This is a genomic window from Micrococcus sp. GPGPB33 (genome assembly GCF_037853785.1).
Lineage (GTDB): Bacteria > Actinomycetota > Actinomycetes > Actinomycetales > Micrococcaceae > Micrococcus > Micrococcus luteus.
On record NZ_JAQMWO010000002.1, the window covers coordinates 793199 to 849615 of the forward strand.

50 protein-coding genes and 2 pseudogenes (2 of these 52 running past the window's edge) are annotated in these 56417 nt (G+C 73.8%); 33 read left to right on the plus strand and 19 right to left on the minus strand.

The annotated features are described in order from the left end of the window. Both POD19_RS03825 and POD19_RS03830 read right to left on the minus strand, forming a co-directional pair. Positions 1–213: the start of a FecCD family ABC transporter permease gene (locus tag POD19_RS03825; RefSeq protein ID WP_078025657.1), read on the minus strand. It extends 843 nt beyond the left edge of the window; 213 of the gene's 1056 nt are visible here — the first part of the coding sequence; the start codon lies at positions 211–213; its stop codon lies beyond the left edge, outside the window. Between the two features lie 9 nt (positions 214–222). Then, entirely contained in the window at positions 223–1299 is a 1077-nt protein-coding gene (locus POD19_RS03830) for an iron-siderophore ABC transporter substrate-binding protein (RefSeq protein WP_101965883.1), read from the minus strand. A gap of 202 nt (positions 1300–1501) precedes the next feature. On the opposite strand from POD19_RS03830, the gene POD19_RS03835 reads away from it, so the two are divergent. The 4 genes from POD19_RS03835 (at position 1502) to POD19_RS03850 (ending at position 5544) form a co-directional block, all read left to right on the plus strand. After that, positions 1502–2245 (plus strand): ubiquinone/menaquinone biosynthesis methyltransferase, encoded by a 744-nt coding sequence (locus POD19_RS03835; RefSeq protein ID WP_101965882.1) that lies wholly within the window; start codon positions 1502–1504, stop codon positions 2243–2245. A 330-nt stretch (positions 2246–2575) separates the two neighbouring features. Then, the gene (locus tag POD19_RS03840; RefSeq protein WP_029248286.1) at positions 2576–3304 is read left to right on the plus strand and encodes a response regulator transcription factor; all 729 of its coding nucleotides are present in this window, start codon (positions 2576–2578) and stop codon (positions 3302–3304) included. Between the two features lie 94 nt (positions 3305–3398). Next, positions 3399–4976, plus strand: a complete 1578-nt coding sequence (locus POD19_RS03845) for a HAMP domain-containing sensor histidine kinase (protein WP_240756365.1) — start codon at positions 3399–3401, stop codon at positions 4974–4976. A 142-nt stretch (positions 4977–5118) separates the two neighbouring features. Then, entirely contained in the window at positions 5119–5544 is a 426-nt protein-coding gene (locus POD19_RS03850; protein ID WP_101965881.1) for a WGxxGxxG family protein, read from the plus strand. Between the two features lie 94 nt (positions 5545–5638). Here the strand turns inward: POD19_RS03850 and POD19_RS03855 are convergent, their stop codons facing one another. Further along, complete coding sequence (locus tag POD19_RS03855) at positions 5639–6562, minus strand: ArgP/LysG family DNA-binding transcriptional regulator (RefSeq protein ID WP_101965880.1); 924 nt, start codon at positions 6560–6562, stop codon at positions 5639–5641. Positions 6563–6631: 69 nt separating this feature from the next. On the opposite strand from POD19_RS03855, the gene POD19_RS03860 reads away from it, so the two are divergent. From POD19_RS03860 to POD19_RS03880, 5 genes and pseudogenes are all read left to right on the plus strand, one after another. Then, complete coding sequence (locus POD19_RS03860) at positions 6632–7462, plus strand: LysE/ArgO family amino acid transporter (protein WP_240756364.1); 831 nt, start codon at positions 6632–6634, stop codon at positions 7460–7462. A 25-nt stretch (positions 7463–7487) separates the two neighbouring features. Next, positions 7488–7958 carry an NUDIX hydrolase gene (locus POD19_RS03865; protein WP_060775137.1) on the plus strand — a complete coding sequence of 157 codons (471 nt, stop codon included), beginning with the start codon at positions 7488–7490 and terminating at the stop codon, positions 7956–7958. Between the two features lie 58 nt (positions 7959–8016). Continuing rightward, positions 8017–9878 (plus strand): annotated as a pseudogene (locus POD19_RS03870) (ABC transporter ATP-binding protein). 178 nt (positions 9879–10056) lie between these two features. Next, positions 10057–11052, plus strand: a complete 996-nt coding sequence (locus tag POD19_RS03875; protein WP_049147022.1) for a hypothetical protein — start codon at positions 10057–10059, stop codon at positions 11050–11052. Positions 11053–11170: 118 nt separating this feature from the next. Then, positions 11171–12181 (plus strand): bile acid:sodium symporter family protein, encoded by a 1011-nt coding sequence (locus tag POD19_RS03880; protein WP_020625623.1) that lies wholly within the window; start codon positions 11171–11173, stop codon positions 12179–12181. A gap of 158 nt (positions 12182–12339) precedes the next feature. Here the strand turns inward: POD19_RS03880 and POD19_RS03885 are convergent, their stop codons facing one another. The 4 genes from POD19_RS03885 to POD19_RS03900 are packed head-to-tail and all read right to left on the minus strand — an operon-like array spanning position 12340 to position 15717. Next, positions 12340–13473, minus strand: coding sequence for an ABC transporter permease (locus POD19_RS03885; RefSeq protein ID WP_340309336.1), 1134 nt, complete (start codon positions 13471–13473; stop codon positions 12340–12342). After that, the gene (locus POD19_RS03890) at positions 13428–14150 is read right to left on the minus strand and encodes an FtsX-like permease family protein (protein ID WP_340309337.1); all 723 of its coding nucleotides are present in this window, start codon (positions 14148–14150) and stop codon (positions 13428–13430) included. The genes POD19_RS03885 and POD19_RS03890 overlap by 46 nt, the downstream gene beginning before the upstream one ends. After that, complete coding sequence (locus POD19_RS03895) at positions 14102–14872, minus strand: ABC transporter permease (protein ID WP_340309338.1); 771 nt, start codon at positions 14870–14872, stop codon at positions 14102–14104. The genes POD19_RS03890 and POD19_RS03895 overlap by 49 nt, the downstream gene beginning before the upstream one ends. Before the next feature lie 2 nt (positions 14873–14874). Next, a complete protein-coding gene (locus tag POD19_RS03900; RefSeq protein ID WP_144818890.1) occupies positions 14875–15717 on the minus strand; it encodes an ABC transporter ATP-binding protein in 843 nt (280 codons plus the stop codon). Between the two features lie 165 nt (positions 15718–15882). Here POD19_RS03900 and POD19_RS03905 point away from each other — a divergent pair, with 165 nt between their 5' ends. Then, positions 15883–16458, plus strand: a complete 576-nt coding sequence (locus POD19_RS03905) for a TetR/AcrR family transcriptional regulator (RefSeq protein WP_020625620.1) — start codon at positions 15883–15885, stop codon at positions 16456–16458. Positions 16459–16471: 13 nt separating this feature from the next. Here the strand turns inward: POD19_RS03905 and POD19_RS03910 are convergent, their stop codons facing one another. The 4 genes from POD19_RS03910 to POD19_RS03925 form a co-directional block, all read right to left on the minus strand. Then, positions 16472–16738, minus strand: coding sequence for a hypothetical protein (locus POD19_RS03910; protein WP_020625619.1), 267 nt, complete (start codon positions 16736–16738; stop codon positions 16472–16474). A 370-nt stretch (positions 16739–17108) separates the two neighbouring features. After that, a complete protein-coding gene (locus POD19_RS03915) occupies positions 17109–17801 on the minus strand; it encodes a response regulator (RefSeq protein ID WP_036316208.1) in 693 nt (230 codons plus the stop codon). Between the two features lie 56 nt (positions 17802–17857). Continuing rightward, on the minus strand, positions 17858–19201 hold the full coding sequence (locus tag POD19_RS03920) for a sensor histidine kinase (RefSeq protein WP_063189408.1): 1344 nt from the start codon (positions 19199–19201) through the stop codon (positions 17858–17860). Between the two features lie 65 nt (positions 19202–19266). Continuing rightward, complete coding sequence (locus POD19_RS03925) at positions 19267–20421, minus strand: nitronate monooxygenase (RefSeq protein WP_144818892.1); 1155 nt, start codon at positions 20419–20421, stop codon at positions 19267–19269. An 81-nt stretch (positions 20422–20502) separates the two neighbouring features. Here POD19_RS03925 and POD19_RS03930 point away from each other — a divergent pair, with 81 nt between their 5' ends. From POD19_RS03930 to POD19_RS03940, 3 genes are all read left to right on the plus strand, one after another. Next, positions 20503–21864, plus strand: a complete 1362-nt coding sequence (locus POD19_RS03930; protein ID WP_340309339.1) for an L-lactate permease — start codon at positions 20503–20505, stop codon at positions 21862–21864. A 378-nt stretch (positions 21865–22242) separates the two neighbouring features. Then, positions 22243–22908, plus strand: a complete 666-nt coding sequence (locus POD19_RS03935) for a response regulator transcription factor (RefSeq protein ID WP_063189414.1) — start codon at positions 22243–22245, stop codon at positions 22906–22908. Beyond that, the gene (locus tag POD19_RS03940; RefSeq protein ID WP_063189416.1) at positions 22905–24254 is read left to right on the plus strand and encodes a sensor histidine kinase; all 1350 of its coding nucleotides are present in this window, start codon (positions 22905–22907) and stop codon (positions 24252–24254) included. Before POD19_RS03935 ends, POD19_RS03940 begins: the two co-directional genes overlap by 4 nt. A gap of 138 nt (positions 24255–24392) precedes the next feature. On the opposite strand, the gene POD19_RS03945 is transcribed toward POD19_RS03940, so the two are convergent. After that, the gene (locus tag POD19_RS03945; protein WP_144818896.1) at positions 24393–27770 is read right to left on the minus strand and encodes a beta-phosphoglucomutase family hydrolase; all 3378 of its coding nucleotides are present in this window, start codon (positions 27768–27770) and stop codon (positions 24393–24395) included. Positions 27771–28056: 286 nt separating this feature from the next. Between POD19_RS03945 and POD19_RS03950 the strand changes: the two genes are divergently transcribed. Then, entirely contained in the window at positions 28057–28647 is a 591-nt protein-coding gene (locus tag POD19_RS03950) for a hypothetical protein (RefSeq protein WP_036316210.1), read from the plus strand. Between the two features lie 16 nt (positions 28648–28663). Here POD19_RS03950 and rlmC read toward each other — a convergent pair whose 3' ends face one another. Further along, entirely contained in the window at positions 28664–29875 is a 1212-nt protein-coding gene (gene rlmC, locus POD19_RS03955) for a 23S rRNA (uracil(747)-C(5))-methyltransferase RlmC (RefSeq protein ID WP_043282587.1), read from the minus strand. A 10-nt stretch (positions 29876–29885) separates the two neighbouring features. Beyond that, positions 29886–30494 (minus strand): HEAT repeat domain-containing protein, encoded by a 609-nt coding sequence (locus tag POD19_RS03960; RefSeq protein WP_020628173.1) that lies wholly within the window; start codon positions 30492–30494, stop codon positions 29886–29888. A gap of 120 nt (positions 30495–30614) precedes the next feature. Between POD19_RS03960 and POD19_RS03965 the strand changes: the two genes are divergently transcribed. From POD19_RS03965 to POD19_RS04010, 10 genes and pseudogenes are all read left to right on the plus strand, one after another. Next, complete coding sequence (locus POD19_RS03965) at positions 30615–31589, plus strand: acyl-CoA thioesterase (RefSeq protein ID WP_036316197.1); 975 nt, start codon at positions 30615–30617, stop codon at positions 31587–31589. A gap of 24 nt (positions 31590–31613) precedes the next feature. Next, positions 31614–32881, plus strand: a pseudogene (locus POD19_RS03970) (phospholipase D-like domain-containing protein). Positions 32882–33243: 362 nt separating this feature from the next. Further along, positions 33244–35001 (plus strand): ABC transporter ATP-binding protein, encoded by a 1758-nt coding sequence (locus POD19_RS03975; protein WP_144818898.1) that lies wholly within the window; start codon positions 33244–33246, stop codon positions 34999–35001. After that, complete coding sequence (locus POD19_RS03980) at positions 34998–37091, plus strand: ABC transporter ATP-binding protein (RefSeq protein ID WP_144818900.1); 2094 nt, start codon at positions 34998–35000, stop codon at positions 37089–37091. The genes POD19_RS03975 and POD19_RS03980 overlap by 4 nt, the downstream gene beginning before the upstream one ends. Before the next feature lie 372 nt (positions 37092–37463). Next, entirely contained in the window at positions 37464–37634 is a 171-nt protein-coding gene (locus POD19_RS03985; RefSeq protein ID WP_020621742.1) for a hypothetical protein, read from the plus strand. Between the two features lie 49 nt (positions 37635–37683). Beyond that, on the plus strand, positions 37684–38394 hold the full coding sequence (locus tag POD19_RS03990) for a hypothetical protein (protein ID WP_020621741.1): 711 nt from the start codon (positions 37684–37686) through the stop codon (positions 38392–38394). Continuing rightward, the gene (locus POD19_RS03995; RefSeq protein WP_020621740.1) at positions 38391–39446 is read left to right on the plus strand and encodes a hypothetical protein; all 1056 of its coding nucleotides are present in this window, start codon (positions 38391–38393) and stop codon (positions 39444–39446) included. The genes POD19_RS03990 and POD19_RS03995 overlap by 4 nt, the downstream gene beginning before the upstream one ends. Continuing rightward, positions 39443–40129 carry an ABC transporter ATP-binding protein gene (locus POD19_RS04000; protein WP_020621739.1) on the plus strand — a complete coding sequence of 229 codons (687 nt, stop codon included), beginning with the start codon at positions 39443–39445 and terminating at the stop codon, positions 40127–40129. Before POD19_RS03995 ends, POD19_RS04000 begins: the two co-directional genes overlap by 4 nt. 16 nt (positions 40130–40145) lie before the next feature. Continuing rightward, complete coding sequence (locus tag POD19_RS04005) at positions 40146–41240, plus strand: permease (protein ID WP_020621738.1); 1095 nt, start codon at positions 40146–40148, stop codon at positions 41238–41240. Between the two features lie 63 nt (positions 41241–41303). Then, on the plus strand, positions 41304–42815 hold the full coding sequence (locus tag POD19_RS04010; protein WP_020621737.1) for a SulP family inorganic anion transporter: 1512 nt from the start codon (positions 41304–41306) through the stop codon (positions 42813–42815). A gap of 10 nt (positions 42816–42825) precedes the next feature. On the opposite strand, the gene POD19_RS04015 is transcribed toward POD19_RS04010, so the two are convergent. Continuing rightward, positions 42826–43239, minus strand: coding sequence for a VOC family protein (locus POD19_RS04015; RefSeq protein ID WP_020621736.1), 414 nt, complete (start codon positions 43237–43239; stop codon positions 42826–42828). A 143-nt stretch (positions 43240–43382) separates the two neighbouring features. Between POD19_RS04015 and POD19_RS04020 the strand changes: the two genes are divergently transcribed. The 4 genes from POD19_RS04020 (at position 43383) to POD19_RS04035 (ending at position 46911) form a co-directional block, all read left to right on the plus strand. Further along, on the plus strand, positions 43383–44336 hold the full coding sequence (locus tag POD19_RS04020; protein WP_036317511.1) for a CPBP family intramembrane glutamic endopeptidase: 954 nt from the start codon (positions 43383–43385) through the stop codon (positions 44334–44336). 1 nt (position 44337) lies between these two features. Continuing rightward, positions 44338–45750 carry an MATE family efflux transporter gene (locus POD19_RS04025; RefSeq protein WP_020621734.1) on the plus strand — a complete coding sequence of 471 codons (1413 nt, stop codon included), beginning with the start codon at positions 44338–44340 and terminating at the stop codon, positions 45748–45750. Positions 45751–45810: 60 nt separating this feature from the next. Next, positions 45811–46392 carry a hypothetical protein gene (locus tag POD19_RS04030; protein WP_043276001.1) on the plus strand — a complete coding sequence of 194 codons (582 nt, stop codon included), beginning with the start codon at positions 45811–45813 and terminating at the stop codon, positions 46390–46392. Between the two features lie 117 nt (positions 46393–46509). Further along, on the plus strand, positions 46510–46911 hold the full coding sequence (locus POD19_RS04035; protein ID WP_020621732.1) for a hypothetical protein: 402 nt from the start codon (positions 46510–46512) through the stop codon (positions 46909–46911). Positions 46912–46921: 10 nt separating this feature from the next. Here POD19_RS04035 and POD19_RS04040 read toward each other — a convergent pair whose 3' ends face one another. Next, complete coding sequence (locus POD19_RS04040) at positions 46922–47908, minus strand: L-lactate dehydrogenase (protein WP_020621731.1); 987 nt, start codon at positions 47906–47908, stop codon at positions 46922–46924. Between the two features lie 96 nt (positions 47909–48004). After that, positions 48005–48796 (minus strand): CGNR zinc finger domain-containing protein, encoded by a 792-nt coding sequence (locus tag POD19_RS04045; RefSeq protein WP_036341617.1) that lies wholly within the window; start codon positions 48794–48796, stop codon positions 48005–48007. Positions 48797–48963: 167 nt separating this feature from the next. On the opposite strand from POD19_RS04045, the gene POD19_RS04050 reads away from it, so the two are divergent. Beyond that, complete coding sequence (locus POD19_RS04050) at positions 48964–50619, plus strand: thiamine pyrophosphate-dependent enzyme (RefSeq protein WP_036341620.1); 1656 nt, start codon at positions 48964–48966, stop codon at positions 50617–50619. A gap of 32 nt (positions 50620–50651) precedes the next feature. On the opposite strand, the gene POD19_RS04055 is transcribed toward POD19_RS04050, so the two are convergent. Beyond that, on the minus strand, positions 50652–51212 hold the full coding sequence (locus POD19_RS04055) for a GNAT family N-acetyltransferase (protein WP_036341622.1): 561 nt from the start codon (positions 51210–51212) through the stop codon (positions 50652–50654). 266 nt (positions 51213–51478) lie between these two features. Here POD19_RS04055 and POD19_RS04060 point away from each other — a divergent pair, with 266 nt between their 5' ends. From POD19_RS04060 to adhP, 4 genes are all read left to right on the plus strand, one after another. Then, a complete protein-coding gene (locus tag POD19_RS04060) occupies positions 51479–51916 on the plus strand; it encodes a DUF779 domain-containing protein (RefSeq protein ID WP_010079970.1) in 438 nt (145 codons plus the stop codon). Continuing rightward, positions 51913–53340: a helix-turn-helix domain-containing protein gene (locus POD19_RS04065; protein ID WP_036316757.1), complete on the plus strand. Its 1428-nt coding sequence runs from the start codon at positions 51913–51915 to the stop codon at positions 53338–53340. The genes POD19_RS04060 and POD19_RS04065 overlap by 4 nt, the downstream gene beginning before the upstream one ends. Before the next feature lie 122 nt (positions 53341–53462). Further along, positions 53463–54986, plus strand: coding sequence for an acetaldehyde dehydrogenase ExaC (exaC, locus tag POD19_RS04070; protein ID WP_340309340.1), 1524 nt, complete (start codon positions 53463–53465; stop codon positions 54984–54986). A gap of 53 nt (positions 54987–55039) precedes the next feature. Next, on the plus strand, positions 55040–56071 hold the full coding sequence (gene adhP, locus POD19_RS04075) for an alcohol dehydrogenase AdhP (protein WP_070708863.1): 1032 nt from the start codon (positions 55040–55042) through the stop codon (positions 56069–56071). Positions 56072–56225: 154 nt separating this feature from the next. On the opposite strand, the gene POD19_RS04080 is transcribed toward adhP, so the two are convergent. Next, positions 56226–56417, minus strand: the 3' portion of a protein-coding gene (locus POD19_RS04080) for an alpha/beta hydrolase family protein (RefSeq protein ID WP_020624651.1). 714 nt of this gene lie beyond the right edge of the window; only the last 192 of its 906 coding nucleotides appear in the window; its start codon lies beyond the right edge, outside the window; it ends in the stop codon at positions 56226–56228.

Below are 56417 nucleotides of genomic sequence, written 5' to 3' on the forward strand. Positions count from 1 at the left end.
GCGGGAGGCCACGGCCGCCGCCTCGATGCCCTCCGGCACGGGGTGCCCGGTGAGGATCGCGCCCAGGGTGTCGAGCGCCGTCGTCGCCGGCACGGTGCGCGCGCCGAGGGCGACGCCGGCCACGAGCGCCGCCAGCAGCAGCGCCGCGGGCAGGGCGCCCATCAGCACGCCCGCGCGGACGCGGGCCGGGGAGGCCAGGGCCGTGGACGGCATGGGGAGGGATCAGCCCTGCGCGGTCTTCGCGGCCTCGGCGATCGGCGGGACGACCTTCTCGAGCGCGAACGGGATGGACAGCGGGGAGATCGCGGAGACGGAGAGGACCTCCTGCTCGTCCGTCTGCAGGACGAGGGCGCCGGCCTTCACGGCCGGGATCGAGCCCAGCAGGGGGTCGGACTCGATGGCCTCGCGGACCGAGTCCTGGGCGGCCCAGGAGACGAACACGTCCGACTCCAGCTCGTCCGCGCGCTCGGGCGACCACGTGAAGAAGAACGCCTGGTCCTCCGGGGAGTTCTCCGTCACCACCGGCGCCTGCTCCATGCCGAGCAGCTCGAGGAACTTCGGGCGGTTGTCCACGTCCGTGTAGATGCTGATCTGGTCCGCGGCGGCGGGGTCGATGGTGCCGTAGACGAAGGACGCGCCCTGGAGGCCCGCGTGCTTCTCGCCGGCGTCCTTGATCTGCTGCTCGAGGTCCGCGATGAGCTCCTCCGCCTCCTGCTCCTTGCCGAGCACGCGGCCGATGACCTCCGTGGACTGCTGCCACGAGGTGCCGTAGGCGGGGACGTCCTTCGGGTAGGCCACTGTGGGGGCGATCTTCGAGAGGCGGTCGTAGTCCTCCTGCGTGATGCCGGAGTAGACGGCGAGGATGACGTCCGGCTTCACGGCGGCGATCGCCTCGGCGTCGATGCCGGAGGCCTCGGACCACTGCACGGGCTTCTGGGCGCCCTCGGTCTCGGCGAGCTTCGCGTCGAACCAGTCGGTGGACTTCTCCGCGTTCCCCCCGAACTCCACGGCGGCCATGCCCACCGGCACCACCCCGAGGGCGAGGGCCACGTCCTGGTTCACCCAGGACACGGTGGCCACGCGGGTCGGGCGCTGCGGGATCTCGGTGGTGCCGTAGACGTGCTCGATGCTGCGGGGGAACGCGGCGTCCCCGCCCGCGGCGTCCGACGACGACGCACCGGCCGACGAGGACGAGGCCGAGCCTCCGGCCGGGCCGGTGGAGCACGCGGCGAGCAGGAGGGTGAGCCCGACTCCCCCGCTGGCGAGGAGGGAGCGGCGGGACAGGGGGGACGGTGCCATGGTGGTGGCCTTTCACGGTCGCGACGCGCGGGCGCCGGGCGGAGGGGGTCGGGTCTGCGGTCGGAGGATGCGTCGGCCCTGCCGGGCCGGTATTAGCAAACACCGACGTGAGGTAACTCTGGAAGATTAGGGCAACCTAACTCCCCTGTGCAATCCCGGTGAGGGGCGTCGTCGGGGGAGGTGGGCGGGATACGGTGGCCTGGTGAGCCAGAACCCCCTCCCCGCCCCGCGCGGCGACGCGCAGCGCGGCGCCGCCGACCACCACGACCGGGTCTCCGCGATGTTCGACGCCATCGCCGGCCGCTACGACCTGATGAACGCCGTCATGACATGGGGTCAGGAGCCGCGCCTGGTGCGCCGCACGGTGGCGCGGGCCAACATCCCCGCGCAGGCCCGCGTGCTCGACCTGGCCACCGGCACCGGGGACCTCGCGTTCGAGGTGCTCAAGCAGCACCCCGACGCGCAGGTGGTGGGCGCCGACATCGCCGCCGAGATGATGGAGGTCGGCCGTGCCCGCGCGGGCGGGGACCGCATCGAGTGGGTCGTCGCGGACGCGACAGACCTGCCGTTCGAGTCCGGCTCGTTCGACGCCGTGACCCACGGCTACCTGCTGCGCAACGTCGCGGACATCCCGGCGACTCTCGCCGAGCAGTTCCGCGTGCTGCGCCCCGGCGGCTGGGTCGCGGCCCTCGAGACGTCGCCGGCGCCGGACAACGTGCTCAAGCCGTTCTCCTCCTTCTACATCCACCGGGTGATGCCGCAGCTCGCGAAGCTGATCGCCGACCGGCCCGAGGCCTACGCGTACCTGTCCTCCTCGACGAAGGCGTTCCACACGCCGGACGAGGTCGCGGACCTCTTCGCCGGGGCCGGCTTCGTGAACATCGGCCACGAGACCCACATGTTCGACACCCTGGCCACGCACTGGGCCATGAAGCCGGTCGACTGACGCCGGCCACGCGGCGCGGCGTCAGCACAGGGCGGCCCCGGTGGCGCCGCCGGATGTGTCAGGGCTGTGACGAGTCACGCTGATGTCCGCGTTCCGAGAAGACTCTGGGCCGACCCGGCTGGTCCGCGTAGCATGGGGCCCCGTCGAGGGGGATCCGCGCACCCCCGGCCCCGGTCGCCGCCCGTCCGTCATCCCCCGGAACGGCGTCGCCCCTCCGTCGCGAGGCGCTCGTCCCCGCAGTCCGCGACGTCCGCGTGGGCACCGTGAACCGTCTCCCGAACGTAGAGGAACCTTGTGAGTCCCATCCAGAGCACCACCGGCCCGTCATCCATGGCGGAGCTGAAGAAGGTCCTGCCCGAGCTCTCGCATCCGGACGGCGCACCGGTGCGGGTGCTCGTCGTGGACGACGAGCCGATGATCGCCGACCTGCTCTCCATGGGCTTCACCCTCTGCGGCTGGGAGGTGATCGTGGCCCACGACGGCGCGACCGCCGTCGAGCTGGGCACCGCGGGCCGTCCGGACCTGGCGATCCTGGACGTCATGCTGCCGGACATGGACGGCCTGGACGTCCTGGAGCGCCTGCGCGCCCACTGGTCGGAGATGCCCGCCATGTTCCTCACCGCCAAGGACGCGACGGAGGACCGCGTGGCGGGCCTGGCCGCCGGCGGCGACGACTACGTGACCAAGCCCTTCTCCATGGAGGAGGTGCTCATCCGCGCGCACCGGCTCGTGCAGCGCTCCGGCGTGGTCTCGGGCGGCTCCGAGGTGCTCGTGGTCGGCGACCTGGTGATGAACACCCGCACTCACGAGGTGACCCGCGGCGGCGACGAGATCGAGCTGACCGCCACGCAGTACAACCTGCTGAAGTTCCTCATGGCCAACGTCCGCACGGTGCTCTCCAAGGAGCGCATCCTGCAGGACGTCTGGGGCTACGACTTCGGCGGCCGCGCGAACATCGTCGAGCTGTACATCTCCTACCTGCGGAAGAAGATCGACGCGGATCGGGATCCGATGATCCACACCATCCGCGGCGCCGGGTATGTCATCCGGCCTGCCTGAGACCGCCGCGGTCCCTTCGGGGCACGGCAGCACCCGCCGCAGGCGGCCCACGTCGCTGGCCCGCCGCATCGGCGCCGGCGTCCTTCTGATCCTGGTGGCCACCATCCTGGCCTACTCGTTCTTCGCGACCGGCATCACGAAGGCCCTGCTGACCGAATCCGCCTCTCGGGATGCCTCCGAAGCCTGGATCCGCGCCTCGGAGCAGCTGACGGTCCCCTCGCCGGGCGGAGGGGACGACGTCGGCCCCGGGGAGGGGTACCTGCGCGCGCCAGGCACCCTCGGCCAGCCCGAGGGCACGGTGGTCGCGCTCGTCCCGCTCTCCGGTCTGGAGGAGCATCGGCAGGACGCCCTCACCGGGCACCGGGTCGGTGACGCCGGGCAGTCCGTGCCGCTCACGGCGCGGGAGGCCCACGACCTTCTGCGCGCCGTCCGGGACCGGCCGGGTGGGCCGATGCTGGACGCCGTCGTCGGTGACGTCTCCTATCGCGTCCAGGCCCAACTGCTGAGCGCGCCGGGCCCCTGGGTGGCCGCGGACCAGGTGCTCGTGGTGGGGGCGCCGACGGGCGCCATGTCCGACGTCGCGCGCCAGGCGCTGGTCGCGGTCGCCGTCGGACTGTCCGTCACCGTCCTCACCACCGCGATCCTGGTGACCCTGTGGCTGCGTCGGGGCCTGGCCCCGCTGCGCGAGGTCGCCGCCGTCGCCGAGCGGGTCGCCCAGGTGGACATGGCCCGCGCCGGGCTCGATCCGGAGGACTCACGCATGCCGCCTCGGCTCCTGCAGGGGCCGGACGAGGTGGCCGTCGTCGCCCAGGCGCTCGACCGGTTCACCGGCTCGGTCGAGGCGGCCCTGGAGCAGCGCCGCGTGCAGGAGCAGCAGATGCGCCGGTTCATGGCGGACGCCTCCCACGAGCTGCGCACGCCGCTCGCCTCGGTGCGCGGCTACGCCGAGATGATCGCGATGACGGAGGAGCTCTCCGCGACTGGCCGGCGGTCGCTCGACCGGGTGCTGTTCCAGGCCGACCGCATGGCCGCCCTCGTGGACGACATGCTCCTGCTCGAACGGCTCGAGTCCGTCTCCCGCGGCCGGGCCATGGGCCTGGCGCCCTCCGGGGAGGTGGCGCTGGCCGAACAGGTGGACCTGTCCGAGGTGGTCCTCGAGGGCGTGATGGACGCCCGCGCCGCGTGGCCGGACCACACGTGGGTGGTGGACCTGCCCGCAGGGGTGGAGCCGGGCACCCAGCGGTGCGTCACCGGCGACCGGTCGCAGCTGGCCCGCGTGGTCGGCAACCTGCTCTCCAACGCGGCCAAGCACACCCCCGTCGGGACCACCGTCACGGCCTCCGTGCGGCAGGACCAGCCCCGGCCCGGTTTCATGCTCGTCAGCGTCCACGACGACGGCGGCGGCATCCCGGCCGACCGACACGCCACCCTCTTCCACCGCTTCGTCCGGGGCCCCGGGAAGGGCCGGACGAGCGCCCCGGGCACGGAGCCGTCCACGGGTCTGGGTCTGGCCATCGTGCGCTCGATCGCGCGCAGCCATGGCGGAGACGTGACCGTGGCGTCCGAGGGCGGGTGGACGCGCTTCGACGTCGTCGTGCCCTGCGCCCCGGGGCGCGCCGGGCCGGGGGCTGCGGGCTCCTGCTGCGGCCCCGCCCGGGCCGGCCTGCCCTGACCCCGGGTCGGCGACCGTTGACGGACCCCCACCCTCCTGTGCGTACGGTGCTTGTGCATGACCCAGAAAGGGTCGTCCGGGACTTCCGGCCGATCCTTCCCGACGCCGGTCGGCGCAAGCCGCCGGTGAGAGGAGCACGATCATGACCGACATCCGCCGCACCGCCACCGCCCTGACCCTCGGCGCCGCCGTCGTCACCGGCCTCGGAGCCCCCGCCGCCGTCGCTCAGACCACGGCCCCGGCCACCGAGACCGCCACCACGGCGCCGGCCTCCCCGTCGCCCGTTCCCCAGCAGGAGGAGAAGGACGACAACGGCAACTGGGGTCTGTGGGGCCTGGCCGGTCTGCTGGGCCTGGCGGGCCTGGCCGGCCGCCGCAAGCGTGAGGTGCACGCCGAGCCCGTGCGGAGCGACCACCACGTGGCCGGCGCGCACCGTGACCATGACGTGCACCGCGTGGACGACCGTGCCGGCGACGTGCGCACCGAGGGCGTGGACGCCCGCCGCCGCGAGGCCGAGGGCACCCTGGGCGATGCCACCCGCCGTCCGGGCACCGGCGACGGCCGTTGACCCGACCCCGGCCGCGTCGAGCGGCCCGTGACCGCGACCCCCGCCCCTGAGGCGGGGGTCGCGGCGTGTCGGGGGCGGGTCTCGAATGCGCTCCTCAGTCCGCGGCGTCCCCCGCCGAGGGCGCGGCGCGCAGCACCGCGTCCGTGAGGCGGTCCAGGGCCGCGGTCCCGGCCGTCCAGCGCTGCCAGTGCAGGTGCACGTCGGCCGCGCCGAGGGCCACGATCGGCTCGAGGTCGGGGTGCCGGCCCTCGAGCACGCCCGGCGGGATCTGCGCCGAAGGGAGCATGCCCCAGCCCAGCCCGAGCTCCACCGCCCGCAGATACGCGTGCACGGAGGGCACGAGGTGGGTCGGCGGGTCGGCCACGGGCCGGCCGCGGGTGACGCGGCGCAGCACCGTGTGCTGCAGGCCGTCGCGGGGGCCGTAGTCCACGATCGGCAGCGAGCCGAAGTCCACCCGGCCCCGCGCGTCGCGGTGCAGCTCCAGCAGGAAGGACGCGCACACCGCGTGATAGCGCATCGTGCCCAGCGGGGTGGAGGTGCACCCGGCCACGGGCGTGGGGTCGTCCGTCACGGCCGCCACGACCGCGCCGTCCCGCAGCAGGACGGCGGTGTGCTCCTGATCCTCGGACTGCATCTGCAGGACGACGTCGTCCCACGTCGCCGCCTCGCGCAGCACGGGCTCCCACCACGTGTCGAGGGAGTCTGCGTTGAGCGCCACGCGCAGCGGCACGCGGCCGCCGTCGCCCCGGCCGAGCGCGGCGAGCGCCTCGTCCTCGAGTGCGAGGGTCTGCCGGGCGAGACGGAGCAGGCGCTCTCCGGCCGCGGTCGGCCGGACGGGGACGGTGCGGGCCAGGAGCACCTGGCCCACCTGCCGCTCGAGGGCCTTGATCCGCTGCGAGAAGGCCGAGCCGGAGATCCGCAGGGAGTCCGCGGCGGCGTCGAAGGTGCCGTGGTCGACGGCCGCGACGAGGGCGCGCAGGTGGTCGGAGTTCATGCGGTCCAGGGTAGGGGTGGTCATGAAGGATGTCTTCAGATCTTGAAGAAGATCGCGATAGCACGGACGTGGGACGGCTCCTATCCTCGCTCGGTGACCATCTTCGCCACCGGTTTCCTGACCTACCTCGCCCTCATCGTCGCCATCGGCGCGCAGACCCTGTTCCTGCTGCGCCAGATCGTCCGACGCGACCGCGTGTGGACCGTCCTGACCGTGTGCTTCGTGGCCGATGTGGCGCTGCTCGTGCTCGGCGCCGGCGGCGTGGGCGTGGTGGCCGAACGCTGGCCGTGGCTCGTGCCCGCGCTGACCGTGGCCGGCGTGGTCTACCTCCTCGCGTTCGCCGTGGGCGCGCTGCGCTCCGCCTGGCGCGGGGACCGGACCCTCACCACCGCGGCCGCGGACGTCGAGGGGACCGGGCACGGCCCTGACCGCATCGACCTCGCGGTCCTCACCGGCGAGCTGCCGCTGATCGACCCGGCGACCGGCCGCCTGGCCGATCGCGAGCCGGCCGGGGCCGGCGTCGGGCGTCACGACGACGGCGCGCCCGGCTTCGGCACCCCCTCGGGCGGTGGGTCGGTGGCGGTGCGGCAGCGCGTGCAGCCGCGCCGCGTGGCGTTGGACCGCCCGCAGACGCCGCTGCCGCGGATCATCCTGCTGGCGCTGTCCGTCTCCCTGGTGAACCCGCACGCCATCCTCGACACCGTGGTGATGATGGGCACCTTCGGGCAGACGTTCGGGGCGGCGAAGTGGGTGTACGTGGGCGGCGCGGTGGCGGCCTCGCTCGTCTGGTTCACCGCGCTCGGCTGGGGCGGGACGAAGCTCGCCCCGTCCATGGACTCGGCGCGGACGTGGCGGATCGTGGACGCCGTGGTGGGCGTGCTCATGCTGGGAATCGCCGTGAAGGTGGGGCTCACGCTCCTCTGAGCCGCCCGGGGAGGATGATGGGGACATGAGTCCTTCCCCCTCCGACTCCGCCCGCACGCCGACCGTCGCGGCCGGGGAGGTCATCCGCGTCTCCGCCGTCGTGCTGGCCCGCCCGGACCGCCGCGTGCTGACCGTCCGCAAGGCCGGCACCGCCATGTTCATGTTCCCCGGCGGCAAGCACCTGCCCGGCGAGGCCCCCGTGGACACCGCCGTCCGCGAGGTGGCCGAGGAGACCGGGCTGCGCCTGCGCCCGGACGAGCTGACCCGCCTCGGCGCGTGGGACACCGCCGCCGCCAACGAGCCCGGCGCCGCCCTGCACTCGGAGGTGTTCGCGCTCTGGCGGCCCGTCGCCCGGCACGAGGTCCCCGAGCCGACGGACGAGATCGTCGAGCTGCACTGGATGGACCCCGCCGCCCCGGCCGCACCGGGCGGGCACGGCGTGGCCCCGCTGCTGCACCCCGTGCTGGCCGCCGTCGCCGCAGCGCCCCCGTTCTGACGTCCGCGCGGGCCGGCCGGCCCGCGCTGACGTCCGCACCGGCCACTAGCCTGGCCGGGTGACGTCGCTGCTCCGCATCCTGCGCTTCGCGCCCCAGCTCCACCGCCTCTACCTCGGCATCGCCGTCAGCTCCGTGCTGGCCGCGGTGCTGGCCCTGGCCACCCCGTTCCTGATCGGTGCGGCCACGGACCGGATCGTCGCCGCCGTCGCGGGGGAGACCGACGTGGCCGAGGCCGTCACCGCGGTGACCTGGCTGGCGGTCGCGTTCCTCGCCGTCGAGGTGGCGACCACCCTGGTGGTGAGCGTGGGCGGCTACTGGGGCGACGTGATGGCCGCGCGCATGCGCACCATCCTCTCCACGCGGTACTTCGAGCAGCTGCTGCACCTGCCCCAGCGGTACTTCGACACCGCGATCACCGGGCGGGTCGTCAACCGGTTGAACCGCACCATCAACGAGATCACCCAGTTCCTGCAGTTCTTCGCGAACAACGCGTTCACCATGCTCGTCACCACCGCCGCGGTGCTCGTGATCACGGCGTTCTACTGGTGGCCGCTGGCGATCCTGCTGGCCGTCGTCTTCCCCGTGTACATGTGGCTCACCGCGCGGACGTCCGCGAAGTGGCAGGTGTGGGAGGGGAGAAGAACACGGAGGTGGACGTCGCCTCGGGGCGGTTCGCCGAGGTGGTCTCCCAGATGTCCGTGGTGCGGGCCTACAACCGGCAGGACCACGAGCTCACCGGGTTCCGCGACCGGTTCCTGCGGACCGTGGAGATCACCCGGCAGCAGTCCCGGTTCTGGCACGGCATGGACGCCGGGCGCCGGCTCGCCCTGAACGTGGCCTTCGGCGCGATGTACCTGATCGTGTTCGTCCGCACCGCGCAGGGCCTGTTCTCCGTGGGCGACATGGTGATCCTCCTGCAGCTGATGAACATGGCCCGGCAGCCGATCTTCTCCATGAGCTTCCTCGTGGACTCCGCCCAGCGCGCCGTCGCCGGGTCGAAGGACTACTTCGAGGTGCTCGCCGAGGAGCGCGAGCGGGCCGGCGGGGCGGCGCTCGCGGCGGCGAGCGCGGAGGAGCCCCGCGCGCCGGCGGAGCCGCGGGCCGACGTCGTGCCGGGTGCGCCGGACGTCCCCGCGGACGTGCCGGCCGTGCGCTTCGACGAGGTCTCCTTCGCCTACGACGCCGACGCCTCCCGCCCCGTGCTGGACCGCGTGTCCTTCGACATCCCGCGGGGTGCCAGGGTGGCGCTCGTGGGCGAGTCGGGCGGCGGGAAGTCGACCATCGCGCACCTGCTGCTGGGTCTGTACCCGGTGACGAGCGGACGCATCGAGGTGTTCGGACAGGACGTCGCCGGGCTGGACCTGGCCGCGCTGCGCGGGCGGATCGCCACCGTGTTCCAGGAGCCGAGCCTGTTCTCCGGGACGGTGCGCGAGAACATCGCCTACGCGGACCCCGACGCCTCCGACGAGCGCGTCCGGGCCGCCGCCAAGGCCGCGTACGCGCACCGGTTCGTGGCGGCGTTCGACGACGGCTACGAACAGGTGATCGGCGAGCGCGGGCTGCGGCTGTCCGGCGGGCAGAAGCAGCGGATCGCGGTGGCGCGGGCCGTGCTGAAGGACGCGCCGATCCTTGTGCTGGACGAGGCCACCTCCGCACTGGACACGAAGTCAGAACGGCTCGTGCAGGCGGCCCTCGAGGACCTGATGGTGGGGCGGTCGAGCCTGATCGTGGCGCACCGGCTGAGCACGATCGCGTCCGTGGACCGGATCGTCACGCTGCGCGGCGGGCAGGTGCAGGAGATCGGGACCCCGGCCGAGCTGGCCGCGTCCGGCGGGATCTACGCGCAGCTGCTCGAGCTGCAGAGGGCCGGCACCCAGGAGGCCCGGAAGATGCTGAAGGAGTACGGGCTGAGCGGGTGATCCCGGAATCTTCTGCGGATCCGACCCTTCCGAGCGCTGCGCGGCGGCCCAGAAGGGTCAGATGTGCAACGGATTCCCAGCGCGCGGCAGGACGTCCACGACGACGTCGGCCCGACGCCTCCGCAGGGCCTGTGGACAACCGGGCCCGCCGACGTCGGGAGCGAGCAGGATCGGGGCCATGCGCGTGCCCGGACCCTTCCCCGCCCACCTCCAGGACGCCCCGTTCACGCGGGCGCAGGCGCTGGCCGCCGGGGTGTCCGGGTCGCGGCTGCGCAGCCGGGACGTCGAACGCGTCGCGCACGGCCACTACCGCTGGATCGGCCCCGTCACCGGGGCGACGCCGCCCGCGCGTCCCCTCGCCACCGAGCTGTCCCGGCTGCAGGACCTGGCGGCGATGCGTCCCGACGTCGTGGTGACCGGAGAGTCCGTGGCCCGGTTGCTGGGCTGGCCCCTCCCGGACGACGTGAAGGCCCGGGTGCGTCCTACCGTCCTGCGGTCCCGCACCCGCCGGGTGCTACGGGAGCCCGGCGTGCGCACCCGGCTCGTGGACCTGGACCGCGTCCTCGTGCGGAGGGACCGGCTGCACGGGCTGCGATGGACCTCGCACGCCGACACCTGGTTCCACCTGGCCACCGTCCTGGACCGAGACGCGCTCGTGGCGGTCGGAGATCGGCTGGCACGGGAGGACGAACGGCGGGGGAAGGTCGCGCTGGCCACCCGCCGGGAGCTCGGCGCCGCGCTCGAGCGGCACACCGGCGAGGCCGGGATCGTGCGGGCGCGGGAGGCGCTCGCGCTCGTGCGCACCGGTTCCGACTCCCCGGCCGAGACCGAACTGCGCCTGGCGCTGATGGCCGCGGGGCTGCCCGAGCCGGACCTGCAGATCGAGCTCTGGGACCCGGACTACTCGCTGTGGCACCCCGCCAGCGCGGACCTCGGCTACCGGCGGTGGCGGATCGCGATCCACTACGAGGGCAAGACCCACGACGGCGCCGCGCAGGTCGGCAAGGACACCCGCCGGGACGCGGTGTTCCTGCGTCAGGGCTGGCTCAACATCCGGGTGGCGGGGACGGACCGGTGGCGGGGATTCGTCGAGACGGCGGCGCTGGTGCGGGCCGCGATCGCGGAGCGTGGCGGTCTCGACGCCGGTGGCGCGGAGGATCGTCTGCGGAACTGACCCTTCTGGGGCGGGAGCGGACGTCCAGAAGGGTCAGGGGCGCAGAAGATTCCGGAAGGCCGACGACGGCGCCGCGTCACGCGACGACGCACCGCGGCCCCGCTCTTACCATGACGGGATGACCGCACCGGATCCCGCCCCCACCGACGCCCGCCGCGCGGAAGACCGCTCCGCCCGCATCGCCGTCACCGTCTTCCCGCTGCTGGTGCTCGCCGCCGCGCTCGTGGGCTTCCTCGCCCCGACCGCCGCGAAGACGCTGCTGCCCCAGGTCAACCTGTTCCTCGGGATCATCATGTTCGGCATGGGCCTGACGCTGACCCTTCCGGACTTCGGCCTCGTCGCCCGCCGGCCGCTGCCCGTGCTGCTGGGCGTGGTGGCGCAGTACGCGATCATGCCGCTGCTGGGGCTCGGCGTCGCCGTCGTGCTCCAGCTGCCGCCCGAGCTCGCGGCGGGCGTGATCCTCGTGGGCTCGGCCCCGGGCGGCACGTCCTCGAACGTGGTCAGCTACCTCGCCCGCGCCGACACCGCCCTCTCCGTGGCCATGACCTCCGTGTCCACGCTCCTGGCCCCGCTGCTCACGCCGCTGCTCACCCTGTGGCTGGCCGGCCAGTACATGGCCGTCGACGGCGGCGCCATGGCCAAGTCCATCGTGAACATCGTGCTCCTGCCGGTCCTAGGCGGACTCGTCGTGCGCCTGCTGCTGCGCCGCGTCGTCGACCGCGTGCTGCCCGCCCTGCCGTGGGTCTCGGTGGTGTTCATCGCGCTGGTGGTGGCCGCCGTCGTCGGCAACAGCGCCTCCCGCGTGCTGTCGGCGGGCCTGCTGGTGTTCGCAGCGGTGGTGCTGCACAACGGGCTCGGCTACCTGCTCGGCTACGGCGCGGCGAAGCTGTTCCGGCTGCCCACGCCCGTGGCGCGCACGGTCTCGATCGAGGTCGGCATGCAGAACTCGGGCCTGGCCGCGGGCCTCGCCGCGCAGTACATCTCGCCGGCGGCAGCCCTGCCGGGCGCCGTGTTCTCGATCTGGCACAACCTCTCCGGGGCCGTGCTCGCGATGGCCTACCGCCGTTCCGACGGCCGCAGGGCCGCGGGCGCCCCCGGCTCGGCCCCGGCGAATCGTCTGCGGAACTGACCCTTCTGAGGCGGGATCAGACCCCCCAGAAGGGTCAGTTCCGCAGACGATTCCGGACGGTCGACGACGACGCCGGCCGCCGGGCAGCGCGCGAGTGAGGGCCGTGGCGTGGCCCGGCTCACACCGTGGCCCGCCCGCTCACACCGCGCCCCGCTCGCTCACACCGCGGCCAGGCCCGCCACGGGGCTCAGCCGGGCCGCCCGACGCGCGGGCAGCAGCGACGCCGCCAGGCCGGCCAGCGCCGCCACGGCCACCACCAGCCCGAGCTCGAGCCACGGCACGGCCGGGCGCACCGCGGTCCCGGCGCCCGCGGTCGCGGAGAGGTCGGCGAGGACCAGCTGCGCCCCCGCCCAGCCGTAGCACACCCCGAGGGCGCAGCCCAGCACGGCGGCCACGGCCGCGATCAGCACGGCCTCGATCGCGATCGCCCCGCGCAGTCCGCCTCGCGTCAGGCCGAGGGCCCGCAGCAGCGCGTTCTCGCGCGTCCGCTCGATTACGGACAGGCTCAGCGTGTTCGCCACGCCGATCAGCGCGATCAGCACGGACACCGCCAGCAGCGCCACCACGATCCCGAGCATCGCGTCGATGATCCGGGCGTAGAGCGCGCGCTCGCCGGCCCCGCCGTCGATCACGGCCGCCCCGGCGCCCGCGGCCCGGGTCACGTCCTCGCTCAGGCCCTGCAGGCGGTCGACGGGGACACCGGGGTCGAGCGCGATGAGCAGCTGGCCCGGCACGGCGGCGTCCGCGGTCCCGTCCCACCCGGCCTCGCGCAGCGGCTCGGCCGCCACGTACACGCCGGAGCTCAGCGAGCCGGCGCGCACCGGGACGAACGTCCGCGCGGCCCCCGCCACCTCAGCGCGGACCTGATCCGTGTCGACCCAGTCGGGCACGAGCGCCGTGCCGGGGTCGCCGAGGCCGGTCACGGCCTCGGGCAGGCGCGCGACGACGGCGCGCAGGTCCGCGGCCGGCGTCGCCAGCACGGGGGACCCGTTCTCCGTGGCGCCCACCGGGGTGGCCAGGGCCACCGCCTGCACGTCCGCCGTCGCGGCGACGGCCTCGGCCGCGTGGGCCGGGTCCGCGTCGGCGGGCAGCTGCACCACGAGGTCCACCGGGTAGGCGGTGTCCAGGGCGAGGGCCGTCTGCTCCTGGGCGGTGCGCCCGCCGGTGAGGAACAGCGCCACGAGGGTGGTGCCCACGAGCAGGGCCGCGGCGGTGGCAGCGGTCCGGGACCGGTGGCGCACCGCGTTCAGCCCGGCCAGGTGCCCGGGGACGCCGGCCGGACGCGCCAGCACGGCCGCCCCCGCACCGCGGCGGGCACGAACAGCCGTGCCAGCAGGAGCACGCCCACGAAGGACAGCGCGCCGCCGCCGATCGCTGAGACCGGCTCCCGGACGGACACACCCCCCAGCATGAGCGCGGTGCCGCCGACGGCCAGCACCAGCCCGATCGCCGTGCGGACCCGGCCGCCGCGCGATCCGGCGGTCACCTCGTCCTTGGGCCGCAGGGCCTCGAGCGGGGCGACGCGCGTCGCGGCCACCGCGGGGGCCAGCGCGGCCAGGACCGTCACCGCCACACCCACGGCCACCGAGACGGCGAGCCCGGCCGGGTGCAGACCGAACGTGAGGAACGGCAGGTCCAGCATCTCGCGGGCGGCCGCGGCCACGCCGGCCACGATCGCCACGGCGAGCCCGGCGCCCAGCACGGAGCCCACCACGCCCACGACGGCGGCCTCGGTCAGCACGGAGGCCCGCACCTGGGCCGTTGTCGCGCCGATGGTGCGCAGCAGCGCGAGGTCACGGGTGCGCTGGGCCACGAGCACCTGGAAGGTGTTCGCGATGACCAGCGCGGTCACCAGCAGGGCCAGCGCCGCGAAGCCGCCGAGCACCCAGCCCAGCAGGTCGGTGCCGCCGCTCAGCTGCGTCACCGCCGAGCGCACGGCCTCGTCCGGGGTCGCGACGTCGACGTCCACCCCGGCCGCGGTGGCCTCGGCGCGGGCGGCCTCGGCGACGGCGGGGACGTCCGCTCCGTCGGCCAGGCGCAGCAGCAGGTGGGGGTGAACCCGGCCTCCCCGTCCTGGCCCTGCACCGCGGTCAGCGCCGCGGGTGAGGCCCACACCTGTGCCTGCCCGGAGAGCATCGGGTCGGGGGAGGGCTGGGTCAGGCCCGTGACCACCGCGTCCACCGGCGTGGTGGCCGGGGCGGGCCCGGACTCGCTCGCCAGCGCGACGACGTCGCCCACGGCCACCCCGTGCCGGTCCGCGGTCTGCGCGTCGAGGGTGACGCCGCGGGCGTCGTCGGCGGCGGGCAGGGCGCCGGCGGTCACGGTCAGGCCCGCCAGGGCCGGGTCGCGGGGCAGGGGCATCACCGCGGCGCCGAACTCGGCGTCCGCGGCGCGGGCCGCCGCCCACGCCATCCGCAGGGCGTACGCCTCCTCGACGCCGTCCAGGCGGGCCAGCGGGCCGGGCTCGGCGGAGGTGCCGGCGAGGTCGGAGACGTCCTCGGACCCGCCCGGCAGGACCACGAGGTCGGCGCCGGCGTAGGTGCTGCCGAGCGTGGCGCGCAGGGTGGCCTGCGCCGTCGAGGAGACGAGGAAGGAGGCCGCGAGGAACAGGGTGCCGATCAGGATGGCCAGCACCAGGGAGACGTAGCGGCGCGGCTGGGTGCGCAGCTGGGAGAGGGCGACGGTCCACATGGTCAGCGCACCCCGCCCTCGGCCGGGGCGGACAGGGCGGTCAGGGCCGCGGTGACGGACTCGACCGTGGGGTCCACGAGCTCGCCGGCCAGCCGGCCGTCCGCGAGCAGCACGACGCGGTCGGCGGCGGAGGCCGCCACGGGGTCGTGGGTGACCATGATGACGGTCTGGCCCATCTCCCGCGCGGACCGGCGCAGCAGGCCGAGCACCTCGGCGGAGGTGGCGGTGTCCAGGTTGCCGGTGGGCTCATCCCCGAACACGACGTCCGGTCGGGTGAGCAGGGCGCGGGCCACGGCGACGCGCTGCTGCTGGCCGCCCGAGAGCTCGTGCGGCCGGTGGCCCAGCCGGTCTGCGAGGCCCAGGGTGCGGGTGATCTCGTCCAGCCAGGCGCGGTCCGGGGTGCGGCCGGCCAGCTCGAGCGGCAGCACGATGTTCTGTTCGGCCGTGAGCGTGGGCACGAGGTTGAAGGCCTGGAACACGAAGCCCACGCGGTCGCGACGCAGCCGGGTCAGGGCGGTGTCGTCCAGCCCGGTGATCTCGGTGCCGCCGATCCTCACGGAGCCCGAGGTCGGCGCGTCCAGCCCGGCCAGGCAGTGCATGAGCGTCGACTTGCCCGAGCCCGAGGGCCCCATGATCGCGGTGAACGCGCCCGAGGCGAAGTCCACGTCCACCCCGCGCAGGGCGTGCACCTGCGCGTCACCGCGCCCGTAGGCGCGGGTGAGGCCGCGGGCGCAGACGGCGGGCGCCGTCGTCGTGGTGGCGGACGACGACGGCGTGCCCGGCCCCGGCGCGACGGGGCCGGCGGTCGTGGGGGAGGCGGGGTGTGCGGAGGAAGCGGTGTCCATGGCGGCCACTCTCCCGCCCGGACCCGGCGGAGCGGATCGGAGGAGGGGACCACCTCCGTCGGCGGCGGGTCATGCCTGGGGATGAGGCGGGCCACCGGGGCGTGGGCCCGAGGGCGTCAAGTCCCCGCCGCCGGGCGGTGCGGGGTGGAGTGGGATGATGGGGACATGAGAGCCAACGCCCGCGCCAACCGCCAGGACCTGCTGGCGGCCGCCGGCCGTCTCATCGCCACCCAGGGGGCGGCGATGTCCCTGCGCGGGGTGGCGCAGGAGGCCGGGGTCGGCGTGGGGACGCTGTACCGGCACTTCCCCACGCGTCGGGATCTGCTGGACGCCGTGCTCGAGGACGTCGTGGCCCGCACCGGGGGGATCCTGCAGGCCTTCCTCGACGGGGTGGGCGGGGACGGGCACGGCGGTGGGACCGAGGCGCGGTGGCGGAGGCTCGCGGAGGACCTGGGGGCCGTGAACCTGGCCTCGCTCGCGGCGGCCCGGGACGACTTCGACCCCGCCGACCGGCCGCCCGAGGCCCTCATCGCCGAGGCCGAGCGTGTGATCCTCGAGCTCGCGGACCAGGTGGTGGCCGAGGCGCGGCGGGCCGGGCTCGTGGGCCCGGACGTGACCGGGGCGGACTACCTGTTCGGCCTGCTCATGGTCACCCGGTCGCCGGAGTGCGCGCTGCTGGGCCACGGCCCGGACCAGCGGGGCTGGCTGCTGGACACGTACCTGCGCGGCCTGCGGCCCTGAGGGCGCGGCCGGGTCAGTCGCCCGGGGCGTCGTCCTCCAGGACGGGGCGGGCGGTGGCCCACGCGACGGCGCCGGCGAGCAGGCCGGCGCCCGCGGTGAGCGCCAGGCGGAGCAGCCCCTCGACCCCCGTGAACAGGCTCAGGCCCAGCATCACGACGGCGGCCGTCACCAGCGCCACGAAGAAGGCCACGCATTCACTGTCCCGCTGCGCCTGCTCGGCGGCTGGGTCGGAGGCGCGGGACGTCGTCGGGGTGGGGTGGTCCAGGATGCTGCCGGTCATGGTGCCTCTCCTCCAGTGCGCGTCGGGCCGGGGCGGCCATCGGCGCGTGCACCCCGGCGGCGGACCCGCTGCGGGGCCTGCGTCCAGCATCGCGGAGGGGGTGGGCGCACCGGCAGGGCCATGAGGATGAACCTCGGGGCGTCCGACTCATACCCAGGTATGACCTGTGATTGTGCTGGCAGGCGCCTGGGGAGTGGCTCAGGGAAGGGCCCCGCCGCCCCGGCCGACCGCCCCGGCCGACCGTCGAGGCCGGCCGTTGAGGCCCGCAGACACGCCGCTACGACGACGGCGTAGCGGCGTGTCTGCGGGCCTCGACGAGGGGTGGGGCAGGGGCTAGGGCGGGGGCTGCAGGGCGTGCCGGAACGGCGGGTCAGAACTGCACGAGGCCCGCGCGGTGGGCGATGAGCACGGCCTGCACGCGGTCGCGGGCGCCTAGCTTGGCCAGCACCCGGCCGACGTGCGTCTTCACCGTGGCCTCGGAGAGCACGAGCTCGGCGGCGATCTCCAGATTCGCGGCGCCCTGCGCCATGAGCACCAGCACCTCGTGCTCGCGCGGGGTCAGCGACGCCACGGCCGCCTGCTGCTCCTCGCACTCGGCGCTGCGGACCTGGTCCGAGCGCAGACGCGGGGCCATGTGCGTCAGGAGCCGGCGCGTCGTGGACGGGGCGATCACGGCGTCGCCCCGGTGCACCGTGCGGATCGCGGCGAGCAGCTCCTCGGGCGGGGCGTCCTTGAGCAGGAAGCCGCTGGCGCCCGCCTCGATCGCGTCGAAGGCGTACTCGTCCAGGTCGAAGGTGGTCAGCACCACGACGCGCGGGGCGTCCGGCCGGCGCAGCAGCGCGCGGGTGGCCTCGATGCCGTCCATCTCCGGCATGCGCACGTCCATCAGCACGACGTCGGCGCCCGCCACGGACACCGACGCCACCGCCTCGCGCCCGCTGCCCGCCTCCGCCACGACCGTCAGGTCCGGCTGCGAGTCCACGAGCATGGCCAGCCCGGAGCGGATCAGTGCCTGGTCGTCCACCAGGGCCACGCGGACGGGGACGGTCTCCTCAGAGCTCATGGGGTCATCCTCTCAAGTCGGGCGGGGTGAGCGGGCGAGACGGGGGCGGCCACCCCTCACACCGCCGAGTACGGCAGGTGGGCGGACACGCGGTACCCGGCCCCGACGCGCGGCCCCGTCTCGAGCGTCCCGCCGAACAGGGCCGTCCGCTCGGCGGCCCCCCGCAGACCCTGGCCGCTGCCCCGGGTGGCGGGGTCGGCGGCGGCGCCGCAGCCGTCGTCGTCGATCTGCAGGTCCAGGCCGTGCGCCGTCCAGGCGAGCGTGACGAAGGCGTCCGCGTCCGGCCCGCCGTGGCGCAGCGTGTTGGTGAGCGCCTCCTGCACGATCCGGTACGCCGCCAGCTCCCCACCCGCCGGCAGCGTGCGGCGGGGTGTGCCGGTCTCCAGCAGGGACACCTCGAGCCCGGACAGGCGCATCGTCTCCACGAGGGCGGGCAGGTCCGCGAGTCGCGGCTGGGGCCGGCGGCCCGGGGGCAGGCGGGTGCCGCGGCCGTCGGGGGAGGCGACGACGTCGGCGGCGGGTCGCCGGGCGTCGTCGTCGGTCACGCCGGGCACCCCGGCCACGGTCTCGCCGGTCTCGCGGAGCACGCCGAGCAGCTGGCGCATGTCCGCGAGCGCGGAACGGCCGGTCTGGCCGATGGTCTCGAGCGCGGTGACCGCGAGCGCGGGCTTGGCGGCGGCGGCGTACCGGGCGCCGTCGGCCTGGGAGATGATCACCTGCAGGGAGTGGGCGACGATGTCGTGCATCTCCCGGGCGATGTGGCTGCGCTCGTCGGCGGCGGCGAGCTCGCGCTCCTGCCGGGACTGCACCTCGAGGCGGTGGGCGCGGTCCTCGAGGGCGCGCACGGCGAGGCGGCGGTTGCGCACGACGTCGCCGAACGCCCACGCGGTGAGCACCACGAGCCCGCAGCCGATCGCCATGATGACCATGGCCAGCGGCTCCGCGGGGGAGCGGACGGTGAGGCCGTCGGGGGTGACGAACTGCGCCGGGAACAGCCACACCTTCACCCCGTTGGCCACGCCGCCGACCAGCCCCAGGAGGAGCCCGGCCACGGAGACGCTCCGGGGCGCGTTTGCAGCGAGGTTGTAGACGGTGAGCGGCACCATCAGCAGGGACAGGCTGAACTCGGGCCCGGCGAGCAGGTGCAGGACGGCCGCGGCCGTCACGACGGCGGCCGAGGCCACCGGGCGCACCCGACGCACGGCCCACGGCAGGACCATGCCGGCCCCGGCCAGGAGGGAGACGGCCGTCTGCCGGCCCTGGGGGTCCGGGGCGACCATCGGCCCGAGCGCGATCCACGGCAGCGCCACGAGCACGGTGAACAGTGCCGCGGCGGCCATCACGTCGGTGCGCACGGGGTGCAGGCGCGTCCACTGGTCGAGGCGGCGCAGGGGGTTCACGCGGGCCAGCCTAGGCCGCAGGCCGAGGGGCCGGCGTCAGTCCGCGGGATGATCCGGGACGGTCCTCAGGGCGCGAGGGAGGCGAGGACGTCGGCGGCCGGCGCCTCACGGACCCGGTGCGCCTCGGTGCCGGCCCACAGGTGGACGCGTTCGAGGTCGCCGGCGGCCGCGGCGGCGGCGCGCAGCCCCTTCGTCAGGACGTTGACCTCGGGGTACGCGGCGGGGGCGTCCGGGTGCTCCGCCATGAACGCGGTGGCCAGCGACCGCGCCCACCGCCCCGTGTAGGCGCGGGTCAGGCCGGTGCGGGCCCGGCCGTCGTCGGCGGAGAAGCGTGTCCCGGCCGCACACGCCGCGACGGCGGCCCGGTGCGCCGCCGAGGTGCCCGCCTCCGGGGTGAGGAGGAACGCGGTGCCGGCCGAGACGGCGTCCGCGCCGGCGGTCAGCAGGGCGCGCACGTCCTCGGCGGTGCCCACGCCGCCGGCGGCCACCACGGGCGCGGCGCTCGCGGCCCCCGTCCCGACGACGTCGCGCACCGCCGCCAGCACCGTCGGCATCTCGGCGCGGGTCGGCTCCGCGGCCGGGTCCGACGTGCCCCGGTGCCCGCCGGCGCGGTGGCCCTGCACCACGAGGAACGCGGCCCCGTGGTCGAGGGCGGCCCGCGCCTCGGTCGCGTCCGTCACGGTGGCTCCGGCCGGGATACCCGCGGCGGCCAGCCGGGCGAACACGTCGGCGGCCGGCAGGCCGAACGTGAAGGAGACCAGCGGCCACGCCTGCTCCTCGGCGGCGGTGAGCAGGGCGTCGAAGTCGGCCCGTTCGGCGTCCGGGTCCGGGACGACGTCCGCGGCGGTGGGCAGGCCGGCGGCGCCGTCGGCCGTCAGGCCCGCCCGGTACGCGGCGACGGCCGCCGTCCGCGCCGACCGTGCCGCCTCCGTGCGCGCCGCGTCCGGGATGGCCGTGTTCACCGCGTCCGGCACGAACAGGTTCACGCCCCAGCGGTCCGGCCCCTCCGCGCCCAGCAGCGCGCGCAGCGCGTCCACCTGCGCGCGCATCTGCGCGGCCGTCCGCATGCCGCCGGCGAGGAACCCGCCGCCGCCTGCGCCCACGACGGCGGCGACCAGCTCCGGGGTCGAGGGGCCGCCGGCCATCGGGGCCACCGCCACGGGCACGGGCGGGATCAGGCGGGCGCGGGTGACGTCGTCGGGGTGGGATGGCTGCGTCATGACCCCCAGAGTAAGGGGAGGGGTGTCGGCCCCACCCCGCGCCTACAGTGGGGCGCAGTACACGAGGGAAGGGGGTGCGCCGTGGAGGTGCTGCTCGCGCTCTCACCCATCCTGCTCACCCTCGTGCTGCTGCTCACCCGACTGCCCGCGTGGGTGGCCCCGGCCGCCGGGACGGCCGTGGCCGTGCTGCTGGCCCTCACGGCCTTCGGCGTGGCCCCGGGCGACCTGGGCGGCGCGATCGGCGCCGGCGTGCCCACGCTGCTCGAGATCCTGGCGATCATCGCGGGCGGCATCACCCTGTCCCGCGTCATGGAGTACTCGGGCGGGCACGCGCGCCTGGCCGCGTGGCTGTCGGCGGGCAACGGCCCCACGATCGCGACCGCGCTGCTCATGGTGCACGGCGTCATCCCGTTCCTCGAGACCGTGACCGGGTTCGGCGTCTCCCTGATCGTGGGTGTGCCGCTGCTGCTGGGTCTGGGCTACACGGCGTTCCGGTCCGCGCTGATCTCCGTCCTCGCGCTCACCATCGGCCCGTGGGGGTCCATGGCGCCGGGCACGCTCATGGGCGCCCGCCTGTTCGGCCTGGACTTCCGGGAGATCGGGGTCACCGCCGCGGTGTTCAACCTGCCGGCCTGCCTGGTGGCGGGCGTGGCCACGGTGCTGCTGCTGCGCGGGGCGCGCGGCATGCGAGTCGACGTCGGCCCGGCCCGGACACTGCCCTGGCTCGGCGTCGCCGTGCTCTCCGGGGTCGCCCAGTGGGCGCTGATCCTGGGGGCGAACCTCGTGGTCGGCACCGCGCCGGCGGGCGCCGTCGCCACGTTCGTGCTCACCGTGGCCTGGCTGCTCGTGATCCGCGGCGGCCGGCTGCTGCCCGGGCCGGGGCGGGACGTGGTGCCGTACCTGACGCTCATGGCCGGCACCGTGCTGGGCACCACCGTGAAGGGCGCGTTCGGGCTCGAGGGGGCGGCGGCCCTCGTGGGGACGCCGGCGCTGTGGGCGTTCGTGGCGGTGGGCGTGGGCGTGTGGCTCCTCCACCTTGACGCCGCCGCCCGCCGCCGAGTCCCCCGCGAGGCCGGGAAGCTGTGGGTGGGCACCGCCATCCCCAACGCGCTCTACGTGGCGTTCGGGCTCATCCTCTCCGCCGGCGGGGTCTCGCAGGCGCTCGCGGGCGCACTCAGCGGGATGGGGGAGTCCTACCTGGTGGCGATGCCGTTCCTCGGCGCGTTCGCCGGCTTCATCACGGCCTCGAACACCGGGGCCATGGCCCTGATCGGCCCCCTGCAGATGGACACAGGCGCCGCCCTGGGCGTCCCCCGCCCTGGTCCAACGGCCTGCACAACGCGGCCGCGGGCTGGGGCATCGTCGCCGGGCCCGCTCGCATCCAGGTGGCCCACGGCATGGCCGCGGGGGCGCAGTCGCCGCAGATGCCCGGCTGGGCCGTGACGCGGCGGAACCTGTTCGTGGTGCTGCTGCCGGCCATGCTCGCCGGGATCCTCGGCATGGCCGTGATGGGCTGGTTCCTGCTGCCGCGGTGACGCGCGGGGGTGGAGCGGGGCCCGGGTGGGGCGGCCCGGTTCCGTGGGCGGAAGCGGCAGGCCAGAGCGTTCCGTGGGCAGAAGTGCCCTCTCTTCTGCCCACGGAGGCGACGGGGTTGTGGGTTCTGCCCACGGAGGCGATGGGGTTGTGGGTTCTGCCCACGGAGGCGCCGGGACTGCGGTGGCCGGCCGGGCGCGGGAGCCGGCCCGGTCCGCCCCGAGGCGGGGGCCGACGTCGACCTTCGGTGGACGCGCGGCGGCCTGTGCGCCTCCTAGGCTGGACGCCATGATCCGAGTAGTCGTGGCCGACGACCAGGCGTTGATGCGCACCGCCCTCGAGCACTTCGTGGCCCAGGCTGAGGACCTCGAGGTGGTCGGCTCCGCCGAGGACGGGGTCCAGGCCCTCGAGGCGGCCCGCACGCTGGCCCCCGACGTCGTGCTGATGGACATGCAGATGCCCCGCATGGACGGCGTCGAGGCCACCGCGCGCATCTCCGCCGAGGCCCCGGGCGTGCGCGTCCTGGCGATCACCACCTTCTCCTCCGAGCAGTACCTCGTGCCCGCCCTGCGCGCCGGCGCCGCAGGCTACCTCGTGAAGGACGCACCGCCGGCCGAGGTCGTGGACGCCATCCGCCGCGTCCACGCCGGGGACGCCGTGTTCTCCGCCCGCGTGGCCGCGGACCTGGTGGAGGCCGTCACCGCGGCCCCCGAACACGCCGCCCCGTGCCCGGCCGAGCCCCTCGCCCCGCACGAGCGCCTCACCGAGCGCGAGCTGGACGTGGTCCGCGAGCTCGCCAAGGGCGCCTCCAACGCGGAGATCGCCGGCGCCCTGTTCCTCGCGGAGGCCACGGTGAAGTCCCACATCGGCAAGGTCCTGGACAAGTGGCAGGTCCGTGACCGCGTGCAGATCCTCATCCGCGCCGCCCGCGCGGGCCTCGTGGACATCGGATGAGCATCGCGGCGCCCGCCCCGGCTCGGACGACGACGGCGACGTCGCCCCCGCCTGCCGAGTCTCCCCTGGGCTCCCGCCTGCCGGCGATCCTGCGCACGGAACCCGTCTCCCGGCACACGCGGATCGTCCTCTATGTGATCGTCGGGCTCATGGTGCTGGGGGAGATCCTCACCCTGATGCTGGGGCCCACGGTGGCCGCCGGGCTGAGCGCCGACCCCGAACTCGCGGGCATCCTCGAGGAGGACGGCGGGCTGACGGGTGAGGGGCGGGAGCCGCTCCTGCGCTGGGTCCTGTTCCTGGCGAGCGTGCTGGTCACGCTGCTGTTCGGGTGGCAGCCCACCCTCGCGGCGGTGTTCGTGCTGCTCGGGTGCACGTTCGGTCTGGTGGGCCTCGTGGAGGCGGACCACGCGCACCTCACCCCGCAGGCGTTCAGTGGCGGGGTCGTCCTGGGCGCGGCCATGGTGACGCGGTACTCGCACCGGGTGTTCGTCTGGTTCGCCCTGGGCGCCCTCATCCTGCTCACCGTCGCGGGCGAGGTCCTCACCGACGGCACGTGGGCGGACGAGGACAGCCTCAAGGGCGTCATGGTCATCACGCTCATCGTCGCGCTGTGCGTGGCGGTGCCGGCCTTCATGATCCGCCGATCCCGGCATCGGGCCCGGGACCGCGAGGCGGCCCTGCGCCGGGCCGAGGAGGCCGCCGCCTGCGCCGCGGAGGCCGAGCGGCAGCGGATCGCGGCGGAGCTGCACGACGTCGTCGCGCACGGGCTCACCGTGATCTCGATGCAGGCCGCCATGCTGCCCACCCAGAGGGACCCGGACAAACGGGCCGCCGCGGAGAAGGCCATCGAGCAGGCCGCCCGACAGTCCCTCGTGGACCTGCGCCGCATGCTCACCGCGCTACGCGGCTCCTCCCGCAACGCGCAGACGGCGGAGGGGGACGCCGTCGTGGACCTGCCGGCCCGCCTCGACGAGTTCGAGGCCCGCCTGCACGCGGCCGGGTTCGCGGTGGAGCGCTCGCTGACCGAGCTGGACGAGCTGCCGCGCTCCCTGGAGCTGACCGTGCTGCGCGTGGTGCAGGAGTCGGTGACGAACATCCTCAAGCACGCCCCGCGCCGCGGCACCGTGCACCTGGCCTCGGAGCTCGAGGGCGCGGACCGCCTCGTGCTGCGCATCGCCAGCCCGATGGATGAGGGCGAGCCCCGCCGCGACCGCGTGGTGGTCGCGATGGCCAGCGGCTTCGGCCTGGCCGGCATGCGCGAGCGCGTGGCCGTGTTCGGCGGCACCCTCACGGCCGGCCCGCTGGGCGGCTGCTGGGTGGTCCGCGCCGAGCTGCCGCTGCGCTGAGCCGGGGCGGCAGCCGCGTCCTCCCGCGTCCTCCCGCGTCCTCCCGCGTCCGGGGGCGAAAGTGGGCGGTATCCGCGCGGGATACCGCCCACTTTCGCCCCCAAAGGGACGGGGTGGGGTGGCCGACGACGGCGGCCCTCAGTCCAGCGGGACCGTCAGCTTCTCGCCGGGGGAGAGGGTGTGCTCGCGGCCGGCGATGATCATCGGCACGTCGTGCCACATGCCCTCGCCCGCGGCCACCGTCACCTCCCGCTGGGTCATGTGGATGACCACGGGCTGCTGGCGGAACCGGATGGTGAAGCGGGCGCCGGGCAGCTGGGCGGGCATGCGGGGGTGCAGCCGGACGACGTCGTCGCGCGTCTCGAGGCCCGCGTAGCAGCGGATCACCGTGTCCACGGTGCCCGCCATCAGGCCCAGGTGGATGCCCTCCTTGGTGGTGCCGCCCTGCGTGTCCGAGAGGTCCGACTCGAGGGCCTCCGTGAACAGGTCCCAGGACCGGTCCGGGTCCGTGCGGGCCGCCACCCACGCGTGCACCAGGCGGGAGAGCGTGGAACCGTGCGTCGAGCGGGCCTCGTAGTACGTGACCATCCGCTCGAACGCCTCCTGCGGCAGCTCGTAGCCCATGCGGCGCAGGATCCGGTCCAGCTCCTCGGAGGAGAACAGATAGCCGAGCATGAGGGTGTCGGCCTGCTTGGAGAGCTTGTACCGGTTGGTGGCGTCGCCCTCGGCCTGCAGGATCAGGTCCATGCGGCCGATGTTCCCGTACTTGGCGCGGTAGGCCTCCCAGTCGAACTCGAGCAGGTCCTGGTAGCCCTCGAACTGGGCGAGGATGCCGGCCTCCTCGCCCTCCTCGAAGAACGGCACGGTCAGGCGGGTGCTGACCTCCTCCCAGCGCTCGATCTCCTCCTCGGAGATCTCCATGAGCTCGGGCAGGCCGTCGTCGATCGTGTCCAGCCAGCGGACCAGGCGGGCGGTCTCCGCGAGCACCCACGAGGTCAGCACGTTCGTGTACGCGTTGTTGCGCAGGCCGGAGCCGGGGGTCTCGGGATAGCCGTCGTGGAACTCGTCCGGGCCCATGACGCCGTGGATCTCGTAGCGGTCCGTGACGGCGTTGTGCAGGGTCATGGACATGAAGAACCGGGAGATCTCCACGAGCATCTCCGCGCCGTAGTCCGAGATGAAGGACGTGTCCTTCGTGATCTCGATGTACCGCAGCACCGAGTAGGCGATGTCCAGGGAGACGTGCCGCTGGTTGTGGGAGTTGTCCGGCATCCACATGCGCGAGCGCGGGTTCCACAGCTCGGTGGGCGTCTCCTCGGAGCCGTCCGCCCCGGACTGCCACGGGTACATGGCACCGGCCCAGCCCTCGGCCTGGGCGTTGGCGCGGGCCTCGTTGAGACGCCGGTAGCGGTACATCAGCAGGCCCCGGGTGATCTCGGGGCGGCGCAGCGTGAGCATCGGGTAGACGTAGATCTCGTCCCAGAAGATGTGGCCGCGGTAGCCCTCGCCGTGCAGGCCGCGTGCCCCCACGGAGGCGTCCAGGTCCCGGCGGCGGCCGTAGGCCGTCTGGAGCACGTGGAACGTGTGCAGGTTCAGGGCGAGCTGCTGGCGCAGCGACGCGCCGTCCTTGCCCATCGGGACCGCGGACCCCACCGGGGCCGAGTGGCCGGCGTCGACGACGGGCGGCGCGTATTCGCCGCCGGCCTCCGCCGCCGTGGAGCGGCGCTGATGCCGGTACGGCTCGGCCAGGTCGATGCGCACGGAGAACCGGTCCCAGTTGGTGCCCCAGCGCTGCTCGTGCAGGGTCAGCAGGTTGCGGAAGTTCTGGGCGCGCTGGACGTCCTTCACCGCCGACTCCCACACGGAGGCGTTGGCGTGGTCGTGGCTCGTGGCGACGGCGGCGACCTTCTCCAGCACGAGCGGCACGCCCTCGTCCACGTGGAGGAGGATGTCCTGGCCGACCACCAGGTCCGAGCCGTCCACGGGGCGGCGGATGGGCTCGTGGTGGCCCACCGGCGCCACCTGGCGGGTGCGGGTGGCCATGGCCACGTGGATGCCGGACTGGTTGGTGGCGGTCTCGAGCAGGACGGTCTCGCCGTCGATCTCCCGGGCCTGGACCGGCTCGAGGTGCTGGTTGGCGAGGGTGCGGTCGTCGGAGACGTTGAGGTTGGCCACGCGGCCCTCGATCTTCGAGCGCACCGTGAGGTCCCCGGACCAGTTCTCCGCCACCACGGTCAGCTCGATCGCGGCGAGGTGCCGATTGGCCAGCGAGGTGAACTGCCGGGTGTGGACCGTGGTGCGCCGGCCCTGCTCGTCCTCGAAGGTCATGGTGCGGGAGAGCACGCCGCGGCGCAGGTCCATCTCCTGGCCGTACTCCACGAGGTTCTCCTCACCCGGCAGCAGCGGGCGGCCGTGGCGCGGGGTCACCACGAGCGGGGTCCAGTCCTGGATGTTGACCATGTGCTCGGTCTCCACGACCCGGCCCTGGACCATCGAGGTCAGCCGGTTGAACACCCCGGCCATGTAGGTGCCGGGGTAGTGGACGGAGGAGATGCGCGTGCCGGGCACGGCGCCGCGGGTGCCCCAGTACCCGTTGGCCAGGGTGCACAGCACCTCGCGTGTGCCCTCGGAGGCCGGGTCGAAGCGGTCCCAGCGCAGCACCCACGCGGGGTCGAACGGGGTGGTGGTGCGGTCCTCCAGATGCAGGGTCCCGTAGTCCTGGACCACCAGGTGGGCGCCGGCCTCCTTGAGCCGGCCCTTGCCGAGATCGGGCTCGCGGTCCACGCCGATCACGAGGCCGAAGCGGCCGTCCGCGGCGGCCTTCACACCGGAGACGGCGTCCTCGAGGACCATCGCGTCCGCGACGTCGACGCCCAGCTCCCGGGCGGCCTCCCAGAACATCGCCGGGTCCGGCTTGCCCGGCAGCCCGCGCTCGAGGGCGGTGTTCCCGTCCACGATCACGGGGAAGAAGTCCAGCACGCCGCCGGCCGTGAGCACGGCGCGGGAGTTCTTGGAGCTGGTGACCAGTGCGACCGGCACGCCCTTGGCCCGCAGCCGCTCGAGGAGGTCCTGGGCCTCCGGGAACACGCGGACGCCGTCGCGCTCGAGCACCTGCTCGAAGTAGCCCTGCTTGCGCTCGGCGAGGGCGAGGACCGTCAGCTCCGGGGCCGCGTCCGCCTCGGGGGCGTCGGCCTCCGGGACGTGCAGGCCGCGGGAGGCGAAGAACGTGCGGACCCCGTCCTCGCGGGGGCGTCCGTCCACGTGGTGCAGGTAGTCGGCGGCGGCGTCGAAGGGACGCAGCACGTCCGGGTCCGCGGCGACGACGGCGGCGTTGGCGGGCAGCGCGCCCACGGCGGGCAGCGCCCCGTCGAAGAGCTCCTTCCACGCCTGCGCGTGCACGCCGGCGGTGTCCGTGATGACCCCGTCCATGTCGAAGATGACGGCGCGGTAGCGGCGGAGCCGGTGACGGCGGGCGTTCAGGTCCTGCGGAGCGGCGGGGGTGAGCGTCTGCGACATGGGAACCAGCCTACGGGCGGGGAAGTGGGGCCGCACGGGGAGTGCCGCGGCGATGTTCACCGCAGCGAGCGCGCCGTCGTTCCGGCCGACCGCACCGCAGCGACATCACAGCGGTTCTCAGCTGCGGTGATGTCGCTGCGGCGCGGTGGGTTCCGGGAATAGGGTCGTGCCGACGGGGCGGACGTGTGCCCCCGCGCGCCGGAAGCGTGGCCCGGGAACGAGCAGGACACACTCGGCGGAGATGGCCGGGGGGCGAAGGGCTCATGAACTGGATGATGAGCAAGTGATGGATGCGAAGCCGACGCGGTTGCGGAAGAAGGCGACGCGGGAGGAGATCCTGGCGAGTCTGCCGGTGCAGGCGCGGGTGCGTCCGGCGCGGTGGTTGCTCCTGTGGCTGATCGTCGTGGTGTGCATCGCGGTGTTCGTGTGGGTGATCTTCCGGCCGCCGGAGGATGTCTCGGCCGGGTTCGGGGTGTGGCGTGTGGCGTCGTTCATCGGGTTGGCGCTGGCGTTGGCGGTGCTTCCCGCCGCGACGATGGGTCTGTTCCGGCCTCGGCATGTCACGTTCGATGAGCGACGGGTGTGGACGCGGGACTGGTCCGTGGACTGGGCGGACGTGAAGGAAGTCCGTGCTGTGGCGCCAGAGTCGGAGCACACGATGAAGGTGGCGCTCAAGGTGGACGAGCGGCTGTGGAACGAGGGTGGTCTGCGCAAGGCCAACCGGTGGGACTCGGGACGGCCGTTGCAGGGTGGCGGGTTGACCCGTGCGCAACCGCTCGTGCTCACGCAACCCGCGCTCGCGCCGTCGGCTCTGACGCTGCTGCAGGTCTTCGTCGAGTTGAAGAAGCGGAACCGTCGGGCGGGGAGCCCGCGGTGACGCGCCCCGGCTTCCGTCACCGCCGGGTCAGCAGCGTGAGCACCTCCGCGTGCCGGGTCTGGGGGAACATGTCGAACACCTGCACCCGCGCCACCCGATAGCTCGGCATCCGGGCCAGGTCCTGCGCGAGCGTCGCCGGGTTGCAGCTGGAGTACAGGACGGTGGGCACACCCGAGTCCTCCAGCGCGTCCGCCAGCTCGGCGCCGATGCCCCGCCGGGGCGGATTCACGACGACGGCGTCCGGGCGGGGCCGCCGTTTCTTGAACGAAAGCGCCTCCGGAGCCCGCCGTTTCTCGAACGAAAGCGCGGAGGTGGCGTCGCCGGCGGAGAAGCGCGCCCGGTCGGCCAGGCCGAGCTCCGCGGCCGTCTCCCGGGCCGCGGCCACCGCCTCGGCGGAGGACTCCATGCCCCACACGTCGCGCACGCCGGCCCGGGCCAGGTGGAACGCGAACCCGCCCACCCCGCAGTACAGGTCCCACGCCGACGCCGGCAGGCCGGCCTCGGCGACCCACGCCGCCGCCGTCGCGTACAGCCCCTCGGTCACCGCGGTGTTCGTCTGGAAGAACCCCTGCGGGCGCAGCCGCAGGCCCACCCTGTTGAGCCGCATGGTGAGCGTCGGCCCGCCGGCGAGCACGATCTCCTCGTCGCCCTCGGGCAGGGCCACGTGCTCCGGCAGCAGGTTCGCGCTCACCACGGCGGCGGGTGTCCCGCGCGCCGCGAGGTCGTCCAGCAGCCCCGGCACCGCCGCGCGCAGCGCGTCCAGCCGGTCGGCGGAGCGCAGCACGAACCGGACCATCGCCTCCCGGTCGGGGGAGAGCGTCACGATCACGTTCTTCAGCTCGCCCGTGCGGGCGGCGACGTCGTAGGGCTCCAGCCCGGCCGCCGTCACCGCCGCCGCGCACGCGTCGAACACGCCTTCCATGCCGGCCTCGTACAGGCCGCAGTCGCGCAGGTCCACGCCGGCGCCGTCGTGATGGCGGGGGTGCTGGCGCGGGTCCAGGATGCCCAGCCGCGGCGCCGCCGCCGACCCCGTCACCACGAGCTTCGCCTTGTTCCGGAACCCCGCCTCCGCGGAGGCGAACGGCTCAGCCACGACCGTGTCCGCATCGAGCGCGTCCGCCAGCGCGGCCAGGACCGCGGCCTGCTTGTCCGCGAGCTGCCGGGCGTACGGCACGCCCATCAGCGGGCAGGAACGGCACTCGCCGACATCGAAGTGGGGGCACTGCACGGGCGTCGCCTCAGCCCTCGAGGCTGACCCGCAGGCCGGGCCGGTCCAGGCGGATCGCGAGCTGCTCGAGGGCCAGCTCGGCGGCCGCGGCCAGGTCCGCGTCCACGTCCATCACCATGCCGGTGAGCACGGGCAGGGCGGACTCGAGGTCCTCGGGGCGGGCGAGGGCACCCAGTGCGGACGCGGCCGACGCGCGGACCTCCGGGTCCGGGTCGGCACAGCCGGCCCGCACCGCGTCCACGAGGGTGCGGTCGACGGCGGCATCGCGGCGCAGCGAGCCGGCGCGGGAGGCGAGCACGAGGTGGGCCGCCGAGCGGACGTCCGCCTCGGGGGCGGTGAGCGCCCCGGTCAGGGCGGGCAGCGCGCTGCGGTGCCACGCGTGCATCAGGGCCAGGGCGCCGGTCGCGGCGGGGCTGAGGTCGCCGTCGTCGCCGGTGAGGGCGCGGGCGGCGCCCGAGGTGACGTCATCGGGAGTGGCCGCGCCGGTCATCAGGCGCACCGCCAGCCCGGCGACGGCGGCCTCCCCGCGCTCGGCGACGGCGGCCTCGGTGCGGCGGCGCAGGCGGTCGTGCGGAGTCTGGGGCTCCGCGGGCAGGGGGAGACGGTCGAAGGCGGTCATGGGTCCATTGTCCCCCGTGCGCGGACCCGCCTGGGGCGCGGCCGGGAGGTTCCCCGCAGACTCCTGGACGGGGCGTGACCGGCCGCACAGGGCCCGGACTCGGGTGATACGTTCGACGGCATGAGACCCCCCGGAGCCCTCGCCCTCGAATTCCGGGCGGACAGCTTCGATCATCCCACCGGCCTGGTGGACGCCGGCACCGTCATCTCCTGGATCGAGAAGGCCGGCTACGCCGTCGCGGCGAGTTGGGCCGGGACGTTCGTGCGTGCCCGCTACATGGGGCACACCCAGTTCCGGCACCCCGTGCCGGTGGACCGCCGTGCCGTGGTGCAGGCGCGCGTGGTCCACACGGACGGCGCCGAGGTGCACGTCCAGACCCGCCTGCTGCTGCCGGAGATCCGCGACGACGACGGCGACCCCGTGGTCGCCACCTCGTCCCTCGTGGTCTACGCCGCGGAGGAGGGCGGGGTGCCCGTGACCGTGCCGGTCTGGGAGCCCTCGACCCCCGGCCAGATCGAGCGCGACGAACAGGCCCGCCGCTCCACCGTGGCCCGCCGCGCCGTCGAGCGCGGCATGGCCCGACTGCCGTTCCCCGCGCCCGGGGAGGCCCCCGAGGAGATGAGCACCCTCGCGTTCCTGGCCCCCAACGCGGAGGCCACCGTGGGCGGCACCATCAACGCGGGCGCGATCCTGCGCTGGGTGGACGAGGCGGCCGCCGTCTGCGCCGCCCGCTGGACCGGACATGAATCCGTGGTCGCGGTGTTCGGCGGCGGTGTGCGCTTCGTGCGGAACATCCACGTGGGCGACCTCGTGCGCGTGGAGGCCCTCCTGGTGAACACCACGGAGCGGTCCATGCATGTGGCGCTGCGCGTCTACGCGAGCCGACGCACCGGGGCGGAGTCCCGCCTGGTGGCGCACTCGATCGCCGTCATGGTGGACGTCTCCGCGGAGGACCAGGCCCAGCGGGTGCGGCAGTACATCCCCGAGAGCGAGAGCGCCCGGAGGCTGCAGGAGACGGCGATCGAACTCGTGCGCATGCGCTCCGAGGTGAGCGCGGCCTGGACCGAGATGCGCCGCTCGACCGATCCGCGCTGACGGGGCCCTGAGTAGACTGAGCGAATGCGTCGACCGTCCCTGCCGTCCCTGTCCCGCCTGCCGGTCCGTCGTCTCCTCCGGGGAGCGGCCGTGGCCGCGGGCGTCGGTCTCGTGGGACTGCCGCTGACGGTCGCCGCCGGGCTCACCGGCGTGGACATGGTCAAGCGCGGCGGCCGAGTGCGCCGACCCGCGCCGAACCCCGGCGTGTTCGACGCCCACGTGGAGGGCTCCGAGCTGCGCATCTTCACCTCGGGTGAGGACCTCTACAAGGAGATGATCGCCGCGATCGACGGAGCGCAGCGGATCATCAAGTTCGAGACCTACATCTGGAAGAGCGACCCCACGGGCCAGCGGTTCATGGACGCCTTCAACCGGGCGGCCGCGCGCGGCGTGGAGGTCTACGTCTCCTATGACGGGTTCGGGAACCTCGTGGTCCCGCCCCGCTTCTACCGTCAGCTGGACCCGCGCATCCACGTGTTCCGGCTGCCGGCCTTCGCCCGCCCGATCTGGCGAGGCGTGGTCCGACACAGCGGGTTCAACCACTCGAAGATCATGGTGGTGGACGACGAGGTCAGCTTCGCAGGCGGCTTCAACATCGGCGACGACTACGCCCGCTTTTGGCGGGACACTCACGTGCGCGAGCGCGGCCCGGCGGTGTGGGGGCTGGACCAGTCGATCTCCATCAAGTGGAACGCGCACCACCGTGCGGGCGAGCAGATGTCCTGGCGCCCCCCGGACACGTGGGACCCGCGCATCACCGTGGCCGCGAACCAACCGCCGCTGCTGGTCTACCCGATCCGGCTGAGCTACCTCGACGCCATCCAGCGGGCGCAGCACCGCATCCTCATCAACACGCCGTACTTCATCCCGGACCAGCAGGTCCTCGAGGCGCTGCTGCACGCGGCCCGGCGGGGGTGGACGTGCAGGTGATGGTGCCGGAGGACTCCAACCACATCGTGGCGGACTGGGCCTCGCGCGGCTTCTTCGGGAAGATGCTCGAGGCCGGCATCACGATCCTGCTGTACAGGGCCAGCATGATCCACGCGAAGACCGCCACCGTGGACGGCATCTGGTCCACCGTGGGCTCGGCCAACGTCGACCGCCTCTCCCTGGGCTTCAACTACGAGTCCAACGTGGTGGTCGTGGACCGCGACTTCGCCGCCCGGATGGAGGAGATCTTCGCTCTCGACGCCCAGCGGGCCGTCCGGATCGACACCCCGCGCTGGAAGGACCGTCACCGCCTCGCCCGCGTGGTCGAGGTCCTCCTGGTCCCGCTGCGTCCCCTGCTCTGAGGGGCCCGGGCGCTGAGCCAGACGTTTCTGCGGTTCTGACGCCCGATCCGCAGCAGAAACGTCTGGCTCACGCCCCCGTCTGGCGTCGCTCAGTCCTCGTGCGGGTCCGCCAGCAGGTGGTTCGGCAGCCGGTCGTCCGGGGTGCGCCCGGGGCGTCCGACGACGACGTGCGGCGCCGGGTTCACCGTCGAGGGGCCCGAGATGAGCACGATCCCGCCCACCGGCTGAGGGACCGGCGCTCCCTCGACGACGGCTGCTGCCCGCGCCCTCCCGCGGCTGGGGCACAATGAGCCCGGCCCCCTTCGGCCCACCTCACTGCAGCCCACGCGGCCGCGCGCCCATCCCGACTCCCTGGGAGCCCCATGCTCTGGACCCTGCTCCGCCGTCACGGCCGGCGCTATCGCGGCGCCGTCGCGGCCGTCGTCGTGCTGCAGCTGCTCAGCACGCTGGCCATGCTGTACCTGCCCAGCCTCAACGCCCGCATCATCGACGAGGGCGTAGCCCGCGGTGACACCGCCCGCATCTGGGACATCGGCCTCGTGATGCTCGGCGTCGCGCTGGTGCAGGTGGTCGCCGCGATCGCCGCCGTGTGGTTCGGGGCGAAGGCCTCGATGGGCGTCGGCCGGGACCTGCGCCGCGCCGTCTACACCCGCGTGGACGCGTTCTCCGCGGAGGAGCTCGGCCGCTTCGGCGCCGCGACCCTCATCACGCGCGGCACCAACGACGTCAACCAGGTCCAGATGCTCACCCTCATGGCCCTGAACTTCATGGTGGCCGTGCCGATCATGGCGGTCGGCGGCATCATCATGGCCATCCGCGAGGACCCGGGCCTGTCCTGGCTCGTGTGGGTCTCCGTGCCGGTGCTGCTGGTGATCGTGGCGTGGATCGTCGCCCGTCTCATGCCGCTGTTCCAGCGGATGCAGGACAACATCGACGACGTCAACGGCGTGATGCGCGAGCAGATCCAGGGCATCCGCGTGGTCCGCGCGTTCGTGCGCGAGCGCCACGAGACACGCCGGTTCACGGACGCCAACGCCGCCCTGACGGAGACGTCCGTGCGGATCGGCCGGCTGTTCGTGCTGCTCGGCCCGGTCATCACGATGATCCTCCACCTCGCCACCGCCGCCGTCCTGTGGTTCGGCGGCGAGCGCGTGGACGCGGGGCTCGTGCAGGTCGGCGCGCTCACCGCGTTCATGCAGTACCTGCTGCAGATCCTCATGGCGGTGATGATGGGCACCTTCATGATGATGATGCTCCCGCGCGCCGTGATCTCCGCCCGCCGCATCGGCGAGGTCCTGGACACCGTCCCCACGCTCGCTGAGCCGGTCCGCCCGGTGACCCCCGCGCGTCGCGACGGCGCCGTGGAGCTGCGCCACGTCACCTTCCAGTACCCCGGCGCCGAGGCGCCGGTGCTCGACGACGTCAGCTTCGCCGTCGCCCCCGGCACCACGACGGCGATCATCGGCTCGACCGGCTCCGGCAAGTCCACGCTGATCAGCCTGCTGCCGCGGCTGTACGACGCGACGTCCGGCGAGGTGCTCGTGGACGGTGTGCCGGTGACCGACCTGGCCCGGGCCGAGCTGACCGAGGCCGCGGCCCTCGTGCCGCAGAAGCCGTACCTGTTCTCGGGCACCGTGCGGGAAAACATGCAGTTCGGGGCCCCGGACGCCTCGGACGAGCGCATCTGGGCGGCCCTCGAGACGGCCCAGGCCGCCGACTTCGTGCGCGCCCGCACCACCGGCAAGGCAGAGACGGCGGCCTCCGGTCTGGACTCGCGCCTCTCCCAGGGCGGCACGGACGTCTCCGGTGGCCAGCGCCAGCGCCTGTCCATCGCGCGTGCCCTCGTGGCCGAGCCGCGGATCCTCGTGTTCGACGACTCGTTCTCCGCGCTGGACGTCACCACCGACGCGCGGCTGCGGGCGGCGCTCGACCGCGCGGCGGCCGGGGTGACTCGGATCGTCGTCGCCCAGCGGGTGGCCACCATCACCGACGCCGACCAGATCATCGTGCTGGACGAGGGCCGCGTGGTCGGCCGCGGCACCCACGCCGAGCTGCTGGCGGACAACCAGACCTACCGGGAGATCGTGGACTCCCAGCTGACCGCGGAGGACGTGGCATGAGCGAGCACCTGACGGACGAGGAGATCCTCGAGATCCAGGAGCAGGGCGCCACCGACGACTGGGGCGGCGGGCCGGCCCGCAAGGCCAAGGCGTTCTGGCCGTCCGCGAAGCGGCTCATGAGCCTGTTCCGCACGGAGAAGCTGGGCCTGGTGGTGGTCGCGCTGATGGTGCTGGTCGCCGTCGTGCTCAACGTGTGGGCCCCGCACGTCCTGGGCCGGGCGATGGACGTGATCTTCGGCGGCGTGGTCTCCGCGCAGATGCCCGGCGGGCTGAGCCGCGAGCAGGTCATCGACGGGCTGCGCGCCCAGGGCGAGGACCAGGCCGCGGAGATGCTCTCCGGCATGGCGTTCACACCGGGCGAGGGGATCGACTTCACCGAGCTGGGCCGGCTGATCCTGATCGTGCTGGCCATGTACCTCGTGGCCCAGCTGTTCATGTGGCTGCAGGGCCGCGTGCTCAACGACCTCGTGATGCGCCTCGTGTTCCGCCTGCGCGAGGACATCGAGGCCAAGATCAACCGGCTGCCGCTGAGCCACTTCGACCGCGGGCAGCGTGGCGACCTGCTCTCCCGCACCACCAACGACGTGGACAACGTCCAGCAGGCCCTCCAGCAGGCGTTCGCCTCGCTCGTGTACTCGGCGCTGACCGTGATCGGCATCGTCGGCATGATGTTCTGGCTGTCCTGGCAGCTCGCGCTCATCGCCCTGATCGCCCTGCCGGTGGCCGGTGTGGTGGTGGGCGTGATCGGCAAGAAGTCCCAGGCGCTCTTCTCCGCGCAGTGGCGGGAGACGGGCCGGCTCAACGGGCACATCGAGGAGTCGTTCACGGGGCACGAGCTGGTGACCGTGTTCGGCCGTCAGCGGGACATGGCCGCGCGCTTCGACGAGCGCAACGAGGAGCTGTACGAGGCCGCGTTCACGGCGCAGTTCTACTCGGGGATGATCATGCCGATCATGCAGTGGGTGAACTGGCTGGGCTACGTGGGCATCGCGGTGGTCGGCGGCCTGCGCGTGGCCAACGGGCAGATGACCCTCGGCGCCGTGACCGCGTTCATCCAGTACTCGCGCGAGTTCAACCAGCCGCTTGGGCAGATCGCCGGCATGTCCAACATGCTGATCTCCGGCGTGGCGTCGGCCGAGCGCATCTTCGAGCTCCTCGACGAGCCGGAGGAGACCCCCGCCCGCACCCCCGACGGCACTTTCGTTTGGGAAACGGCGCCCTCCGAGAGCGCTTTCGTTCGGGAAACGGCGCCCTCCGCCATCCCCGGGCCCGACGGCGTCGCCCACCTCCCGCGCCCGCTGCGCGGTCGCGTGGAGTTCGAGCATGTGCGCTTCTCCTACACGCCGGAGAAGCCGCTCATCACGGACCTGAACTTCGTGGCGGAGCCGGGGCAGACGGTCGCGATCGTCGGGCCGACCGGTGCCGGCAAGACCACCCTGGTCAACCTGATCATGCGGTTCTACGAGGTGGACGGCGGGCGGATCCTGCTGGACGGCGTGGACACCCGCACGGTCAGCCGCGGCGAGCTGCGCGCCGCCACCGGCATGGTGCTCCAGGACGCCGTGCTCTTCGGCGGGACCATCCGGGAGAACATCCGCTACGGCCGACTCGACGCCACGGACGAGGAGGTCGTCGCGGCGGCGAAGGCCACCTACGTGGACCGTTTCGTGCACACCCTGCCCGACGGCTACGACACCGTGATCGAGCAGGACGCCGCCAACGTGTCCGCGGGCGAGCGGCAGCTCATCACCATCGCCCGTGCGTTCCTGGCCCAGCCCTCGCTCCTGATCCTGGACGAGGCCACCTCCTCCGTGGACACCCGCACCGAGGTGCTGGTCCAGGGCGCGATGGCGGCGCTGCGCTCGGACCGCACGAGCTTCGTGATCGCCCACCGCCTCTCCACCATCCGGGACGCGGACGTCATCCTCGTGATGGAGGACGGCGACATCGTGGAGCAGGGCTCGCACGATCAGCTGCTGGCCGCTCGCGGCGCGTACTTCCGGCTGTACAGGAGCCAGTTCCAGGGCGGGGAACAGGCGGAGGAGCAGGACGACGACGGCGCGCCCGCCGCGCGCGAGGACGCCCGCTGAGGCCGGGGCTGGATGGCGCCGGCGCCCAGCCACTGGCCGCTGGCGTCGCTGCGACACGGGACCACCCGATGACCTTCTCGATCCAGGTGCCGGTGAGTTTCACGAGCCCGCACCTCTCCGGAGCCGGAGGTGTACGGGGCTAGGGCGCGCGGCGGTGACGGGAGTATCGAAACCCGATCGTCGGGCCACCCCTGCCGGTGTGGCCGCGCTCATTCGTCCCCTGAGATTGCGCATCCGTCACGCGCAGGACCCTCTTGACTCCCTGGTGGGGCACGTCTGTGGACCGACCGAGAATTCTCTGGACACAGGGCGAGCACCTTCATAGAGTGTGACGCAGATCACGAATGAGCGTGAACCATAAGGAGGAGCGACATGGGTATGAAGCAGCGGATTTCTAAGGTCGGTGCCGGCGTGGCCGTCGCTGGACCGTTGGCCGTCTCCGGTGCGGTGCCAGCGCAGGCGCTGACGGACTCCGGTCGGCAGGACTGCAGCGCAGGACTCCTCCTGTCGGGCACCTACGGCTACTGCTACTACCCGTACTGACTCGCCGGCACCGATGACTTCATTACGCATTCCTGCGACGGCCGCCCTGGTGGCGGCCGTCGCCCTGACCCTCACCGGCTGCGTCGGTCGGGAGTCTGCGGGCCTCGGCGGTTCATCCACGGTCGCCGCTCCCCCCACCGCGACGGCCGAGAAGACCTGGGACGCCTCGCAGTGGGTTCCCACCGAGAGGATCGAACCCCTCCTGACGACGGAGGCGGAGAAGGAGCGCGCCTACCGTGAGCAAGTCGCGCGGCACGCTCAGGGGGCGGGAATGCCCGCGCCGCCTCAGGTGGAGCGCTCCGGGTGGTACGCCACGTCCCTCGAGTCGGACCGCATGGTGTCCACATGCCTGGCCGAGGCCGGGTGGCCGAACTCGGTCGGTCCGACCGGGGGAATTCAGATCGACACCCCACCTGAGTCCCAGAGGTCTGCTTTCGAGGCGGCCTACGTGACCTGCTACGCACAGCACCCGGTGGATCCGAGCTACACCCAGGACTGGACCGATCCGCAGCTCCGCCTCGTCTATGACTACTGGGACCAATACCTCATCCCGTGTCTCGAGGCCTACGGCTACACGGTCGACACCTCCGCGCGCCCCTCCAAAGAGGCATTCGTCTCCGCGTTCTACACTCCAGGCCGCCACCAGTGGTGGCCCTTCGCGGACAGCATGAGGGGCGTGTCGGCAGAACGCCAGGCCGAGGTCGCGCAGACATGCCCGGAGCTTCCGCCGCAGGATGTCTTCTGGGGGTCATCCGGATGAATCGCCCCGCCCGCTGGGCCGCCCTCGTCCTTGCGCTCGTGGCCGTCGCCGCGCTCGCCTTCTGGGCCGGCCGGGTCACGCTCACACCTCCGGCTCAGGCCGAGCAGCGTCCGGCCGCGAGCGCCCTCGTCACCGTCGCCGAGCAGGAGCTCGGCCGTGTCATCACCCTCGGCGTCTCCGTGTCGCGCGAGCAGACGCCGGCGGCGGTGAACGCGCTGACCGGCGTCGTCACCCGGGCCGGAGAGTCCGGCGAGGTGGCTGCCGGGGAGGTGCTGTACGCCGTCGCCCAGAAGCCCGTGCTCGTCCTCCAGGGCGAGCTTCCCCAGTGGCGCCCTCTCGGGGAGGGCACTTCCGGCGACGACGTCGCCGCGTTCCAGCGCATGCTCGCCGCCACCGGCGCGAAGGTGGAGGCCACCGGCACGTGGGACGAGGCCACCGCGGACGCCTGGGACGACTGGCTCACCGAACGCGGCTACCCCGCCGCGGACACCGTGGAGCTCGGCCAGCTCGTGGTCCTCGACGCCCTCCCCGCGCCCCTCAGCGTGGACGCGAAGACCACCGCCGTCGGCACCACCCTCGCCGGCGGCGAGAACGTGGTGGCCCGCCCCGGCGACCAACCGGACTTCGCCCTCGAGGTCAACCAGGAGCAGGCCGCCCTCATCCCGGCCGGCACCCAGGTCACCGTGCCCCACGGCGAACACGAATGGAAGGCCGTCGCCGGCGAGTCCACCTCCGACGAGCAGGGCCTGATCCGCATCACCCTCACCGCCCCGGACGGCGGCGTGGTCTGCGGCGAGGACTGCGACACCCTGCCCGCCGACGCCACCACCTCCCTGCTCTCCCAGGTCAGCGTGGTCCCGCCCGTCTCCGGGCCCGTGGTCCCCGTGTCCGCCCTGCGCACCCAGCCAGACGGCGCCGCGACGGTCACGGTGGTCCGGGACGGCGCCGCGGAGGACCGCACCGTCACCGTCCTCGGCTCCGCCGACGGCCTCGCCGTCGTGGACGGCGTGGACGCCGGCGAGCAGGTGCGCGTGCTGAACGGCACCCGATGACGGGGCCCGCCACCCCGGGCACGCCCGCCGCCCCCGTCGTCCCCGCCGCCCTCGCCGTCGAGGACCTGCGCTTTGCCTACACCCGCGCCGCCGAGGAGCTGTTCGACGGCCTCACCCACGCGTTCACGCCGGGCGCCGTCACCGCCCTCACCGGACCCTCCGGGCGCGGCAAGTCCACCCTCCTGTACGTGCTCGGGCTCATGCTCACGCCCACCTCCGGAGTGGTGCGCCTCGGCGACGTCGACGCCTCCACCCGCCCGGACCGGGAGCGCTCCCGCCTGCGCGCCACCTCCGTGGGATTCGTGTTCCAGGACTCGGAGCTGGACCCGTCCCGCCCCATCCTGGACTCCGTGGTGGAGCCCGGCCTCTACGCCGGGTTGGAGCGCCAGACGCTCGAGGACCGGGCACGGGCGCTGCTCGAGCGCTTCGGCCTCGCCCACCGCGCCGACCACCGGCCCGGGCAGGTCTCCGGCGGGCAGGCGCAGCGGGTGGCCGTGTGCCGCGCCCTCGTGAACGCGCCCGTCGTCGTCCTCGCGGACGAGCCCACGGGCAACCTCGACCCGGACAACGCCGGCCTCGTCATGGACGCCCTCGCCGATGCCGCCGCCGAGGGGCGCACCGTGGTGGTCGCCACCCACGACCCCGCCGTCGTCGCCCGCGCCGACGAGGTGGTGCGGCTGTGAACCGGGAGGACCGCCCATGAACCTGCGCACCCTGCTGCGTGAAGCCGTCACCGCCGCACGCACCTCTCCCGTGCCCTCCGCCCTCGTGCTGCTCGTGGTGGCCGCCATGTGCTTCGCCGCCGTGGCCACCGTGGGCAGGCAGGCCGCCACCGAGGCGGCCGTCGCCGCAGAGCTCTCCGGCCCCGGCGCCCGCGTGCTCACCGTCACCGACACCGGCGGCACCGGTTTCCTCACCGGCGCCACCGCGGCCACCCTCGCCGGACTCGACACCGCCGAGGCCGCCCTCGCCCGGGACTCGCCTATGGACGCCGTGAACACCGGGATCGGCCGGGGCGGCGCCCGCGTGGCCGTGACGAACGTGGTCGGCACCCTGGACCGTGGCATCGAGCTGACCCGCGGCCGCCTGCCCGCCCCCGGCGAGGTGGTGGTCCCCGAGGCCAAGCTCGCCGAGCTCGGCCTCGCCCAGCCCTCCGGAGCGATCGAGGCCACGGACGGCCGCCAGTGGGCCGTCGTCGGGGCGTTTCAGGCCCAGGACCCCTTCCAGGACCTCGACGGCTACGCCCTCACCGTCCCCGCCGCCCCGGACGCCCTCGTGATGCAGCAGGTCCGCGTCCTCGCCGCCGACACCGCCGGCACCCGCGCCATGCAGGAGGCCGCGCTCGCCGTGATCGACCCCGACCCGCGCGCCTCCTCCATCCAGACCGCCCGTGCCCTCTCCGCCGGCAACCAGGTGATCACCGGCGAGCTCGCCGGGCTCGGACGCTCCCTGCTGCTGCTGATCCTCGGAGCCGGCGCGTTCTTCGTGTCCATCGTGGTGCTCGCCGACGTCCTCATCCGCCGCCGCGACCTCGGCCGCCGCCGCACCCTCGGCATCGGCCGCGGAGACCTGATCCTGCTCGTGGCCGTGCGCACCGCCGTGCCTGCGCTGCTGGGCGCCGTGCTGGGCTCCGGAGCCGGGTACGCCGTCGTCGCCGGCCAGGGCGGGACGCTGGGGGTGGACTTCGTGGCGGCGGTGGCCGTGCTGGCCGCCCTCACCGCGCTGCTGGCCAGCCTCGCCCCGGCGGCGTTCGCCGCGTTCCGCGACCCCGTGCGGGTGATGCGGACGGCGTGAGGGGTGGCGGGCGGACCCGCTCACCGGCGGGCACCCCGCCCGCGCACCGCTACCCTCGGGAGCATGCCCGCCTTACCCGCCGCGCCCCCGCCTGCCCTCACGCCGCTCCAGCGGCAGTCCGTCCTGCGCACCCTGCGCAGCCCTCGGCTGCTGGGCACGGAGGTGCTGGCCGCCGTCGTGGTGGCGCTCGCGCTGATCCCGGAGGCCATCGCGTTCTCGATCATCGCGGGCGTGGACCCGCGCGTCGGCCTGTTCGCCTCCTTCACCATGGCGGTGACCACGGCGATCGTGGGCGGCCGGCCCGCCATGATCTCCGCGGCCACGGGGGCGGTGGCGCTCGTCGTCGCACCGCTGTCCCACGCGTACGGGGTGGGGCACCTCCTGGCCGCGATCATCCTCGGCGGCGTCATCCAGATCCTGCTCGGCGTGTTCGGGGTGGCCCGGCTCATGCGGTTCGTCCCGCGCTCGGTGATGGTGGGGTTCGTCAACGCGTTGGCCATCCTCGTGTTCACCTCGCAGCTGCCCGAGCTGATCGGCGTCCCGTGGCTCGTGTACCCGCTCACGGCGTTGGCCCTGGCGATCGTGGTGCTGTTGCCGCGGCTCACCACTGCGGTGCCTGCGACGCTCGTGGCCGTCGTCGTGGTCACCGCCCTGGTGATGGCCGCCGGCCTGGCCGTGCCGCGCGTGGGGGACCGGGGCGCGCTGCCGGATGCGCTGCCCGTGCTCGGCCTGCCGGACGTCCCGCTGACGTGGGAGACCCTCCGGTTGATCCTGCCGTTCAGCGTCGGCATCGCGTTCGTGGGGTTGCTCGAGTCCCTGCTCACCGCGAAGCTCGTGGACGACATCACCGACACCCGCTCGGACAAGACGCGCGAGTCCTGGGGGCAGGGTGTCGCGAACGTGGTCTCGGGGTTGTTCGGCGGCATGGGCGGCTGCGCCGTGGTGGGGCAGACCATGATGAACGTCAAGGCGAACGGCGCCCGCACCCGGATCTCCACGTTCCTCGCGGGCGTGTTCCTGCTGGTGCTCGTGGTGGCCTTCGGCGGCTTCGTGGCGCAGATCCCCATGGCCGCGCTCGTGGGCGTGATGATGTTCGTGGCCGCCGCCACCTTCGATTGGCATTCGGTGCGCCCCGCCACCCTGCGCGCGATGCCGCGCTCGGAGACCGCCGTCATGGTCGTGACCGTGGCGGCCACGGTGCTCACTCACAACCTCGCGATCGGCGTGGGTGTGGGCGTGCTCGCTGCGCTGGTGCTCTTCGCTCAGCGCGTCTCGCGTCTGGTCACGGTGGTCCGCGAGGTCCACGACGACGGCGACGCCGTCACGTATCGCGTGCACGGCGCCCTGTTCTTCGCGTCCTCGAACGACCTCTACTCGCAGTTCGAGTACGCCCTCGACCCGCCGCGCGTCGTGATCGACATGAGTGCCGCGCACGTGTGGGACGCCTCCACTGTGGCCGCGCTCGACTCGGTGCTGACCAAGTACGCCCGGCACGGGATCCACGCCGAGGTGACGGGGCTGAACGAGGCCTCCGCGGCGATGCACGCGCGCCTCACCGGGCGACTCGGCGCCTGAGCCGGCGGGCTCAGGCGGTGACGAACTCCCACTGGTGCCCGTCCGGGTCGACGATCTCGCGGGAGTGCATGCCGGAGTCGGCCATCTCCTCGCGCAGGTCCTCGGGCAGGGGCACCTCGGCGGCGCCGAGCTCGATCGCCCGGTCCGCCAGGGCGTCCACCGCCGCGGCGTCGCCGACGGTCAGCGCCATGAGGGCGGAGTTGGTGGTGAGGCAGTCGGCGATCTCACGGTTGCCGATGAAGTCGGTGTAGTAGCCGGGGCTGAGGTACATCGCGTACGTCGACTCGGTGAGCTCGATGCACACCGAGTGCTCGTCCGAGTAGTCGTCCATCGCGGTGGCGCCCAGGGTCGTCCAGAACTCACGGATCCGCTCGGTGTCCGTCGTCGGGAGGTTGATGAACACCGGCTGGGAGAACAAGGCCATGGGGAGCACCGTAGACGAGGCGTTCGGCCCGCCGCCACCGCGCGCGTGTCGCGGGCGCGCGGGCGTGGCGTGGGCCACGGAGCCGCTCCCGACGACGGCGCCCGCGGCCTGGCGCGTCCGCCCCCGTTGGTAGCGTGGCCGCCATGAGCGTTCCTCCCTCTGGCCCGCCGGCCGGTCCGCCCGCCGGCTGGCCGCCGTCGGGCCGGCCGTCCGCCCGCCGCGCCGCCGTCGCCCCGAGCCTGCACGGGCACCCCGGCGCCCCCGGTGGCGTCCCCGCCGGCTGGCCCGGCCGCCGGCCCGCGGCCCGCCCCGCGCCGGACTGGACCCCGGGTCGGTTCCACTGGGGCGACGCCGTCGTGGTGCTCGTGTACGTGGCGCTCATGGTGCTCGGGCTGGGGCTGTGGCTGGCGGTGTCGCTCGGCCTGGTCCCCGGTGACCTCGAGGCGTTCGACCTGGTCCGCGACGGGTTCACGGTGAACATCGTCAGCTACGCGATCCTCGTGGTGCTCGTGCTGGCCGTGGCCTGGCGCCCGCTCGTGACGTCGCTGCGGGTGTTCCGCACGGGGACGTGGTGGAAGCTGTTGCTGCTGCCCGCCACGTGGCTGGCGTGCATCGTCGTGAACGTGATCGTGCTGAGCCTCATCGGGGAGGCGCAGACCAGCGCCAACCAGGCCGCGCTCGAGGAGATGACCACGCAGGCCCCGCCCGTGCTCATGATCCTCATGACCGTGGTGGCCGCCCCGCTCGTGGAGGAGTACCTGTTCCGCCACCTGCTGATCGGCAAGCTCTCCCGCTGGATCAACGTGTGGGTGTGCGCCGTGGTCTCCGTGCTCGCGTTCACACTCCTGCACTTCCTCGGCACCGGCGGCGACTTCCGGCTCGTGGAGACCGTCCCGTACCTGACCCTCGCGGTGGCGATCACGGTGTCCTACATCCTGATGGGCCGCTCGTTCGGGTACGCGGTGCTGCTGCACATGGTGAACAACGGCATCGCCATCGCGATGCTCTACCTCGTGGCCCCCCTGCTGCCGGACACGCTGCCCGGCCCCACTGCCCCGACCACGGCGCTGGCCCCGCTGCTGGCCCTGCTGGGCTGAGATGGCAGGACCCTCCGGCTCGACGGCGGCGCCCGCCCCGCAGGACGCGCGCGCCCTCACGCGGCGCATCCTCGCGCTCGCGGTCCCCGCGTTCGGCGCGCTCATCGCGGAGCCGCTGTTCCTGCTGGCCGACACCGCGATCATCGGGCACCTGGGCACGGCCCAGCTGGCCGGCGTCGGGATCGGCACCACCATCCTGCACACGCTCACCGGCCTCATGATCTTCCTGGCCTACGCCACCACCCCGGCGGTGGCCCGGCTGATCGGGGCGGGGAACCCGGCCGCCGCGATGGACCGCGGCCGCGACGGCATCTGGCTGGGCCTGCTGCTCGGCGCGGTGCTGGCCGTCCTCGGCTGGCTCGCGGCCCCCGCGCTGACGGCGGCCCTCGGCGCGACGGGCGAGGTGCAGGCCCACGCCGTCGCCTACCTGCGCTGCTCCATGCCGGGGCTGCCGGCCCTGCTGGCCGTGCTCGCGGCCACCGGGGTGCTCCGCGGCCTCCAGGACACCGTGACGCCGCTCGTGGTGGCGGGTGTGGGCTTCGGCGCGAACATCGGGCTGAACGTGGCCCTGGTGTACGGGCTGGGCTGGGGCGTGGCCGGCTCGGCCGTCGGCACGTCCGTGGTGCAGTGGGCGATGCTCGTGACGTACCTGTTCGTGCTGGCCCCGCGCTTCCGCCGCTCGGGCACGGTGTGGGCGCCCCGTGCGTCGGGCATGCGCGCCACGGCCCAGGTGGGCTCGTGGCTGCTGCTGCGCACCGCGAGCCTGCGGGCGGCCATCCTCATCACCGTCATGGCCGCTGCCGGAGCGGGCGACCTCACCCTCGCCGCGCACCAGCTCGTCTTCACGCTGTTCTCCACGCTGGCGTTCGCCCTCGACGCCCTCGCGATCGCCGCGCAGGCCCTGATCGGCGCCGAGCTCGGGGCCGCCCGGCCGGACGCCGCCCGTCGCCTCACCCGGACGATGGTGCGCTGGGGGCTGGGCTTCGGCGTCGTGACCGGGGCCGTGCTGGCCCTGGCGGCACCGGTGCTGCCGGGGCTGTTCACCACGGACCCGACCGTGCAGGCCGCCGCCACCGTGGGCCTGTGGGTGCTGGCCGCCGGGCAGCCGGTGGCCGGCTACGTGTTCGTGCTGGACGGCGTGCTGATCGGCGCCGGCGACGCCCGCTACCTCGCCCTCGCCGGCCTCGTGAACCTCGTGGTCTACGCGCCGGCGCTCTGGGTGCTCGCGCAGCTCGCCACGGGCGGGTTCGGCTGGACCGCGGTCTGGCCCGGACCGAACGCCGCCGTGCCCGACGCCGGTGTGCAGCTGGGCCTGCTCTGGCTCGGCTTCGCGGGGGTCTACATGGGGATGCGGGCGCTCACCCTCGGCTGGCGGGCCCGGCGCGACGACTGGATGCGGCTCGGCGTCGGGTGAGCGCGTCCGGGCGGTGACGCGCGGGCCGGGCCGCGGCCGCACTGCTCCTAGACTGGGGCGGTGGCTACCGTGCAGACCCCCCTCGAGATCTCGTCCGTGGTGTTCAAGCCGATCCTGATCCGCGCCGTGGTGGCGCTGGCGTTCGGTCTGACCACCGTGTTCGTCGCCGAGCCGGGCCTGACGTGGATGAAGGTCATGTTCGCGCTGTACCTGGCGTTCTCCGGTTCGGCGATGTGGGAGTACCTGCGCCGCGACCCGGTGCCCGTGGCCATGCGCTCCCCGCTGTCCCTGGCGGCGGCCGCGTGGATGCTCGGCGTGATCGTGCTGCTGTTCCTGGGGTCCCCGGCGGCGGTGGGCGTGGCGGCCGGCGCCGCCCTCGTGCTCGGCGGCGTCGCCGAGCTCGTGGCGTGGGCCCGCCACCGCCGCGAGTTCATCCCCGCGCGGGACCAGCTGTGGACCGGACTCGTGGGCCTGCTCTCCGGGGGCGGCGTGGTCGTGGCGGCCCTGCAGGGCTTCGGCCCGCACGCCCTGCTCGGCATCGCCGGCGGCGGGGCGATCCTGATCGGGGTGCTCCTGATGGTCTCCGGGCTCGGCTTCCACCACGAGGTGCGCCGCGACCGCGGCACCGCCAAGGGGCTCTGAGTCGACCCGCCGACGCCAGCACGTAGACTGGATCCGGTCCACCGCGCCGTCTCGCCAGCAGCCGCGCCGCCGCGGACCACGCCACCCGAGCCGCCCCCAGCCGTCAGGAGTCCCGCCGTGAGCGCACCGTCCCCCCGCCCGTCCGCCGATCGCGCCGGATCCGGCCGCCCGGCACGCGGCGGTCTGCGCACCACGGTCAAGGGCCCGCTCGTCTTCTCCGCCGTGCTCGGCCTGATCGGCGGGGTGATCGCCGGCATCACGGCCTCCGGCGGCACCCAGAATCCACTGCGCGTCGACATCGCGCTGATCGCCTTCGGCGTCTTCTTCATGACCTCGCTCGTGGTGGTGGCCATGCTGCAGCTCGCCGCGCGCGAGAACCCGGACCACCTCTCCCAGGGCTCCGGCGTGAACCGCTCCTCCGAGGAGATGTTCCGCAAGGCCGCCGCCGAGCGCCGCGCCCAGGCCGCCGCCGAGCGCCGCGAGCAGGGCGGCACCGGAGGCGACGCCCCGCGCGCCTGAGGCCGGCGCCTCAGAACCCGAGGCTGCGTGCCTCCCGCCGCAGCGCGTCCGCCGAGGCGTGCAGCGCCCGCATCTCCGTGGCGTCCAGCTCGGTCTGGATCACGCGGGTCACGCCGCCGCGCCCCACCACGGACGGCAGGGACAGGGCGACGTCCGAGAGCCCGTGGACGCCGTCGAGCACGGTGGAGACCGGCAGAATGGCGTGCTGGTCGCGCAGGATCGCCTCGAGCAGGCGGGTCGTGGCCACGCCGACCGCGTACGTGGTGGCGCCCTTGCCCTGGATCACCTCGTACGCGGCGTGCACCACGGTGTCCGCGACTTCGTCCAGGTCGGCGCGGGTGAACAGCGGGTCGGCCGGCGTCGGCCACTCGAGGAGGGGCGTCGGGCCGATGCGCGCCGAGCTCCACGCGGGGAACTCCGTGTCCCCGTGCTCGCCGAGGATGGCCGCGTGCACCGACGACGCGTGGACCTGCGCCCGCGACGCCAGCAGCCACCGCAGGCGGGACGTGTCCAGCAGGGTGCCCGAGCCGATCACCCGGCCGGCCGGCAGGCCGGTGAGGCGCTGGGCCACCAGCGTGAGGACGTCCACGGGATTGGTGACGAGCACGATCAGCGCGTCCGGCGCGTGCGCCTGCACCTGGGGCAGCAGGCCGCGCAGGATCTCCACGTTGTGCGCGCCGAGGTCGAGGCGGGTCTGCCCCGGCTTCTGCTTGGCGCCGGCCGTGATCACGACGACCTCGCAGCCGGCCAGGACGTCCGGGTCCGCGCCGCCGGTCATCGCGGATGCAGAGGTGAACGGGGTGCCGTGGGCCAGGTCGAGGACCTCGGCGCGGACCTTGGGCTCGTCGATGTCGTAGAGGGCGACCTCGCGGGCGACGCCGCGGATCAGCGCCGCGTAGCAGATCGCGGTGCCGACGCCGCCGGCCCCCACGACGCCGACCTTGCGGTGGGCGGGTCCGAGGGACGCGGGGGTGTGGGCGGGGGTGTGCTCGCTCATGTCTCGCAGGCTAGGGGCGTCCGGCCGGCCGACGGAACCAGAGGCCGCCCCGTCCCCCGATGTTCAGCGGCGGGTCACCTGGCGGGTGGGGCCGGGTCAGTCCTTCTTCTTGTCCGACTTCTTCTTGCGGGCCTTCTTCTCCGCCTTCTTGCGGGCCTTCTTCTCCGCCTTCCTGCGCTCCTTCTTCTCCTTCTTGGTCTCCCGGCGGGGCTCGTCGGCGGCGGCCTCGGAGTCCACGGCGGCCTCGGGCGCCTCGGAGTCCACGACGGCCTCCGGCGCCTCCGCCTCCTCCGGCCCGGCCGGATCCGCCGCGGGGGCGGACTCCGCCGCCTCGGCCAGCCGTGCCCGGTAGGAGCGCACGTGGGTGCGGTTGGCGCAGTTGGCCTCGTCGCAGAACCGCTTGGACCGGTTCCGGCTGGCGTCCACGAGCGCGTTCTCGCAGTCCTCGCCCTCGCACACGCGCAGGCGGGTCAGCTCGCCGTCCATCGCGGTCTCCGCCAGCGCGAGGGCGGCCATCGCGGCCAGCCGCTCCACCGCGTCGGCGGGGACCTGCGCCGGTGCCAGCCCGACGACGTCGCCCCCGGCCGTCAGCCGCAGCGGCCCGGCCGCGGCGAGGAGGGCGTTCACGCGCTCCACGGCGGCCGCCTCGTCCACGGCGGCGAGGGCCCAGACCTCGGCCAGACGGCCGCGGAGTTCGCGGCCACGCACGGCCGCGGCGGCGGCCAGGCGGAGGCGGACCTCGTCCTCCTGGAGTTCAGGGACGAGGGAGGGCAGCTGCGTGGCGGCGGTGAACCGCTCGTCGGCCGGCTGACCGCCCCGCAGTCCGGGGGCGGTGTTCAGGAACGCGGCCAGGGAGGCGAGGCGGGAGAGCGTCGGCGCGGAGAGCATGGGGAAATCGTACGGCGGGCCCGCCCTCCCGTCACCGGCTTCACGCCGCGTATCGGGTCGCCTCCGGCGCCGTCCCGTCCAGTACCCTGACCCCCACGGACCCCGTCTGCACGGCGGGGTGCACCCACGGGGCCGGAGGGGCCCCCGAACCAGCACAGGAGACCTCCATGTCCCAGACCTCCCAGGCGACCGGTCGCCTCTCCGCCGGGCACGTCATCGTCAAGACCCTCGAGTCCCACGGCGTGAAGCGCGTCTACTCCGTGCCGGGCGAGTCCTACCTGGACGTCCTGGACGGCCTGCACGACTCGGGCATCGAGAACGTGGTGTGCCGCCACGAGGGCGGCGCCACGTACATGGCCGAGGCCGACGGCAAGATGAACGTGGTCCCTGGCGTCGCCATGGTGACGCGCGGCCCGGGCGCCGCGAACGCCCACGTCGGCCTGCACACCGCGTGGCAGGACTCGACGGCGCTCGTCCTGTTCGTCGGCCTGATCCCGTTCGAGCACCGCGACCGCGAGGCCTTCCAGGAGTTCGACCCGCACGCCTGGTTCGGCACCGGTGCGAAGCGCGTGATGGTCCTGGACCACCCGGAGCGCGCCTCCGAGATCGTGGCCGAGGCCATGTTCGCCGCCAGCTCGGGCCGGCCCGGGCCCGTCGTCGTCGGCCTGCCGGAGGACGTGATCCGTGAGGAGATCGATGCGCACCTGCACCCGCAGATCCCCGTGGCCTCAGGCGGCATGACCGTGGGGGACTGGAAGTCCCTGCACGCCGCGCTCAAGGAGTCCCGCAAGCCGCTGTTCATCACCGGTGGCAACGACTGGACGGACGAGGGTGCGCAGACCCTGACGACGTGGCTGGAGGAGCACAAGATCCCCGCCGCCGCCGAGTGGCGCACCGAGGGCACCGTGCCGTTCTCCTCGCCGTCCTACGTGGGCCCGATCGGCTACGGCCGCCCGAAGCCGACCTACGACATGCTCGAGGAGACCGACCTCATCGTGTTCGTCGGCACCGTGCCGGGCGACGTCGTGACCAATGGCTTCACCATCCGCCAGAACTGGGACAAGAAGAACTTCCTGGTCACCATCGACCCGTCCCTGCGCGGCCGCTCCGGCCCCGTGTCCCACCAGATCGTGGCCAAGCCGGACGGGTTCATCCGCGACCTCGTCCGCATGGAGCTCGAGGTCAAGCCGGAGTGGGAGGAGTGGACCTCCCGCATGCGCGGCGAGCAGGAGAAGTTCGCGGCCCTGCCCCCGGCCGAGCCGTCCGAGGGCCAGGCGAAGATGGCCACGCTCATGGCCAACCTGGTGCCGAAGCTGCCGAAGGACTCGATGATCTCCCTCGGCGCGGGCGAGCACACCAACTGGGCGCACCGGTACTTCCCGACCGAGGGCTATCGCTCCATGATCTCGGCCCGCAACGGCTCCATGGGCTACTCGGTGCCGGGTGCCGTGGCCGCGTCCCTGAACTTCCCGGACCGCACCGTGGTGACCATCGCCGGCGACGGCGAGTTCCTCATGAACGGCCAGGAGCTGGCGACCGCCGCGCAGTACGGCGCCACGCCCCTCGTGATCGTCATGGACAACCAGGAGTACGGCACCATCCGCACCCACCAGGAGCGCCAGTACCCCGGGCGCGTCTCCGGCACCCAGCTGAAGAACCCCGACTTCGCCGCCATGGCCCAGGCGTTCGGCGGCTTCGGGGTGCGCGTGGAGCGGGACGCGGACGTGCCGGCGGCCGTGGACGCGGCGCTCAAGGCGGTCCAGGAGGAGGGCCGGTTCGCGCTCATCCACCTGATCGTGGAGCAGCGCGTCAAGGCCTACTGAGGCCGGCGGCGCGGTCCCCGCCGTCCCTCCGGTCAGGCCGCCGTCGTGGGGACGTCGAAGCGCAGCTGGGGCACGGGGAAGGGCGCACCGTCGAGGTCCGCCTCGACCCGGTCCCGCAGCACGCCCCCGCACGCACGGATCGTGGCCACGGAGGCGGTGTTCGTCTCGTCGCACGTGAGCAGGGCGGCGGGCACCCCGCGTGCGGCCAGCAGCGTCAGGGCGCCGCGCAGCAGCCGCGCGGCGTGGCCCCGCCGCCGGAACGCGGGGCGCACCGCATAGCCCACGTGTCCGTTGACGTGCCGCAGCGCCTCGTTCAGCTCCCACCGCACGGACACCCGGCCCACCAGCTCACCGTTCTCGTCCACGCCCACGTAGAAGGAGGCGGGCGCGCGGCCGGGCTCGACGTCGCCGCGCGCCTCGGCGGCGAACGCGCGGCGGACCGCGGGGAAGGAGCGGGTGCCGGCCATCAGGAAGTCGAACCCCTCCCGATGCAGCTCGGCGTCCGCCTCGCGCGCCGCGATCTCGTCCGCGGCGCGCAGCGGGCGCAGCAGGAGGCCGTCCACGGTGACGGTGGGGCTGGGGTCCGGGAGCATGTGCCGAGTGTAGGGGGGTGGACTCCGGGCGCGGCCGCGTGAGCCACCCGCCGCCCCCGCCCTCGTGCTTTCCCCACCCCCGCGCCGTGAGCCAGACGTTTCGGTCGTGATCAGCCCCTGATTGCGGCTGAAACGTCTGGCTCGCGGCACATCCCTCGGTGCACCCTCCGGGCTGCCGCGCCCCCATCACGCCGACCGGGGTGACGTGGATCACGTTCGGGGCTAGGGTGTGGGGACCGACGATCGCCCATCCCCAGGAGGTCGCGATGACCGTGCCGTCCTCGTCGGCGGAGCATGCGCCCGCGCTCGAGGCTCGCCCCGAGATGCCGGGCGAGACCCTGTCCCGCGTCGCCATGACGTCCGCGGCGCTCGAGCTGATCCGCCGACTCCTCCCGATCCATGGCCCGCTCATGTTCCACCAGTCCGGCGGCTGCTGCGACGGGTCCGCGCCCATGTGCTATCCCGCCGGCGACTTCACGACCGGCGCCGCCGACGTCCTGCTGGGCACCTTCGCGCTGCCGGCCGAGGGGGACCAGGCCGCCGTGGAGATCCCGTTCTGGATGTCCGCCGCCCAGTTCGAATACTGGAAGCACACCCACCTCACCCTGGACGTGGTGGACGGGCGCGGCTCCGGCTTCTCCGTCGAGGCCCCCGAGGGCAAGCGGTTCCTGATCCGCTCGCGGTTGATGGCAGGCTCGGGATGAGCTCGACCCTCGCCACCGGCGCCTACCGACGCGCCGTGGACCGGGCCCACGAGTCCCTCGCCGCGGTCCGCCTGTCGCTCGCGCCGTCGTCGCCCACCGCTCCGGCCGGCGCAGACCAGGGCCTGCGCGCCGCCCTGCAGGGGCTGCGGCGAGAGGTCCGTGAGTCCTGGCTGCGCTCCCTCGGCGCCCTCACCCCCGCGGTACCCGGCCAGACCGACCCGGCCACCCTCTCCGACGACGACCTCGCCGCCGCCCGCCGAGACCAGCGCCTCGCCGTGGCCCTGCCGGTGGTCCGCCGCATGCTCATCCACCCCGCGGCCGAGGCCGGGATGCTCGCCGCGATCGGCAACGCGCGCGGCCACCTGCTGTGGGTCGAGGGCGACCGGACCGCGGTGCGCCACGCCGAGACCATGGGCTTCGTGGCGGGCGCCGACTGGTCCGAGGCGTCCATGGGCACCTCCGCCCCCGGCATCGTCCTCGCGACCGGCGCCCCCACGCAGGTCAGCCGCGGCGAGCACCTGAGCCCGCGCGTGCACCCGTGGAGCTGTTCGGCCGTCCCGCTCACGGACCCGGCCACCGGGCGGCTCGTCGGGGTCCTGGACCTCACGGGCGGGGAGGACGCCGTCAGCCACCTCGCCCTGCCGCTGCTCCAGGCCACCGTGGACGCCGTGCACGCCGCCTGGCGGGACCTGCCCGCCCCGTCCCGGGGCCGTCCCCGCGGCACCGCCCCGACGCCGGGCCCCTCGGCTCCGCCGTCCGCCTCGCCGGGGCCGAGCCCCGCCGCCGCGCCGCACCGCCACGACGCCGCCGCGGGCCTGTTGCGCGTCACCGGCCACCTGCCGCCCACGCTGGACGGGGTCGAGCTCACCGGCCGGCACGCCGAGATCCTCACCCTCCTCGCGTGGCACGGCCCGGGCCTGACCGGCGCCGAGCTCGAGGTCGCGCTGTATCCGGAGGAGACCGCCGGGCCCCGGCCCGCGCCGGGCGATTCCCCCGCCCGCGCCATCTCGCTGCGCGCCGAGGTGCATCGACTCCGCCGGGCGCTGCGGGACGTGGGGGCGCCGGTGGCACTGCTGTCCCGGCCGTACCGGCTCGTGGGGGAGGTGCACGCGGACCTGCTGTGCGCGCGGGAGGCGCTGCGCGCCGGGGATCTGGACCGTGCGCTGCACGCGGCGGCCGGGCCGGTGCTGCCGCGGTCGGCGTCCCCCGGTGTCGCCTCGATCCGCGCGGAGCTGGGGGAGGCGCTGCGCGAGGCCGTCGCCCAGGACGCGGATGTCGAACAGCTCTGGGCCTACCTGGGCCGCCCCGAGGCCCGCGACGACGTCGAGCTCTGGGGCGCCGCCCTGCGTCTGCTGCCGGCGGACTCGCCGCGGCGGGCGCTCGCCGTGGCCACGCTCGAGCGGATCGAGCGGGACCTGGCCTGACCCGGCCCGCCCCTCACCCGCGCCCGGCTGCAACCTCCGTGCAACCTCCTTGTGACTAGCGTCACAGCCACGGCAGGGCGCCACCCGGCGCCGAGGCAACCGCAGGCAAAGGAGCCAGCACCATGACCGTCTACGCATTCCCGGGCACCGAGGGAGCCAAGGTCGAGTTCAAGTCCCGCTACGAGCACTTCATCGGAGGAGAGTGGACACCCCCGGTCAAGGGCCAGTACTTCGAGAACGTCACGCCCGTGACGGGCAAGGTGTTCTGCGAGGTCGCCCGCGGCACGGCCGAGGACATCGACGTCGCCCTCGACGCCGCCTGGAAGGCCGCCCCGGCCTGGGGCGCCACCTCGGCGGCCGAGCGGGCGCTCGTGCTGCACCGCATCGCGGAACGCATGGAGGAGAACCTCGAGATGCTGGCGGTCGCGGAGACCTGGGACAACGGCAAGGCCGTCCGGGAGACCCTCAACGCGGACTTGCCGCTGGCCATCGACCACTTCCGGTACTTCGCCGGCGCGATCCGCGCGCAGGAGGGCGGCCTGTCCCAGGTGGACGAGGACACCGTCGCCTATCACTTCCACGAGCCGCTCGGCGTGGTCGGCCAGATCATCCCGTGGAACTTCCCGCTGCTGATGGGGGTGTGGAAGCTGGCGCCCGCGCTGGCCGCGGGCAACGCCGTCGTGATCAAGCCCGCCGAGCAGACCCCGGCCTCGATCATGGTGTTCATCGAGCTGATCGCGGACCTGCTGCCGGCCGGCGTCGTCAACGTGGTCAACGGCTTCGGCCTCGAGGCCGGCAAGCCGCTCGCGCAGTCGCCGCGCATCCGCAAGATCGCGTTCACGGGTGAGACGACGACGGGCCGGCTGATCATGCAGTACGCCTCGGAGAACATCATCCCGGTGACCCTGGAGCTGGGCGGCAAGTCGCCCAACGTCTTCTTCGAGGACGTCATGGCGGACGACGACGCCTACTGGGACAAGGCGCAGGAGGGCTTCACCCTGTTCGCGCTGAACCAGGGCGAGGTCTGCACGTGCCCGTCGCGTGCGCTTGTGCAGGAGTCGATCGCGGAGAAATTCCTCGACGCCGTCGTGGAGCGGACCTCGCGCATCGTCACCGGCAACCCGCTCGACACAGACGTGATGATGGGCGCCCAGGCCTCCAACGACCAGCTCGAGAAGATCACCTCCTACCTGGACATCGGCCGTCAGGAGGGCGCCGAGGTGCTGATCGGCGGCGCCCGCGCCGAGATGGAGGGCGAACTGGCCGGCGGCTACTACGTGCAGCCCATGATCTTCCGCGGGGACAACTCGATGCGCATCTTCCAGGAGGAGATCTTCGGGCCGGTGGTCTCGACGACCACGTTCACCGACTTCGACGACGCCATGCGGATCGCCAACGACACGCTCTACGGGCTCGGCGCCGGCGTGTGGTCCCGGAACGGCAACACCGCCTATCGCGCGGGCCGGGCGATCCAGGCCGGTCGCGTGTGGGTGAACAACTACCACGCCTACCCGGCCCACGCCGCGTTCGGCGGGTACAAGTCCTCCGGCATCGGCCGCGAGAACCACCTGATGATGCTCGACCACTACCAGCAGACCAAGAACCTGCTCGTCTCCTACTCCGAGGACAAGCTCGGGTTCTTCTGAGCCGGTGCCGGCACCGCACGACCCCCTCCCCATCCCACGAAAGGTGATCCCCCATGACCACGATGAAGGCAGCCGTCGTCACCCAGTTCGGCACAGAGGCCGACGTCCAGGAGGTCGAGCGCCCGACGCCCGGCCAGCACCAAGCGCTCGTGAAGCTCATCTCCTCGGGCGTCTGCCACACGGACCTGCACGCGATGGAGGGTGACTGGCCGGTGAAGCCGACCCCGCCGTTCATCCCGGGCCACGAGGGCGTGGGCATCGTCGAGGAGGTCGGGCCCGACGTCGAGAACCTCAAGGTCGGGGACATGGTCGGCAACGCGTGGCTGTGGGGCGCGTGCGGCCACTGCCAGTACTGCCGCACCGGGTGGGAGACCCTGTGCGAGGAGCAGATCAACGGCGGCTACTCCATGAACGGGTCCTTCGGCGAGTACATGCTCGTGGACGCCCGCTACGCGCCCCTGATCCCCGAGGGCGCGGACCCGATGGAGGTCGGCCCGATCCTGTGCGCCGGCGTCACGGTGTACAAGGGGCTGAAGCAGACCGAGGTGCGGCCCGGGCAGTGGGTCGTGATCTCCGGCATCGGTGGCCTGGGGCACATCGCGGTGCAGTACGCCGTGGCGATGGGCATGCGCGTGGTGGCCGTGGATGTCGCGGACGACAAGCTGGCGCTCGCCTCCCGGCACGGCGCGGAGCTGACCGTGAACGCGAACGTCGCGGACCCCTCCGTGGAGATCCAGGAGAAGATCGGCGGCGCCCACGGCGTGCTCGTCACGGCCGTGCACCCGCAGGCGTTCGGCCAGGCCATCGCGATGACCCGCCGCGGCGGCACCATCGTGTTCAACGGCCTGCCCCCGGGCGACTTCCCCGCGCCGATCTTCGACATCGTCCTCAAGGGCCTGACCATCCGCGGCTCGATCGTGGGCACCCGGCAGGACATGGTCGAGGCACTCGAGTTCTACGAGGCCGGGAAGATCCACCCGACGTTCCACACCCGCCCGCTCACCGAGATCAACGACGTGTTCGACGAGATGCGCCACGGCAAGATCGAGGGCCGCGTCGTCATCGACTACGCGATGCAGGACTGACGTGTCGCCTGGGCGTCGGCTGGGCGCGGGGTAGTATCGACACATCACGCGCACCAGTGCGACGGCGGTCGTCCCGCCCGGAGACCCGGGCCGGGGCGGCCGCCGTCGTCGTAGCGGGGACGGGACGGGCCGCAGCGATTCCGGTGCGCGAGCCTCAGCGGGCCGCGGCCGGGGCGACGCCGTCGCGCAGCCACTCCAGCGTGGCCGGCCAGAAGGCCGGCGCGAACCGCGCGTGGAACAGTCCGAAGTGCCCGATCTCCGCGACACCGAGCTCCTCCGGCCGCACCCGCCAGCGCACCGTCTGCCGACCCGGCGAGTAGGCGTCCGCGCGGTCGAGGGCGGCGTC

Excerpts from the sequence above, each read along its gene's own strand:
- POD19_RS03910 (WP_020625619.1), bottom strand. The coding sequence starts at position 16,738 with ATGACCGGCAGCATCCTGGACCACCCCACCCCGACGACGTCCCGCGCC.
- POD19_RS03975 (WP_144818898.1), top strand. The coding sequence starts at position 33,244 with ATGCTCTGGACCCTGCTCCGCCGTCACGGCCGGCGCTATCGCGGCGCC.
- POD19_RS04025 (WP_020621734.1), top strand. The coding sequence starts at position 44,338 with ATGGCAGGACCCTCCGGCTCGACGGCGGCGCCCGCCCCGCAGGACGCG.
- POD19_RS03980 (WP_144818900.1), top strand. The coding sequence starts at position 34,998 with ATGAGCGAGCACCTGACGGACGAGGAGATCCTCGAGATCCAGGAGCAG.
- exaC (WP_340309340.1), top strand. The coding sequence starts at position 53,463 with ATGACCGTCTACGCATTCCCGGGCACCGAGGGAGCCAAGGTCGAGTTC.
- POD19_RS04000 (WP_020621739.1), top strand. The coding sequence starts at position 39,443 with ATGACGGGGCCCGCCACCCCGGGCACGCCCGCCGCCCCCGTCGTCCCC.
- POD19_RS03965 (WP_036316197.1), top strand. The coding sequence starts at position 30,615 with ATGAGACCCCCCGGAGCCCTCGCCCTCGAATTCCGGGCGGACAGCTTC.
- POD19_RS04060 (WP_010079970.1), top strand. The coding sequence starts at position 51,479 with ATGACCGTGCCGTCCTCGTCGGCGGAGCATGCGCCCGCGCTCGAGGCT.
- POD19_RS04065 (WP_036316757.1), top strand. The coding sequence starts at position 51,913 with ATGAGCTCGACCCTCGCCACCGGCGCCTACCGACGCGCCGTGGACCGG.
- POD19_RS03995 (WP_020621740.1), top strand. The coding sequence starts at position 38,391 with ATGAATCGCCCCGCCCGCTGGGCCGCCCTCGTCCTTGCGCTCGTGGCC.
- POD19_RS04005 (WP_020621738.1), top strand. The coding sequence starts at position 40,146 with ATGAACCTGCGCACCCTGCTGCGTGAAGCCGTCACCGCCGCACGCACC.
- POD19_RS03945 (WP_144818896.1), bottom strand. The coding sequence starts at position 27,770 with ATGTCGCAGACGCTCACCCCCGCCGCTCCGCAGGACCTGAACGCCCGC.
- POD19_RS04015 (WP_020621736.1), bottom strand. The coding sequence starts at position 43,239 with ATGGCCTTGTTCTCCCAGCCGGTGTTCATCAACCTCCCGACGACGGAC.
- POD19_RS03895 (WP_340309338.1), bottom strand. The coding sequence starts at position 14,872 with ATGTGGACCGTCGCCCTCTCCCAGCTGCGCACCCAGCCGCGCCGCTAC.
- POD19_RS03850 (WP_101965881.1), top strand. The coding sequence starts at position 5,119 with ATGACCGACATCCGCCGCACCGCCACCGCCCTGACCCTCGGCGCCGCC.
- POD19_RS04050 (WP_036341620.1), top strand. The coding sequence starts at position 48,964 with ATGTCCCAGACCTCCCAGGCGACCGGTCGCCTCTCCGCCGGGCACGTC.
- POD19_RS04040 (WP_020621731.1), bottom strand. The coding sequence starts at position 47,908 with ATGAGCGAGCACACCCCCGCCCACACCCCCGCGTCCCTCGGACCCGCC.
- POD19_RS03950 (WP_036316210.1), top strand. The coding sequence starts at position 28,057 with ATGGATGCGAAGCCGACGCGGTTGCGGAAGAAGGCGACGCGGGAGGAG.
- POD19_RS03855 (WP_101965880.1), bottom strand. The coding sequence starts at position 6,562 with ATGACCACCCCTACCCTGGACCGCATGAACTCCGACCACCTGCGCGCC.
- POD19_RS03905 (WP_020625620.1), top strand. The coding sequence starts at position 15,883 with ATGAGAGCCAACGCCCGCGCCAACCGCCAGGACCTGCTGGCGGCCGCC.
- adhP (WP_070708863.1), top strand. The coding sequence starts at position 55,040 with ATGACCACGATGAAGGCAGCCGTCGTCACCCAGTTCGGCACAGAGGCC.
- POD19_RS04055 (WP_036341622.1), bottom strand. The coding sequence starts at position 51,212 with ATGCTCCCGGACCCCAGCCCCACCGTCACCGTGGACGGCCTCCTGCTG.
- POD19_RS03940 (WP_063189416.1), top strand. The coding sequence starts at position 22,905 with ATGAGCATCGCGGCGCCCGCCCCGGCTCGGACGACGACGGCGACGTCG.
- POD19_RS04020 (WP_036317511.1), top strand. The coding sequence starts at position 43,383 with ATGAGCGTTCCTCCCTCTGGCCCGCCGGCCGGTCCGCCCGCCGGCTGG.
- POD19_RS03865 (WP_060775137.1), top strand. The coding sequence starts at position 7,488 with ATGAGTCCTTCCCCCTCCGACTCCGCCCGCACGCCGACCGTCGCGGCC.
- POD19_RS03900 (WP_144818890.1), bottom strand. The coding sequence starts at position 15,717 with ATGGACACCGCTTCCTCCGCACACCCCGCCTCCCCCACGACCGCCGGC.
- POD19_RS03925 (WP_144818892.1), bottom strand. The coding sequence starts at position 20,421 with ATGACGCAGCCATCCCACCCCGACGACGTCACCCGCGCCCGCCTGATC.
- POD19_RS03935 (WP_063189414.1), top strand. The coding sequence starts at position 22,243 with ATGATCCGAGTAGTCGTGGCCGACGACCAGGCGTTGATGCGCACCGCC.
- POD19_RS03830 (WP_101965883.1), bottom strand. The coding sequence starts at position 1,299 with ATGGCACCGTCCCCCCTGTCCCGCCGCTCCCTCCTCGCCAGCGGGGGA.
- POD19_RS03875 (WP_049147022.1), top strand. The coding sequence starts at position 10,057 with ATGCGCGTGCCCGGACCCTTCCCCGCCCACCTCCAGGACGCCCCGTTC.
- POD19_RS04045 (WP_036341617.1), bottom strand. The coding sequence starts at position 48,796 with ATGCTCTCCGCGCCGACGCTCTCCCGCCTCGCCTCCCTGGCCGCGTTC.
- POD19_RS03840 (WP_029248286.1), top strand. The coding sequence starts at position 2,576 with ATGGCGGAGCTGAAGAAGGTCCTGCCCGAGCTCTCGCATCCGGACGGC.
- POD19_RS03915 (WP_036316208.1), bottom strand. The coding sequence starts at position 17,801 with ATGAGCTCTGAGGAGACCGTCCCCGTCCGCGTGGCCCTGGTGGACGAC.
- POD19_RS03985 (WP_020621742.1), top strand. The coding sequence starts at position 37,464 with ATGGGTATGAAGCAGCGGATTTCTAAGGTCGGTGCCGGCGTGGCCGTC.
- POD19_RS04010 (WP_020621737.1), top strand. The coding sequence starts at position 41,304 with ATGCCCGCCTTACCCGCCGCGCCCCCGCCTGCCCTCACGCCGCTCCAG.
- POD19_RS03880 (WP_020625623.1), top strand. The coding sequence starts at position 11,171 with ATGACCGCACCGGATCCCGCCCCCACCGACGCCCGCCGCGCGGAAGAC.
- POD19_RS03960 (WP_020628173.1), bottom strand. The coding sequence starts at position 30,494 with ATGACCGCCTTCGACCGTCTCCCCCTGCCCGCGGAGCCCCAGACTCCG.